Here is a 57671-nt window from a genome sequence, read left to right on the forward strand (position 1 = left end):
AGATCAACATCACGCCTCTGGTCGACCTGACCTTCGTGCTGCTGATCATCTTCATCCTGCTGACTACGGCGGCGGTGCAGGGCATCAAGGTCGACCTGCCGTCGGCGTCGTCGTCCCAGGTGCTGGATCAGCCCAAGTCGCGGGTCATCGCGGTCGCCAATGACGGCACGGTGTCGATCGACGCCGTTCCCGTCTCGATGGCCGAGCTGGAGCAGGAACTGCGGACCTCCATCGCCTCGACGCCGGACCTTCCGGTCATCCTGCGCGGCGACCGGGCGGTGCAGTACGACCAGATCATGCAGGTGCTGGACCTGTGCTCCAAGGTCGGCGTGGGCAGCCTGGGCATGGCCTCGACCCGCCCGCCCGGCGGGGGAGCCTGAGCGCCATGACCTACGCCTTCATGGCGGATGATCCGCCGCCGCCGCGTCGTCGGCGCAGGATCAACTGGCCGGTGGTCGGAGCGGTCGCGGTGCTGATCGCGCTGCTGGCTGCGACCTTCCTGCGGCCTGGCTCGGTCAGCGAGCGTCAGCGCGAGGACAAGACGGTGCGGGTGGTCCTGCCGCCTCCGCCGCCTCCGCCTCCGCCGCCCGAGGTGGCGCGGGAGAAGCCGCCCGAACCCACGCCGACCCCGATGGATCAGCCGGTCGAGGATACCCCGCCGCCGCCGGACGCGCCGTCCGAGCCGACGGTCGGAGACAGCGCCCTGACCGCCCGCGAAGGGGCTGGTCCATCCAACTACGGCCTGGCGCGCGGCGACGGCTCGGGCACCCGCATCGGCGGGCGTCCGGGCGGCGGCGACGGTGGTTTCGGCGCCTATGGCGAACTGACCCGCCGCGAGGTGACCCAGGCGGTTCAGGGTGAACGCGACCTCAGTCGGGGTCGCTACTCCGCCCAACTGGCCGTCACGGTCGATGTTGAGGGTCGGATCACCTCGGTCCGCCTGCTGCGCGGCACCGGCGACGCCCGCCGCGACGCCGCCCTGCAACGCGCCCTGACCGGCGTGAAGCTCTCCCGCCGCCCGCCCGACGGCCTGCCCGTCATGCGTATCGAACTGAACGCCCGAAGCGGCGCCTGACCTTCCTGGGGATTACCGTAATGAACCGTCCTAACCGCCTGAAACCGGCCCTGATGGCCTGTGCCGCGGGCCTCAGCCTGCTGGCCGCCCAGCCGGCCTTCGCCCAGACCGTCGATTCCACCAAGCTGCTGGAACTGATGGTCGCCAAGGGGCTGGTCACCCGCGAGGAGGCCGACGGTCTTCTGGCTCAGGCGACCGTGGCGCCGACGCCTGCGCCAGTTCCCGCCGGCGGCGTGGCCAATGGGGTGCAGACCATCCCCTATATCCCGCAGGTCGTCCGCGATCAGATCAAGGAAGAGCTGCGCGCCGAGCTGGGCACCCAGGCGCAAGCCCAGGGTTGGTCGGCGCCCGGCCAGACGCCGGAATGGACGCGCGGCATCACCCTGTCGGGAGATGTGCGGGTGCGCGGCGAAGGCGTCTTCATGGACGACAACAACGCCGACATCTTCGTCGACTACGGCGCGATCAACGCCGGTTCCGGCCAGAACATCAACGACAAGACGCCGGGCTATGTCGGCCCGCCCTACCTCAACACCCTGGAAGATCGCCAGCGCGCCCGCATCCGCGCCCGCTTCGGTCTGAAAGCCCAGATCGACAGCTGGATCTCTGCGGAAGTGCGCGTCGCCACCGGCAACGACACCTCGCCGGTCTCGACCAACCAGACCCTGGGCGGCGGCGACGAGTTCGGCAAATACGCCCTGTGGCTGGACCGCGCGGCCATCCGCCTGACGCCGGTGAAGGATGTGGCCCTGGACTTTGGCCGCTTCGCCAATCCGTTCTGGACCGGGGATCTGGTGTTCGACGACGACATCAACTTCGATGGCGTGGCGGTATCGGCGCGTCGCGCGCTGAACCCCGAGTTCGCCGTTTTCGGGACCGCCGGCGCCTTCCCCATCTTCAACACCGACTTCAACTTCGGCTCACGCAATGCGCCAGAGGGCAAGGGCGGGCCGTTCGAGAGCCGCGACAAATACCTGCTGGCGGCTCAGCTGGGTCTGGACTGGACGCCGCGCGACGACATGCGGCTGCGCGCCGCGGTCGGCTATTTCAACTTCGACGGGGTCGAGGGCGAGGTGTCCAAGCCCTGCCAGTTCTACGAAACCGTCTGCGACACCGACCCGACGCGTCCGCAGTTCCAGCAGTTCGGCAACACCATGTTCCCGATCCGCAATGTGGTCGCCGATCCGCTGAACCCGATCACCAGCCCCGAGAACCAGTATTTCGGACTGGCCTCGGCCTATGAGGTGCTGAACGTCCGCGCCAGCCTGGACTTCAACGCCTTCGACGGCGTCGGCTTCCGGGTCGAGGGCGACTTTGTCGAGAACCTCGGCATCGACAACGCCCTGATGCGTCTGCGCGCGGTCAACAACCTGGGGCCGTCGACGACCATCCCGGACCCCACCAACACCAACGGCACCGTGACCCTGCCGGGCGCCTGGGATGGCGGTTCGTCGGGCTGGTCGGTCAAGCTGACGGCGGGCAAGCTGGACCTGGCTTCGCGCGGCGACTGGAATGTCCACGCTGGGTATCGCCGTCTGGAATCCGACGCGGTTCTGGACGCCTTCACCGACAGCGACTTCCACCTGGGCGGGACCAACTCTCAGGGCTGGATGGTCGGGGGCGCCTACGCCTTTGGCAAGAACACGGCGATCAGTGCGCGTTGGCTGTCGGCCGAGGAGATCGCCGGGGCGCCGCTGTCGTCGGATCGCCTGCTGATCGACCTGCTGACCCGGTTCTGATCCGCGCCATGACGACGGTCTTCGCCCATCTGTGTTCGTCCCTTCGCCTCGTCGTTTACGGCGGGACGCGGGGATGCGCCTGGGCGCAGGTCGCCGTCGGACGCTTTCGGTTCGTCGTCTCGCCTGGTTCTCGCCCGTCCCGGGGCGAGGCGACGCGGGCGGACCGCTTCGGCCCATCCCCGGCTGGAGCGGTCCGCCTCCTTCTTCCGCTTCTGGTGGCGTTCTCGCCCGTCGCAGCCGTGGCCCAGCAGGCGCCTACTTCGCCGTCACCCGCCGACGTGTGCGTTCAGGTCGATGTCGGCGGCGACCGCGCCGGTCATCTGGACTGCGCGGCCGAGGCCCTGCAACGCGCCGCCCGTCTGGCCCAGAGCCAGGCCCGCGCGGCCTTTGAAGCGCCGACGCCCGATGCGCGTGCGCCCGACCTGACCGTCGGCGTCGCCAGCCAGACGGCGGCGCGTCAGCGGTTCGGCTCCAACTTCGGCCTGTCCGTCCATCCCCAGCGTCCCGTCCGGCCCGTGCCGACGCCGCGACCGGGAGGACGGCCATGAGTCGCTTCGCCCTTTTCCTTTCTCAGATCGTCGGCGCGTCGCGCCCGATCTGCTTCCCCCTTCGCCAGACGGCCGCGTGCGCGGCCTCTGCTCCTCTGGAGATCGCCCGATGATCCGTCTCGATTCGCGTTCGCTGCGCCGCCGCCTGCTGGTCGGCGCCTCGCTCGGCTCCCTGATCGTCGCCGGCGCGGCCGAGGCCCAGAACCGGGGCGGCTTCGGCAGCCGGGGCGGGGCGGGCGCCAATCCGACCGCCGCCGTGACGCAGGCCATCCAGGCCGAGGTCGGTCGCGCGACCCAGGCCAGCAGCGCCAGCCAGCGCGCGATCGCTTCGTTCGCTCGCGCCGCCGCCACGCGTCAGGCGATGACCGATGCCCAGGCCGCCGCCCGCGCCGCCGCCCTGGCGGCCCAGAGCAACATCCCCAACGGCTTGGGGCAGGGCGGGCTTCAGGTCGCCGAGGGCGTGACCTTGGACCCCAGCCTGTGGGTCGGCGCCAATGGTCCGACACAGACAACCGGAACGGACGGCCGCACCACAGTCACCGTCGGCCAGACCGAGCAAAAGGCCATCCTGACCTGGGACAGCTTCAATGTCGGGCGCGAGACGGATCTGGTCTTCAACCAGAAGGGCAATTCCAACTGGGTCGCGCTGAACCGCGTCACCGACGCCAGCGCCGATCCGACCAAGATCCTGGGCAGTATCAAGGCCGACGGCTCGGTCTATATCATCAACCGCAACGGCGTCATTTTCGGCGGCGCCTCGCAGGTCAACGTCCGCAACCTGATCGCCGCTACGGCGAACATCTCGGACATCCAGTTCCTTGAGCGCGGCATCTACGCGACCGAGACGCCCAGCCCCAACTGGTGGGAGCCGCCGATCCTGATGCCGTCCTTCACCAACGCCGGCGGCGCGGTGAAGGTCGAGGCCGGCGCGCAGATCAACACGACCAAGCCGGCCACGGTCGTCGAGGGCGGGGGCTTCGTGGTCCTGATGGGGAACGAGGTCGAGAACGCCGGCTCCATCGTCACGACGCGGGGCCAGACCCTGTTGGCGGCGGGCGACAACTTCATCCTGCGACCGGGCTATGGCACCGCCGTCAACCAGGCCTCGACGACGCGGGGGCACGAGGTCGCGGTCACGCTGAACACCGGCAGCACCGCCGGCCGCGTGATCAACAGCGGCGTGGTTCAGGCGGCCGAGGGCGACATCACCCTGGCCGGGCGTCATGTGGTTCAGGACGGCGTCGCTATCGCCACCACCTCGGTCAACACGCGTGGCACCATCCACCTGTTGACGGACCTTAGCGACGCCCAGTCCAGCGTCACCCTGACCGGCGACAGCCTGACCTTGATCCTGCCGGAACTGGACAGCGACGCCACGGCGACCAACGCCCAGCGCGACGCCCTTCTGGCCGAGTCCGCCAAGGCGCCGGGCGTCCCTAATCTGCTGAACAACCAGGGCATCAACCGGCTCAGCTACATGCTGCCCGACCGGAAGGACATGTCGCGCGTCGAGATCGCCACCGGCGGAACCGCGGAGTTCCAGACCAACTCTCAGACCATTGCCCAGGGCGGTCAGATCGCCGTTACGGCGATGACGCGCACCACGGTTCAGGACGGCGCCGAGTTGAACGTCTCGGGCGTGCGCGACGTGGCCATGGACATGGCCTCGAACAATCTGAAGGTGAACATCCAGCCGTTCGAGCTGCGCGACTCGCCGCTGAACCGCGAAGGTGAGGGGCTCAAGAACAACGACGTCTGGATTGATATTCGCGATCTGATCCTGATGCCCAGCGGCACGGGCGGGCATGAAGGCGACCGTTATTACACGCCGGGCGGCCTGATCGAGGTTGGCGGTCATCTGGGCAATACCGCCCACGGTATTGGCGAATGGGCCGCCCAGGGCGGCACCATCGCCGTCTCCAGCAATGAGATCGTGGTCCACAAGGGGGCGGTGTTCGACATCTCGGGCGGGTCGATCGACTATGCGGCCGGCTACATCCAGTCGACGCGGATGCTGGGCTCGGACGGCAAGCTCTATGACCTGGGCAAGGCCCCCGTCGGCGTGAAGATGCTCGCGGTCGGCAATGCCTTCATCGTCAATCACGATCGCTGGGGCGAGGCCTTCCAGGAGGTCTATGCCCAGCCCCTGTTCAGCTCGGCGCGCAGCGTGCGCTGGGAGGCTGGCTATACGGTCGGACGCGACGCGGGCGTGCTGTCGCTGTCGGCGCCCACGGTGCTGTTCGACGGCCAGATCGTCGCCGACGTGGTGGTCGGAGAGCGTCAGACGGGCGAACGGCCCACGGTGCCGCCCGTAATCAAGGACGGCTTGACCTCGGGCGCCTTCCCCGAGCGTCTGGATGGCTATGACCTGCCGCAGAACGTCACGCCGCTGGCGGGCGGGCTCTACATCGGCGCCAAGCTGCATCAGACCTATGTGCCGCAGACGGCGCAGGAGGTTCCGTTCGCCAACACCGTGATCCTGGGCGCGGGCGGCGGCTCGGTCGGGGTCGAGAGCGGCGCCGCGCTGGCGCCGAACCTGTTGAACACCGTCCTGCTGTCGGCAGACGCCCTGAGCGACGCCGGTCTGGGCTCGCTGCGCATCACGGCCGGCGCGGTCAAGGTTGAGGGCGACCTGACGGTCAGCCCCGGCGGCGATATCGCCGTGCGCGCCGAGACCATTGCGGTCGACGCCGACATCACCGCCCGCAGCGGTTCGATCTCGCTGGCGGCCATTCCGGCGTGCGGAACCGGCTGTGCGACGATCACCGACCTGACGGTGGGGCAGGGCGTGACTCTGGACGCCAGCGGCCTGTGGGTGAACCTGAAGACGGGCGGCGACGCCCGCGACCTGGCCCATCTGACCGGCGGCTCCGTCATGCTGGAAAGCCGTCAGGGGGACCTGACCCTGTCGAAGGACAGCCTGATCGACGTCTCGGCCGGGGCCGCCATCCTGCTGGACGGCAAGACGGTCGGCGCCAAGGGCGGCTCGGTCGGTCTGGCGATCGGCGCGGAGCCGCGCACGGTCATGGGGCAACTGACGCTGGGCGGCGCCATTCGCGCCTATGGCTCGGGCGAGAATGCCGGCGGCACGCTGACGGTCTCGGCCGCCGGTCGCCCGATCACCATTGGCCAGGCCGTGCTGGGCGGCGGCGATGAACTGGCGGCGGGCGAAGCCGCACCGATGGACCTGCAACTGCTGGAAGAGCTGGTGCTGAAGGCGGGCGACGCCCTGCCGTTCGACTACAGCTACACAGTGGACAAGATCGCGGCGGGACAACCGCTGCCGGGCGCCACCTATGTCGAATTCAACGCTGTCACCCTGACCAGCGACTGGACGGTGCCGGACGGGCTGGAGGTCTATGACGCCGACTACAACGTCTACTATGGCGGCTCGGTCTTGCCTGCGGGAACCTATCTTGAGTTCGGCTATGGCCAGGTGGAGGCCGGCTTCATCGTCCCGGTTGAAGTCTGGCCGAACGGCATCAGCATTCCGCCGGTCGCCTACACCTATGCCAAGGGCGAGATCCTTCAGGCCGACCTGACCCTGCCTGTCGGGCGCACGATTACCGCCGGCACGGTGTTCGAGACCGCCGTCAAGGTCGCCAAGCCGCTGCATCTGGAAGCCGAGCTCTTCCAGACCGGCTTCTCGCGCTACGACATTCGTGCGGGCGGCGATCTGCACGTCGGCGGGCAACTGGACGTCAAGGCTCCGGTGCGCCGCTTTACGGCGGACAGCGTCAACGTCGCCAGCGGCGCCGCGCCGCAGGACGCCCTGGAACTGTGGACGCCGGACATGCTGCGCGAGGACGCCGCCAACGGTCGGTTCGTCCAGCGTCAGGGCGCCAGCCTCAGCCTGACGGCCCACGGTCTCAGCGAGCGCAACTGGAGCACCGGCTACGGCAACCCCGTGACTGACCCCCGTCCGGTCGGCGAACTGGTCCTGGCCGAGGGCGCCAGCATCCGCGTTGATGACGGCCAGTCGGTCAGCCTGACCGCGATGGAGGGCATGAGGATCGACGGCCGCATCGAGGCGCGCGGCGGCAAGGTGACCCTGCTTGCGGGGCGCGAGGAAAACGAGCGGCGCGACTACCAGCCGCCCGTCATCGTCTATGATCCGACCTTGGCCCTGTGGCTGGGCGAGAAGAGCGTCATCGACGTTTCGGGGCGTGGGGTCAGCGTCGTCGGCGCGGACGGCGCGCGCTACGGCCATGTCTCGAAGGGCGGCGACATCACCATCGGCGGCCAGAGAGCGGCCTATGTCGTGGTGCGTCCCGGCGCCGTGCTGGACGCCTCGGGCGCCGCGACCGAGGTCGACTACCTGACTTCGACCCTGACGGGCGAGAAGCAGGCCCTGACCATCGCCACCGACGGCGGCGCGATCCGCTTCCAGTCGCAATACGGGATCTTCCTGGACGGCGACATGCGGGCCAATGCGGGCGGCGCGGGCGCTTCCGGCGGCCTGTTGTCGATCAAGCTGACCACTCCCTATGTGGCGCAGATGGGCCTCGGCGCGCGCGACATGCCCGACTACATGCGCCGTCTGCGCAGCATCATCCTGGGCCAGGAGCAGGACAGCGGTCTGACGGCGAACCTGCAATACGGCGACTGCATCACCGGCTGCTGGACGCCCGGCCAACTGGCCGCCGACGCCCTGGCCGCCAATGAGGGCATGGCCGATCTGGTCGGTCAGGCCCGCATTGGGGTGGATCAGATCACGGCGGGCGGCTTCGGCAGCCTGACGCTGGACTCGTCGGACGTCGTCCTGCTGGACGGGGCGGTCAATCTCAACCTGACGCGAAACCTGAGCCTGGCGGGCACCATCGGCGCGATGGGCGATAGCGCGGACCTGGATAGCAGCCTCAGCGCCGCCTACGTCCGCCTGGTCTCGGCCGGGGCGATGAACGGCAACAATCTGGTGCGCAGCGAAGACGGCCGCGCAGCCCTGTTCAAGATGCCCGCGATTGGCGAGGGCCGGCTGACCATCACCGGCGGCCTGGTCGACATGGGCAGCGCCCGTTTCGGCATCAACGGCTCGATCGGCCTCTCGGGCGGTCGCCAGCTTGAATATGATTACGCCGCGCACCGTCAGATCGACGTGGTCAGCCGCAGCGACATCCGTATGACCGGGGGCGACGTCAATGCGATGAGCAACATCGCGCTGACCGCCGCGCAAATCTATCCGATGACGGGTGTGAACGCCGGCATCTATGCTGGCCGCTACAGCTACAGCTTCCCGGGCACCACCAATATCTACAGCTCCCTGGTGCCAGGCGGCACGGTCAGCTTCCACAAGCTGGAGGGCGCGACGCCCGCCGCGCCGCTATCGCTCTATGGCTCGCTGGCCGTGGGCGCCGACATCATCAACCAGGGCGGGGTTCTGCGCGCGCCTCTGGGCCTGATCACCCTGGGCGTCGGCGGCGACAAATACGTCCCCGGCATTGATCAGGTGCAGCCGGGTCAGACCTACTGGACCGGCGTGTCGGTCACGACCTCAGAGGTGAACCTGTTGCCGGGCAGCCTGACCTCGGTCAGCGCCAAGGATCTGGTCATCCCCTATGGCGGCACGATCGACGGCCTGATCTGGCGTCTGAACGGCGCCGACCTGAAGGGCACGCTGGCGAGCCAGGGCGTCGTGGTGGTGGGGTCGCTGCGGGCCGACGAGGGCTCGGTGCTGGACCTGTCGGGGGGCGGCACGCCGTCCGGCGCGGGCTTCATTCCCGGTCGCGGCGGTTCGGTCGATGTCCTGAAGACGGCCCTGGCCAATGTGAACCCGGCGTTCGCGGGTCTGAGCCACGCCGATAACAAGGTCTACGCCATCGTGCCGTCCTATGGCGCTGCGGTCGCGCCGACGACCATCGACGGCCATGCCCAGCCGGGCATCGGCCAGCAGATCGTCATTCCGGCCGGCGTCGAGGGACTTGCGGCGGGCGTTTATACCCTGCTGCCCGCTGAGTATGCGCTGATGGCCGGCGCCTTCCGGGTCGAGTTGGGCGCCAATATGCCGGCCGGGTCCGGTCGACTGACGTCACTGGCGGACGGTTCGACCCATCTGGGCGTGACCACGGCTGTCGCCAATACGGACGCCCGCGGCGCCTTGAAGGTGGAGGCCATCCTGACCCCGGCCAAGGTGGTCCGCTCCTATTCCCAGTACAACGAGACCAGCTTCGGCGAATTCCTGGTCAAGGCGCCGTCGTCGGCCCAGTTCGACAACCCGCTGCCGATCCTGCCCGAGGACGGAAAGACCTTCATCCTGGCCTTGACGCCGCCCAAGGCAGGCAGCGATCGGCCGGCCTTCTCCTTCAAGGGCGAGGGGCGGTTCGACGCCGCTGAAGGCGGGCTGGGCGGCGCGCTGGCGGTCGTGGCTGGCGCCTACTACGGCAGCCAGGACTATACGCTCGAGATTCTGGCCGACGGCGCGACGGGCTCTGACAAGTCGTTGTCGCTCTATGCCTCCGATCTGAACGCCGTCGGCGCGCGGATCATGACCCTGGGCGGCGTGGCCCACCGGGTTTCGACCAGCCTGTCGACCAGCATTCAAGTCCAGGTCGGCGCCGGCATGCCCAACCAGGCCAACTTCAGCTACATGGGCTTTGGCGGCATCGCCGTGCGTGAGGGTGCGGTTCTGGAAGGGCCGCAGGTGCTGCTGATCGCGGACCGGAACGCTGATGTTCTGGTTGAGAGCGGCGCGCGGATCACCACCCTGGGCAAGGGCGCGCCCGCCTTTGACTCGACCATGGGCTACACCCTGCTGGCCAACAACGTGAACCTGCTGGCCGTGTCGAACGGTCTGCTGGAGTTCACCAGCAGCAACACCACGACCGGCAGCACCGGCGTCATCACGGTCGAGGACGGCGCTTCTCTCTATTCGGACGGGACGCTCAGCTTCGTCACGCCGGGCGCGGTCAGCCTGGGCGAGAACGTCAACTATGGCGCGCGCTACCTGGCCTTCGCCTCAGGAGCGGTGAACATTGGCACGAGCGAGGCCTTGGGACAGGCCGCGACGGACGGCGTCCTGCCCTCGGGCATCGCGCTGAACCAGTCGGTGCTGGACCGCCTGATGGCGGGCGACCAGAGCACGGGCGCGCCCAAGCTGGAGCGGTTGATCCTGTCGGCCAGCCAGTCGGTCAACTTCTACGGTTCCGTCAGCCTGGACACCCGCGATGCCGCGACCGGCGTTTCAAAGCTGCAACTGGTGCTGAACACCCCGGCGCTCTACGGCGCAGGCGGCGCGGGCGATGTGGCCCAGATCACGACCGGAACCCTGGTCTGGAACGGGGTTCTGGGGACCCAGGGCGACCAGTGGAGCCCGACCATCATCACCGGTCTGCCGGGCGCGCCGATCCACGGCGGTCCGGGCGAGGGGCTAGGGACGCTGAACCTGATCGCCGATCGCATCGTCCTGGGCTACCAGGACGGGCTGGCGATCAGCGCCAACCTGCCGCTGAACCGTCTGGCTCTGGGCTTCAGCACCGTCAATCTGACGGCGTCGGAACGCATCGAGGCCAACCACAAGGGCGAGCTGGCCGTCTATCAGTCGCAGGCCGTCTATGGTCAGGCGGGGCAGGGCGGCACGCTGAACCTGACCACGCCGCTGCTGACGGGCCAGGCCGGGTCCAGCCTGCACTACAAGGCGGGCGGGGCCATCAATCTGACCGCCCCGGCGGGCGCGACGGCATCCCCGACCGCCAAGCCGCAACTGGGCGCCGAGATCAAGATGACCGCCGCCAGCATTACGGCGGACACCACTATCGCCCTGCCCAGCGGCCGACTGGTCCTGACGGCGACCGAGGGGGACATCGTCCTGGGCGAGAATGCGCGCCTCGACATGGCGGGCAAGGCCACCGACTTCTTCGATGAGACCCGCTACAGTTGGGGCGGCGACGTCGAACTGGAAAGCGCCAAGGGCGACGTCATCACGTCGGCGGGTTCCGAGATCGACCTCAGCGCCGACTACAACCACGCCGGCACGCTGAAGGTCACGGCGCTGAACGGCGCGGCGATCCTGGACGGCGCCATCGAGGCCCATGCCCGCAATGGCGACAAGGCGCCCGACGCCTCGCTGCGCAACGGCTCCATCGACATTCGCGCCAATGTGGTCAGCGACTTCAAGGATCTGAACGAGCGCCTGACCGAGAGCGGCGTCACCGAGAGCCGCAGCTTCGTCATCAAGACCGGCGATCTGGTCATCGGCGACGAGGTCAAGGCGCGCCAGGTAACCATCGCGGCGGACGGCGGCGACCTGATCGTCAACGGCCGTATCGACGCCAGCGGCGCGCGCCCCGGCACGATCCGACTGTCGGCCCGCGACGACCTGACCCTGGCCTCGACGGCGGTGCTGGACGCCAGCGCCGACACCCTGGTGGTCGACGGCTACGGCGCGCCGATTGAGGCGTCCAACCGCGCCAGCATCGAACTGGGGACCAAGGCAGGAACCCTGACCCTGGCCTCGGGCGCTACGCTCGACCTGTCGTCGCCGGACGGCGTCAATCGCGGGCGGGTCGAGTTGAATGCGCCGCGTCTGGGCGTCAACGACATCGCCATTCAGGCGGGCGGGACCCTGACGATCAAGGGTGCGGACAGCTTGTCGGTCAACGGCTTCCGCACCTACCAACCGGCGGGCGGGGTGATCAATCAGGCCCTGATGGACGACATCCATCTGGACAGCACGGCCTTCATCAACGCCGCCATCGTCAACCAGGCCTTGCTGGGGCGTCTGGCCGGGCTGCGCGCCTATCAGGACGCCTTCCACCTGCGTCCGGGCGTGGAACTGACCAGTGCGCCGGGCCAGAGCTTGAGCGTGTCGGGCGACCTGAACCTGGCCGGCTATCGCTACGCCAGCCTGAACGCCGACACCCAGATGACGGGCGTCTATGGCTCGGGCGAGGCGGGCGTCCTGCTGGTTCGGGCTGCTGACGACCTCAGCATCTACGGCAGCATCACCGATGGCTTTGGCGTGCCGGCCCGCACGCCTGACGATAATGGCTGGGTGCTTTACGGCACGGCCGAGGCGGGCGGCGTCGGCGCCTGGCCGGCGGATCATCAGCTGGCTGCCCCGGTCAAGCTGGCCGCCGGCGCCAGCTTCCCGCGCGGCGTCAAGCTGACCTTCGACGCACCGGTCGACGGCTTCACGGTCATGGGCAACACCCTGATCGGCGCCGAGACGCGACTGGCCCAGGCTGTGACCCTGCCTCAGGACTGGGTGACGACCTCGACCATCCATCTGCCGGATGGCGGCGTCATCGCGCGCGGGACCATCCTGGAAGCCGGCATGATCATTCCAGCGGACGCGCGACTGGAGAAGGGCGCCATGTTCCCGATGCCCGTCGCCTTGCAGGCGACGACCTGGCCCAAGGACACGCCCCTGCCGGCCCTGCTGAAACTGTCGGAGGCCACGCAGCTTCAGGCCGGGGACATCCTGCCGCGCAACACCAGTATCGCCATCGCCGGCCTGTTCGGCCTGATGCGTGATCCGGTTGTGCTGGACGCGCCCTACACCATGCGGGGCGATCCCACCGCGACGGGCGTCACCACCTTCGTCGGCGGACGCGATTCCGCTCTGATCCTCGGTTTCGAGATCGAAGTTCGCGACAACAGCCGGGTCTATGCGGGAACCGCCATTCCGTTCGGCTTCGCCAGCAGCGAATACGACTATATCTTCGCCACAGGCTGGACGGCGGCGGCGCCGATCTGGGCCAGCCGTGCCGCCTTCGAGGCTGGCGCGACCCCGCTCTATGCGGCAGGGGCCACGGTGACCAGCTACATCGAGCCCGGCGCCTACTATGGGGCAGGGACGATCATCCCGACCGCCGTGGGCGACAGCTTCGGCATTCTGGCGACGCGGATTCCCGCCGGGACCCCGATCAATGTGTTCGAGGGCGATGTGGCGCTCAATCGCACCATCACCCTGGCGGCGGGCACGACTGTGCCAGCGGGGGTCAACCTGCAGCCGCTGGGTCAGATGCTGCACAATACCCGTCCGGTTCAGGCCGACGGCACGCAGGGTCGTATCTGGGCCGTGGCGCCCATGCTGGCGGCGGGCTCGCAGTCGTGGTCGATGCGGTTTGTCGCCGGGGCGGACATCGCCTCAGCGGACGGGCGCACCCTGCGGGCGGCGACCGATCTGGCCAGCGTGGGCCATTCGGGCGATCTGACCCTGTCGGACCGTCACTACGTCAACCCGCAGGCCACGATGGCGGACGGCTTCTCCAGCATCTGGCTGAACGGCCTGAAACTGATGCAGAACTTCAGCGTCATCCGCACCGGCGTGGGCTCGCTGGATCTGCTGGCGGGCGGCGACTACGAGCAGATGTCGCTCTACGGCGTCTATACGGCGGGCACGCCCTCGGCCGAGATCGGCGGGCAGACGCTGGACGGCCACAACGTCTACAACCAGCCGCGCGCCGTGCTGGCGGGGGCCAGTCACCTGGCCAATCCGTGGATCGGCGCCAACTTTGACGGCTATGCCGCCTCGATCCAGGACTATCAGGCCTGGTATCCCGAGCACGGCGGCGACCTGACCCTGGCGGTTCAGGGACGGCTGACCGGCTACGCCACGGATCGTGACGCGGGCTTCCAACGGGTCGGCAGCGGTTCGGTCGGCAACTGGCTGTGGCGTCAGGGCGGCTATGGCGTCACCGACGGCCTGTCGGCCCAACTGGGGCAGGACGTGCCCACCGCCTGGTGGATCAACTTCGGCGGCTATGTCCCCAACAACGCCACCAGCTTCAACGACAGCGTCAACTTCAACGGACCGATGCTGGAAGGCTTCATGGGCATCGGCACCCTGGGCGGCGGCAATCTGATCGTCCGGGCGGGCGGTGACGCCGGGGTGCATGAAAGCTGGGCTCTGACCGAGACCAACTATCCCGACAGCAACCTGGGGCGGATCGCCAGCACGGCGCTGAACTTCGCCGTCGGCGGCACTGGACGCGTGACCTCGGTCATCCGCAACGCCGGCATCGTCGTGGACGGCACGCTGATCCAGACGGGCGGCGGCGACATCGACATCCGTCTGGGCGGCAAGCTGAACGCTGGCGCTGGCGCGGCGACTCCATCGACCCTGGCGGGCGGCGGCATCGTCAATCTGCGCGGCGACACGACCATCCTCGCTGGGGGTGTCGGCAATACGGCCTATAGCGGCGGCCGCGATGAACTGGACCCGCGTCGTTTCGATCCGCTGCGGACGCCGTTCCAGGACGCCTTTGGCGGCATCACCCTGGTCATCGGGGACGGCAGCGCCAGCATTGATGCGCGTGGCGACCTGATCCTGGCTGGTGTGGGCGATCCGGGATCGACCCCGACGTCAATCGCCGGGGTGTCGGTGGGCTATGTGAACGCCCTGGGTCAGTTCGTCCGGCCCGACGGCCTGATCATGCAGACCAGCTTCTCGCTGTGGCGTGACGACACCAGCATTGACCTGTTCAGCGCTGGCGGCGATGTGACGCCGATCACGGGGGGAACCGGCGACGCCGGGGGCCGTGAAGGCCGCTACTGGTATCCGCCGATCCTTCGGGTCACGGCGGCTCAAGGCAACATCTACTGGAACTCCGGTCGATGCGACGACTACAGCTGCAGTGCGGGCATCCTGCCGCTGGAACTGGCGCCGTCGTCGCTGGGGCAGGTCGAGTTCCTGGCCGGGGTGTCGATCCTGGGCGGGGGCTTCCGCTCGACGGACAACTCGGGCCCGTTCGCCGCCAGCCGACCGATCGCCCTGTCGGGCATGGCCAATACCCTGGACCTGCTGCCCAACCCCTTCCGTCCGGTGTGGGCGACCGAATGGCGCAACAACCTGGGCGCGGCGCCGAATGCGGTCCGGCCTGTTCAAGGCAATGTGACGAGCATCGGCGGCCTGACGGCCTTCCAGAAGGACACGGCCACCGGCACCCTGATCAAGGGGCGCAAGTCGCCCGCGCTCTTCTATGCGGCGGATGGCGACATCAGCAATGTCAGCTTCGGCTTCATGACCTACGAAGAGCAGTCGCAGCTCTACGTGAGTTCGGGGGGCCTGGACCTGCGGGCGTCGCGCGACATCGTCAACCTCGGCACGGGCACAAGCCTGGGCTGCCCGATCGGCGGTCCCGCGGAGTGCCGTAGCACGACCTGGCTGTTCGGCGTCTTCAACCAGGGCGGTCTGGTGGTGCACAATGATCCCGCCGACATCTCGCTGATCTCGGCGGGCCGGGACATCATCTACGGCAACATGACCGTGGCCGGTCCGGGCAATCTGGTCGTCGAGGCGGGGCGCAACATCTATCAGGCGGACAACGGTCGCTTCACCAGCGTCGGCCCGCTGTTCGACCTGTCGCCCTCGACCCGCAACGGCGGGGCCGGCATCTCGATCCTGACCGGGGTCGGGGCGGGCGGTCCCAACTACGACGCCTTTGGCCAACTGTATCTTGATCCCGCCAATCTGGCCGAGGTCGGCCGCCCTCTGGCCGAACAGGCCGGCAAGGTGGTCAAGACCTATGACGCGGAGCTGATCCAGTGGCTGGAAGACCGATTCGGCTACGAGGCCGCTGACGCTAAGGAGGCCCTGACCTACTTCAACGGTCTGGACCGTCAGCAGCGCGGCGTCTTCGCCCGACTGGTCTATTTCGACGAACTGAAGGCCGGCGGTCGCGAATACAACGATCCCAACGGCCCACGTTTCGGCAGCTATCTGCGCGGCCGTAACGCCATCGCGACCCTCTTCCCCGAGAAGGACGAACAGGGCCAGGCCATCTCCTATGCCGGCGACCTGACCATGTTCGGCGGTTCGGGCGTGCGCACCCTGTTTGGCGGCAATATCGAGATGCTGGTGGCCGGCGGTCAGGCTGTGGTCGGCGTCGGCGGCGTGGCACCGCCCTCGACGGCGGGCGTCCTGTCCATGGGGTCGGGCGACATCGACATCTATTCGCTGAAGTCGGTGCTGCTGGGCCAGAGTCGGGTCTTCACCACCTTCGGCGGCGATTTGCTGATGTGGTCGGCCGAGGGCGACATCAACGCCGGGCGGGGGTCCAAGTCGACCGCCGTCTATCAGCCGCCGCGTCGCGTCTATGACGCCTACGGCAACGTCACCCTGTCGCCGCCGACCCAGAACACGGGCGCCGGCATCGCCACCCTGAACCCGATCCCGGAAATCCCGGCGGGCGATGTGGATCTGATTGCGCCGCTGGGCACGATCGACGCGGGCGAGGCGGGCATCCGCGTCTCCGGCGACGTCAACCTGGCCGCGCTTCAGGTGGTCAACGCCGCCAACATCCAGGTCAAGGGCGACGCCGTGGGCATTCCGGCGGTGGCGGCGGTCAATACCGGCGCCCTGACGGCGGCCTCCTCGGCCAGCAGCTCGGTGGTGGCCGAGGCCGCTCGCCTGGCTGAACGCGCCCGACCCAAGGCGGGCGACATCCCTGCAATCATCACCAGCCGCTTCCTCGGCTTCGGCGAGTAACGACTGCGGGAGGGAGGCCGATGCGCCTCCCTCTACGCCCCCTTTTTTGACTGGAGTATCCCCATGTCCGAGGCCTCCGCCTTGCCACTCTTCTATCGCGACCCGCAGCCGCTTTCGGCCGCTCAGCACGGCGCCTGGCGTCTGAAGGACGGCGATGTCGCCTTCGCCGCCGACACCCCCTTCGTGCCCGTGGTGGTCAGCGAGATCGCCGCCGCCGCCCGCAGCTATCCCGTCGTCTTCTCGGCCGGGGAGGGCGCGCAGCCCGTCGCCGTCCTGGGACTGGAACAGCGCAACCTGTTCGTCGCCGACGGCCGCTGGACGGACGAGGCCTATGTGCCCGCCTATGTGCGCCGCTATCCGTTCGGCTTCATCGCCACGGTGAACCCCGACGGCTTCGCCCTGGCCATCGACGCCGCCTCGGACCGCGTGGCGCGCTCGGGCGAGGAGGGGGCAGCCCTGTTCGACGCCGACCAGCCGACGAAGCTGACGCAGGACGCCATGGCGTTTTGCAACACCTTCCAGGGCGAGGCCGCTGCGACGCAAGCTTTTGGCGATGCTCTGCGCGCCCAAAACCTGCTGATCGACCGCCGCGCCGACGCCACCCTGCCGGATGGCCGCAAGCTGGGCCTCGATGGTTTTCAGGTGGTCGACACCGAACGGTTTGCGAACCTTGACGAAGCTGTCGTGCTGGACTGGCACCGTAGGGGCTGGCTGGCGCTGGTTCACTTCCATCTGGCCTCGCTGGAGCGTTTCGGCGCGCTGTTGAGCCTGCAAGCGAAGACGGCGACGACCGCCGAATCGGCTGCCAAGCCGACCAAATCCAAGAAAGCCTGAGCCATGACCACCCGCTCCATCTTCGCCGCTCTGACCCTCGCCACTGTTGCGGGCGTCGCCCTGCCGGCCGCTGCGCAACAGGCCCAACCCCTGGGCGGCCCGGTCATCCCCGGCGTCTGCCTGCTGTCGCGTGAGGCGGTCTTCGCCAACGCCGCCGCCGGAAAGGCCGCCAGCGCCCGTCTGCAGGACCTGGCCGCCGTCGCCCAGACCGAGATCGAGACCGAGCGCCAGCCCCTGGAGGCCGAACTGCGCGCCCTTGAAAGCCAGCCCGACAACGCCGCTCGCCGCCAGCGCGCCGAGACCCTGGCCGGCCAGTGGCAGACCCTGCAACAGAAGGCCGCCCACGCCAGTCAGGAAGTCGAGGCCACCCGCGTCAAGGCGATGGAGCGCATCGCCAACGAAGCTCAGCCCGCCATCGCCCAGGTCTATGCCGCCAAGTCGTGCGGCCTGCTGCTGGACCGCAACTCGGCCCTGGGCGGCAACTTCGCCAACGACCTGACCGCGGAGGTGGTTCAGGCGCTGGACGCTCGCCTGTCCACCATCACCTTCGAGCGCGAACGCCTGCCTCAGGCCGCCGCCCAGCCGGCTCGATAGGGCCATGACCGGCGTCGCTTCCCGCCCCAGGATGTCAGGCTGGCGCGCTCTGGTGACTGGCTTGGCGGCCGCTTTGGGGATGGCCGCGCCGGCCCAGGCCCAGGTGCAAAGCCTATCGCCAGACGCCGCTCCGGCCGCCTGGGTCGCCTATGCCGAGACGGCCACGCGCGCCGTCACGGCCTGGTTGGAGGAGGACAGTCAGTCGGCCTCCAACCTGCGCCTTTTGTTGCATCAAACGCGGGCGACGCCGAACCAGTCGACGCCGCCTCTGGAGCTCAAGCTCTGGATAGCCACCGACGGCGTCGTTTCGCGCGTAGAGGCTGCACCGCCCGCAAAGGATAGGTTAGGCCCTGATCTGCAGTCGTCCGTGCAAGGCCGTCGGCTTGCTCCGCCACCGCCCGGAATGCTCCAGCCCCTGCGCCTCGCCGTCCAATTGGAGCCGTGAGCCGGGGCTGAAAAGCACTCCGTGTCAGTTCTTAGTCCGCCGCCAGGCTCGCGCTGTCGATGACGAAGCGATACTTCACGTCGCTGCGGGTCATGCGGGCGTAGGCGTCCTCGATCTGCTGGATCGGGATCATCTCGATGTCGGCGACGATGTTGTGCTCGGCGCAGAAGTCGAGCATCTCCTGGGTCTCGGCGATGCCGCCGATCATTGAGCCGGCGATGGACTTGCGCCGGAAGATCAGCGAGGCGAACTGCGGCGAGGGGTGGTTGTGTTCGGGCACGCCGACCAGAACCAGGGCGCCGTCACGACGCAGCAGGTTGGTGTAGACGTCTAGATCGTGGCTGGCGGCGACCGTGTTGATGATCAGATCGAAGCTGCCGCGGTGCGCCTTCATCTCATCGGCGTTGCGCGACACCACGACCTGATGGGCGCCCAGGGCCTTGGCGTCTTCACGCTTGTTTTCCGAGGTGGTGAAGGCCACGACTTCAGCGCCCAGGGCGCGGGCGAGCTTGACCCCCATATGGCCCAGGCCCCCGATGCCGACGACGCCGACCTTCTTGCCCGGCCCGGCGTTCCAGTGGCGCAGCGGCGACCAGGTGGTGATGCCGGCGCACAGCAGGGGGGCGACGGCGGCCAGTTGATCCTCGGGGTGGCTGACCTTCACCACGAACTTGTCGCTGACGACGATGCGTTGCGAATAGCCGCCCAGGGTGTGGCCGGGGGCGTCCGGCGTGGGGCCGTTGTAGGTGCCGACCATGCCCGTGCCCTCGCAGTATTGCTCAAGCCCTTCGTCGCAGGCGGCGCAGGTCTGGCAACTGTCGACCATGCAGCCGACGCCGACCAGATCGCCTTCCTTGAAGCGGCTGACGTGGGCGCCGACGGCGGAGACGCGGCCGACGATCTCGTGCCCCGGCACGCAAGGATAGAGGGTGCCGGCCCATTCGCCGCGCACCGTGTGCAGGTCGGAATGGCAGACGCCGCAATAGGCGATCTCGATCTGGACGTCGTGGTCGCCGGGGGTGCGGCGGACGATGTCGAGCGCTTCCAGCGGTTTGTCGGCGGCGTGGGCGCCATAGGCTTTGACGGTCATGGTGTTTTCCTCGGGGGACGCGGGTAGCGGGAGTTAGTCGGCCTGGACGGGGGCAAGGTATTCCGCCTCGGTCACATGTTCCATCCAGGTGACGGGTGAACCGTTCAGACTCTCCTGAATGGCGATGTGGCTCATGGCCTCATGCGGGGTCGCGCCGTGCCAGTGCCTGTGCTCGGCGGGACACCACAGGATGTCGCCGGCATGGAACTCCAGCTTCGGCCCGCCTTCGACCTGGGTCCAGCCCACGCCCTCGGTGACGATCAAGGTCTGGCCGAGTGGATGGGTGTGCCAGGCCGTGCGGGCGCCAGGCTCGAACCGCACCAGGGCGCCGCTGACGCGGGACGGCGCGGGGCGCTGGAACTGGCCGGTGACCGTCACCTTGCCGGTGAAGTAGTCAGCCGAACCCTCGGTGGTTTTCTGGTCGGCCTTGCGCAAGATGTCCATGATCGGTGCTCCTTCCTGAGCCTGAACGGGGAGGGCGAGTGCGGCGAGCGCCAGGGCGGCGGCGCGGGCCTTCATTGGGACAATGCCTGACCGAAGAAATCGCCCAGTCGGTCGAACGGGATCACATCCAGACGGTCGTATAGGTCGACATGGTTGGCGCCGGGAATGATCATCAGTTCCTTGGGCTCGGCCGCCGCCGCATAGGCGGTCTCGCTGAAGTAGCGCGAGTGGGCTTTCTCGCCGTGAATCAGCAGGATCGGGCGCGGCGCGATCTCCTGGATGTAGGTCAGCAGCGGCATGTTCATGAAGGACAGAGCATTGGTCTGCGTCCAGGCATTGCCGGAGTTGACGGCGCGGGGATGATAGCCGCGCGGGGTCATGTAGTAGTCGGCGTAGTCCGCCATGAACTGCGGCTCGCCGCCCTTGAGGACAAGCGAAGCCGGGCCATAGGCCGGCGCGCCGTTTTTTAAGTCTTCCCAGCGCTGGCGGCTGAGTTGCTCCAGCGTTTGCGTGCGCTGCTCCAGCGTGACGCTGTCGTTGTAGCCCCGGGACATGACGCGGGTCATGTCATACATGGTCACGGCGACGACGGCCTTGACGCGCTTGTCCACGGCGGCGGCGTTCAGGGCCATGCCGCCCCAGCCGCAGATGCCGATCAGGCCGATCCGCTCGCGGTCCACGATGGGATGCAGACCGAGGAAGTCGACCGCCGCGCTGAAGTCCTCGGTGTTGATGTCGGGCGAGGCGACGTTGCGCGGTTCGCCGCCGCTCTCGCCGGTGAAGGACGGGTCGAAGGCCAGGGTGGCGAAGCCGCGCTCGGCCATGGTTTGGGCATAGAGGCCCGAGGCCTGTTCCTTGACCGCGCCGAACGGCCCACTGACGACCAGCGCCGCCAGGGGACGTTCCGTGCGGGTCTTGGGCAGATAGAGATCGCCCGCCAGGGTCAGGCCATAGCGATTCCTGAACGTGACCTTCTGGTGATCGACGTTCGGGCTTTGGGGAAAGGTCTTGTCCCAGTCGTCGGTCAGGGTCGGGGTGTCCTTGTGCTGGGCCTGGGCGGGGACGGTGATCCCGGCGCTCAGGGCGACGGCGCCGACGCCGGTCAGCTTCATCAGGTCGCGGCGCGCCAGATGGCGGGTGTCAGAGCGGGTCATGATCATCTCCTCGGTCGTGTCGGTTATCGGGGTTTCAGGAGTTTCTGGCCGTTGCCGACCAGGACGACGGCGGCCCCGGCTAGGACGGCGCTGCCGATGAAGGTCGCCTGGATCGAAAAGCCGTCCAGCAGCCAGCCGCCGACCACCGCGCCCAGCAGGATGGAGGCCTGGATGGCCGCGACCATCAGGCTGCCGGCGGCCTCGGGCGCGTCATTGGCGTTCTGGGACATCCAGGTCATCCAGATCACCGACATGGCGGTGTTCATCGCACCCCACAGCACCAGGATCAGGCCTGTCGCGATCGGCGAGGCGCCGAGGACCAGAAGACCCAGGGTGCAGGCGCCCATCACCAGGGCGGGCAGTTTCAGCAGACGAGCGACCTCGCCCCTGACGAAGCGGCCCGAGGCCCAGGTTCCGACGAAGCCCGCGCAGCCCAGCGCCAGCAGCAGGATCGACAGCAGGGTGACGTCCACCCCCGTCACCCGCTCAAGGAAGGGGCGCAGGTAGGTGAACATGGTGAAGGCCGAGCCCCAGGACAGCATGGAGGCGATCAGACCCGTCAGGAAATAGGGCCGCTTCAGCAGGCTGAACATGGCGCGGAAATCCTGCTGCTGACGGGCCGGCAGGGAGGGCAGGGCGACGACATGCCAGATCAGGTTCAGCGCCACGATGGGCGTCAGCGCCCAGAAGACCTCGCGCCAGCCCAGCAGGCCGCCGAGGTAGCTGCCGGCGGGCGCAGCGAAGGCCGCCGCGATCGCCTGGCCGCCGAACATCAGGGCCAGGGCGCGCGGCACCTCGGCCTCGGGAACCAGGCGCATGATGACGGCGGTGGCCAGGGCCCAGAAGCCGCCGACGCAGACGCCCAGCAGGGCGCGGCCGATCATCAGCACGGCGAAGCTGGGCGCCGCCGCGACCAGCACCAGGGACACCAGCATCAGGGCGGTCATGGCGACCAGAACCCATTTGCGGTTCAGTCGCCCCGCTGAGGTGGTGACCAGCAGGCTGGCGGCGATGGCGAACAGGCCGCTGATCGAGATGGCCTGTCCGGTCTGGCCCTCGGTGGCGCCCAGGCCGTGGGCCATCGGGGTCAGCAGGCTGACCGGCATGAACTCCGAGGAGATCAGCAGGGCCACGCACAGGGTCATGGACAGGACGGCGCCCCAGGCGGCGACGGGACGCATGGTCGTATCGGCAGAGAGTGTGGCTTGGGTCATGGCCGGCCTTCTACCGGCGGCGAGACAAAGCGATTAGCCGGCTCAATTGGCATGAACTAATCGACAGGATCGAATAATCTGACGCTCCACCACGGGAAGGCGCCATGGAACGGACCGACTTCAATCAACTGACCTGGTTCCAGGCTGTGGCCGAGGAGCGCAGCTTCACCAAGGCGGCGGCGCGTCTGGGCGTGGCGCAGTCGACGCTCAGCCATGCCATCAAGCAGTTGGAGGCCCGCATGGGCATCCGTCTTCTGACCCGGACGACGCGCAACGTCGCCACCACCGTCGCGGGCGAGCGGCTGCTGCAGACCATCGCCCCGCGCATGACCGAGATCGAGGCCGAGATCGCCGCCCTGACGGCGTTTCGCGACAAGCCGTCCGGCTCCATCCGGCTGACCCTGTCCGATCACGCCCTGGACACGGTGGTCTGGCCCAAGCTGAAGCCGGTGCTGGCCGCCTATCCCGACATCAGCGTCGAGCTGCTGCTGGACAACACCTTCCGCAACATCGTCGAGGAGGGCTACGACGCCGGCGTCCGCCTCGGCGAGAGCGTGGAAAAGGACATGATCGCCGTCCGCATCGGGCCGGACTGGCGTCTGGTGGCGGTGGCCTCGCCCGCCTACCTGGCGGCGCACGGACGACCGCGGCACCCTCAGGATCTGGTGCGCCACCGCTGCATCAACACGCGCCAGGAAACCTCAGGCGGGCTCTACGCCTGGGAGTTTGAAAAGGACGGCAAGGAGCTGCGGGTCCGGGTCAGCGGCCAACTGACCTTCAACAATTCCTACGCCATGGTCGATGCGGCGGTCAGCGGCTTCGGCATCGCCTATGTGCCGGACAGCATGGTGTCAGCCGCTGTCGCCTCGGGCGCGCTGGAGGTAGTGCTGGACGACTGGTCCCCGCCGTTCGAAGGCTACTTTCTCTATTACCCGAGCCGCCGTCAGAACCTGCTGGCCTTCCAGATCATCGTGGATGCTCTGCGGCATAGACGGGCGGAGACGGGGCTGTCCTAAACCCGCCCCTTGACCGGCAGCAGGGCGCCCGTGACGGCCGAGGCCGCGTCACTGGCGAGGAACAGCATCACAGACGCCAGCTCGGCCGGCTGGACCCAGGTCGAGAAGTCGGCGCCCGCCATGTCCGCGCGGTTGGCGGGGGTGTCGATGATGGAAGGCAGGACGGCGTTGACGGTCAGGGGCGACGCCCTGGTTTCCTCGGCCAGAGCTTCGGTCAGCTTGTGCACGCCGGCCTTGGATGCGGCATAGGCGCCCATGCCTGCGCTGGCCTGAAGCGCGCCCAGAGCGCCGACGTTGACGATGCGTCCGGCGCTCGACTTGGCCAGATGGGGCAGGGCGGCGCGACAAGCGTTCAGCACGGTCGTCAGGTTCATCCGCTGCATCCGATCCCAGCTTTCCAGCGGGCCTTCGGTCGTCTGCCAGACGAAGCCGCCGACGGCGTTGAGCAGGCAGTCGATACGGCCGAAGCGTTGGGTTGCAGCCTCCATAGCGGCCAGGGCGGCGTTCGGATCGGTCAGGTCGATTCCGCCGAGGCCCAGCCAGTCGTCGCCGTCCGCGCGCTCTACGGGACCGAAATCGATGGCGGCTACGGCGTCGCCGCGCATCAGGGCGGCGTCCGCAATGGCCCGTCCGAGCACGCCAGAGGCGCCGGTGATCACTGTGACTCGCTTGCTCATCGGGGCCTCTTGATTGGTCAGTTGCTCAGCTTCGGGCGCGGTCATGCCAGGGTCAAGGCTGCGGGCGGCCGATCATTGAGGCGCGGCTGGTCATATCCAAACGCGTCACGCTGTGGCTAAACCGTGTACCTTGGCGTCCATGATAAAGGCGGAGGCGGAATGAGCGAAGCAGGCGAGCGGAGGCAGGGCATTCAGTCCGTGGGCATCGGCCTGCGGGTTCTGGAGGTTCTGGCGGCGCAGAACGGCGCGGCGGCGCTGGGCGCGATCGCCCAGGCGTCGGATCTGTCGGCGTCACAGGCGCACCGCTATCTGGCCAGTCTGATCGCCGCCGGGATGGCGCGTCAGGATACGGCGACGGGGCGGTATGAATTGGGGCCGGGCGCGCTGCGTCTGGGGCTGGCGGCGCTGTCGCGGATGGACAGCTTCCGCGAGGCGGCGATCGCCCTGACCGACTATGTCGCCGAGACCGGGCGCACGGTGCAGATGGGCGCTCTTGGCCCCACCGGGCCGATCGTGGTGCGCTGGATCATGGGCACGCCGGCCATCTCGACGTCGCTGATGGTCGGCTCGCCGCTGCCGTTGCTGAGTTCGGCGACAGGGCATGTGTTTCTGGCCTTCCGACCCGAGGCGGCGACGCGCCAGATGGTCGAGCGCGAAACCCAGCCGCAGTTCCAGCCGGTCGATGTCGAGGGCTTGCGGGCGCGTGTTCAGCGCGACGGCTATTCCGCTGTTCGGGGCGACCTGATCCCCGGTCTGCGGGCCACCGCCGTGCCGATCTTCGACCTGCAGGGGGAGGCGGTCTTCACCGCCACGGTTCTGGCGACCGACGTGTTCAAGCCGGAATACGACGATCAGGCGCGCCAACGCCTGATCGAAGTGTGCGACCAGATCACGCTGGCGACGGGCGGGGTGCGTCCGTTGCTCTGACGGCTCAGACGGCGACGGCCTTGCGCAGGTCGGTCGTCGGATCGGAGGCCGTTTCCGCGATCAGGGTCTTGCCCATCAGGCGGCGCGCCGTGGCGAAATCGCGCGGTTGATCCAGACAAACGGCCCCGACCAGAGTGCCTTCACGCAGATAGAGACGCACCGCATCGCCGCGCGAAATGACCATGTCGCCGGCCGCCGGATCACCGAGGATTTGCAGGTTGCAGCCGCACTGGGCGGTCCAGAACCAGGGCGTCGGCTCGACCTCGGCGGGCTGGCCCATAATGGCGAGGGCGGCGGCGCGGGCCGAGGTCTGGGCGTGGGCCCAGGTTTCCATGCGGGCGGCGGCGCCGTCGCGGACCCGCGCGGCCAGATCGCCCACGGCGAAGATGCGATCGTCGGCGGGCGAGCGGTAGTCGTCGCCGACCAGAACCCCGCCCGCCACCGGCAGACCCGCCGCCTCGGCCATCTCGGTCGAGGGGATGATGCCGATGCCGACGACGATCAGGTCGGCCTCTATGGTCGTGCCGTCGTCCAGCCGGGCGATGACCGATCCGTCAGCGGCGTCTTCCAGCGCCTGCAATGACCGGCCCAGCTTGACCTCGACGCCGATGCGGGCGTGGGCGGCGGCCAGCCACTGGGCGGCCTCCGCCGGGACGTTGCGGCCCAGCAGCCGCTCGCCGGCTTCGATCACCGTGGCGGTCAGGCCCAGACCCCGCAGGGTCGAGGCGGCCTCCAGACCGATCACCCCGCCGCCGATCACCAGGGCGCGGGCGCCGGGTCTGGCCGCCGCCGCGATGGCGCGGGCGTCGTCGGCGGTGCGCAGGTAGCGGACAGCCGGGTGGTCGGGCAGGGGCAGGCGGCGCACGCGGCCGCCCATGGCCAGGACCAGTGTGTCGAAGGGCTCGACCGATCCATCGGCCAGACGAATCTGGCCCGCATCACGGTCGATGGCGACGGCCTCGGCGCCCAGTTTCAGGCTTACGTCCAACTCGGCCCAGCGTTCAACGGGCGCCAGCCAGACCGGATCGGCCTCTGCGCCCGACAGGTAGTCCTTGGACAGGCTTGGACGTTCGTAGGGGGGGTGCGGCTCGTCCCCGACGACGAGAATAGACCCCGAAAAACCCAGATCCCGCAATGAGATAGCGGTCGCGCCGCCGGCGTGTCCGGCGCCCAGGATGACGATGCGTTCAGCCATTTGTGATCTCCATCGGTCGTTGCATCACATGCAACGCATTTGACATAGATCAAAAACCACGACACCAATGCGGTCAACGGCGACATGAGATCGCTGCTTCGAATTCTTTGTCCGGGAGCTTTCAGTGAACATCCCCGTACGCCCGCCGGAGGGCGAAAACAGCCGCGCATGGCCGGCCGACGTCGACGCCGCAGTGCCCTATTGGGTCTATACGGACCCCGCGATCTACGCCGAGGAACTGCAGAAGATCTGGTACGGGCCGCATTGGCTCTACGTCGGTCTGGAGTGCGAGCTGGCCGAGGTCGGCGACTGGAAGACGACGACCCTGGGCGAGAAGCCCTGCGTCATGGTCCGCTCGGGCGAGGACGAGATCTCGGTCGTCGAGAACCGCTGCGCCCACAAGGGCGTCAAGTTCTGCCAGACACGCACCGGCCACTCCAAGGAGCTGATCTGCCCCTATCACCAATGGTCCTATGCCCTGAACGGCGACCTGCAGGGCGTGCCCTTCCGCCGGGGCGTCAAACGCCAGGGCGGCATGCCGTCGGACTTCGATCCCAAGGACCACAGCCTGAACAAGCTGCGGGTCGAGGTGGTCAACGGCGTGGTCTGGGCCACCTTCTCGGACGAGACGCCGCCCTTCCGCGAGTATCTCGGCGAGAAGTTCTGGAAGCATTACACCCGCGTCTATGACGGCCGGAAGCTGGAGGTGCTGGGCTACAACCGTCAGCACATTCCCGCCAACTGGAAGCAGATGCAGGAGAACATCAAGGACCCCTATCACGCGGGTCTGCTGCACGTGTTCTTCGCCACCTTCGGCCTGTTCCGCGCTGACCAGAAGTCCGCCGTCGATATCGACGACGAAGGTCGCCACGGCATCCTGATCTCGCGCAAGGGCGAGCAGGAAAAGTCCGAGGCCATGGCCGACATCCGCAACTTCCAGGGCGATCTGGTGCTGGAAGACCCCCGCGTCATGGACGTGGTGCAGGAGTTCCCCGGCGAAGAAACGGTCGGGATGATCACCATCTTCCCCAGCGTGATCCTGCAACAGCAGGTCAACAGCCTGACCACGCGCCAGATCGTGCCCAAGGGCGTGGGCGGCTTCGACTTCCACTGGACCCACTGGTGCTACGCTGACGACACGCCGGAGATGCGTCTGCGCCGCACGCGTCAGGCCAACCTGTTCGGCCCGGCGGGCTTCGTCTCGGCTGACGACGGCGAGGTTCTGGAAATGACCCAGCAGGGCGCCGCCGGTTCGCCGGACGAGCATTTCATCCTGCAGATGGGCGGCCGCGAGATCGCGCCGACCGACCACCAGGTCACGGAAACCGCCGTGCGCGGCATGTACCGCTACTGGCGCAAGGTCATGGGCCTGTGAGCATGACTCAGACTATCGCCCGCGACGAAATCCGCGACCTCTATGACGCCTATTACGGCGTGCTCGACGACGTCGATCTGCACGCCTGGCCCGACTTCTTCACCGAGGACTGCCTGTATCGGGTGATCCCGCGTGAGAACTACGACGCCGGCTATACCCTGTGCACCATGCAGGCCGAGAGCCGGGGCATGCTGAAGGACCGGGTGACCGGCCTGACGCGGACCCAGATGTATGCGCCGCGCTATTACCGTCGCTTCCCCACCGCGCCGCGCGTGACAGCCCAGGACGAGGCGGGCGTCAGCATTCGCCACAACCTGCTGGTGGTGCAGACTCTGGTGGACAAGCAGTCGGACATCATCCTGTCCGCCGTCTGCCACGACCGCATCGTCCGCGACGGCGATCGCCTGCGCTTTGTCGAGCGCATCGTCGTCTTCGATTCCGAAATGATCCCCAACAGTCTGGTGTACCCCGCATGACCGACGCCGCGACCCTGTCGTGGGTGGCGACCTTGCCGCCCTCGGCCCTCGAAGAACACGGCGTGGCCAAGGCCAGCGCCAACGGCCTGAACGTCGCTCTCTATGTCGTGGAAGGCGAGTATTTCGCCACCGCCGACCTGTGCACCCACGGCGCCGCCAGCCTGTCCGACGGCTTCCTCGACGGCGAGCTGATCGAGTGCCCACTGCATCAGGGCACCTTCAACGTGAAGACCGGCGCCCCGGTCGACGCCCCGTGCTCGGTCGCCGTGCGCAGCTTCCCGGTGAAGCTGCAGGACGGCCTGCTGCACGTCGGCATGGAGGGCTGAGCCATGCACGAGGTCCTCTCCAACGACCAGCAGTCGCAGTTGAACGCCCTTTATGAACAGATGGAGCCGGAAGGCCTCTATCCCCTGTGGGAGAAGCTGTCGGCCCTGGTCCTGCCCCAGCCGGATTCCCCGGCCAAGGCGCACAAGTGGTCCTATGACAACGCCCGCGACTACCTGATGCGGGCGGGCGACCTGATCAGCGCCAAGCAGGCCGAGCGCCGCGTACTGATCCTGGAAAACCCCGGCCTGCCGGGCCATTCGGGCATCACGCCCAGTCTCTATGCCGGTCTGCAACTGATCCTGCCGGGCGAGATCGCCCCGGCCCACCGTCATGCCCAGTGCGCCCTGCGCTTCGTCATGGAGGGCTCGGGCGCCTATACCTCGGTGGACGGCGAGAAGGCGGTGATGCAGCCGTTTGATCTGGTGCTGACGCCGGGCGGCCAGTGGCATGACCACGGCAACCCGACCGAGACGCCGATGATCTGGCTGGACGGTCTGGACATCCCCACCGTCCGCCATTTCGACGCCAGCTTCGCCGAGGGCTATTCGGAGGATCAGTTCCCGGAACAGGCTCCGGCCGGCGACAGCCTGAACCGTTACGGCCGCAACATGCGTCCGCTGAAGGGGCACACGGCGGATCGTCGCCCGGCGCATCAGCCGCTGTTCCACTATCCCTACGCCGAGTGGCGTCCGGCCCTGGATGTCATGGCCGAGAGCGGCGCCGAGATCGACCCGCATCTGGGCCACGCCCTGGAGTTCATGAACCCGATCGACGGCGGGCCGATCATGGCCACCATCTCGGCCCATGTCCGCCTGTTGCCGCAAGGCTTTGAATCCAAACCGCGCCGCTCGACCGACGGCACCATCTTCGTGGTGGTCGAAGGGACGGGCGAGGCGGTCATCGAGGGCGAGACGATCGCCTTGAAGCCGCGCGACATCGTCGTCGTGCCGTCGTGGAAATCGGTCGCCTTCAAGGCGGCCAGCCGACTGGTCCTGTTCGGATACTCCGACAAGGCCTGTCAGGAAAAACTGAACCTCTACAAGGAAGAGAACGCATGAGCCTGCTGTTCCAACCGCAAGCGCCCGTGCTTGCCCCGACCAACACCGGGGACGAATTCCCGGTCCGCCGCATCTTCTGCGTCGGCCGTAACTACGCCGCCCACGCCCGCGAAATGGGCCGCGACCCGGACCGTGAACCGCCCTTCTTCTTCACCGCCTGGGCCGAGACGGTGGTGCTGGACGGGACGACCATCGCCTATCCGTCCAAGACCGAGAACTTCCACTATGAGGCCGAGCTGGTCGTCGCCATCGGCAAGGGCGGTCGCAACATCGCCGCCCGGGACGCGCTGGACCACGTCTGGGGCTACGCCACCGGCCTGGACATGACGCGCCGCGACCTGCAGCTGGAAGCCCGCGCCCAGGGTCGTCCGTGGGACACCGGCAAGAACGTCGAGCAGTCGTCGCCGCTGGGCCTGATCCACAAGGCGGGCGAGGGCTTTGATCCCGAACACGGCAAGATCGAGCTGACCGTCAACGGCGAGGTCAAGCAGACGGCGGATCTGGCGGACCTGATCTGGCCGGTGGCGGACATCGTCGCCTATCTGTCGGGTCTGTGGGAGATCCAGCCCGGCGACCTGATCTACACCGGCACCCCCGCCGGCGTCGGCGCGGTGGTTCCTGGCGACGCCATGACCGTGACCATCGACGGCCTGACCCCGCTTAACATCAAGGTCGGCCCGCCCGCCGCCTGATCCCTTTTCACACGCATCATCAACACAGGGAGAGGCGCGCGACAGACGCGCCCTCCCAGGAGGACGACACATATGGCAGCCATGGGTGAGGGGGGCGGAAACGCCGTCATCGACCGGGCCAAATTCGGCCCGCTACAGTTCGGCGTCACGGCGCTGTGCTTCATCATCGCCATGCTCGACGGCTTCGACACCCAGTCGATCGCCTTCGTCGCGCCCAAGATCGCCGAGGACTGGGGTCTGGCCCCGTCGGCGTTCGGCCCGATCTTCGCCATCGGCCTTCTGGGCCTGACGGTCGGCGCCTTCACCCTGAGCCCGGCGGCGGACAAGTTCGGTCGCAAGACCATCATCCTGATCTCGACCTTCATCTTCGGCCTGTTCGCCCTGCTGACGGCCTTCTCGACCTCGATGAACGAACTGCTGATCTATCGTTTCATCACCGGGGTCGGCCTGGGCGCCGCCATGCCTAACATCATCGCCCTGACCAGCGAATACGGCCCGGCCCGCCTGCGCGCGACCCTGGTGACGGTCATGTTCTGCGGCTTCCCGCTGGGCTCGACCATCGGCGGCCTGGTTTCGACCTGGCTGATCGCCACCTGGGACTGGCACTCGGTCTTCGTCGTCGGCGGCGTCCTGCCGCTGCTGCTGCTGCCGGTGCTCTATTTCATGCTGCCGGAATCGGTGCGCTTCATGGTCGCCAAGGGCGCGCCGGAGCACAAGATCGCCCCCATCGTGAAGAAGATCGACGCCGACGCCTCGGTCAGCGACTTCATCGCCGGCCTGAAGCACGAGCAGACCTCGGCGGCCAAGGGCTTTTCGGTCTTCCAGCTGTTCCGTGAAGGCCGCACGCCGGTGACCCTGCTGCTCTGGGTCGCCTTCTTCATGAACCTGCTGGTCATGTACTTCCTGGTGAACTGGCTGCCGACCCTGCTGAAGGGCGCCGGTCTGCCGCTCAGCCTGGCCATCCTGTCCACCGCCACCTTGAACCTCGGCGGCGTCGTCGGCGCCATCGTCCTGGGGCGGATGATCGACAAGATCAGCCCCTACATCGTCCTGGGTTCGGCCTATGCCGCCTCGGCCGCCTTCATCGCCCTGCTGGCCTTTGGCGGCGCCAATCTGACGGTTCTGCTGCTCGGCGCGGCCCTGTCCGGCTTCGGCGTCGTCGGCGCCCAAATCGGCTGTAACGCCCTGACGGCGGCGGTCTATCCGACCGCTATCCGCGCCACGGGCGTGGGCTGGGCCCTGGGCGTCGGCCGCATCGGCGCCATCGTCGGTCCCCTGGTCGGCGGTGTGCTGCTGGCCGCCGGCTGGAGCCCGCAGAACCTGATCCTGCTGGCCGTCATCCCCGCCGTGATCGCCTCGATCGCGGTCTTCACCCTCGGCGGCGTGCGCCGTCGCGCCGGAGTCTGACCCCATGATCCTGCACGGCTATTTCCGCTCCACGGCCTCCTGGCGGGTGCGTATCGCCCTGGGCCTCAAGGGACTGGAGGCCGTGCAGGTCATCCACCACCTGCGCAAGGGCGAGCAGCGCTCGCCCGCCTATCTGGCGCTCAATCCGCAGGGCCTGCTGCCGTCCTTCGTCACCGACGACGGGGCGGTCCTGACGCAGTCGCTGGCCATCATCGAATACCTCGACGAGACCTCGCCCGAGCCGTCGCTGCTGCCGGCCGATCCGGTGCAGAAGGCAAAGGTCCGGGCCGTGGCTCAGGCCATCGCCTGCGACATCCACCCGGTGCAGAACCTCAAGGTGCTGCAACGCCTGCGCGACCTCGGTCTGGGCGAAGAAGTGGTTCAGGCCTGGGCCGCTGCCGTCATCGAGGAAGGCCTCGACGCGGTCGACAAGCTGCTGGCCGACCAGCCGGGTCCCTTCGCCTTCGGCGACGCCCCGACTTTGGCCGACCTGTGCATCGTGCCGCAACTGGGCAACGCCCGCCGCTTTGGCGTCGAGCTGCGCTGGCCGCGCCTGTTGGCGCTTGAGGCCGCCTGCCTCGAACTGCCTGCCTTCCAGAATGCGGTGCCGGGCAAACAGCCCGACGCCGAATAATCACCCCAATCGAACCGAGCGCGGAGCCAACCGCGCCCTTTCCCGGAGGAAATCCATGACTATCGCTGCTGCGGCCGCCGCCGCATTGCTTTCGCACGCCCCCATGCCCGCCGACGCCGAGGCGCCGATCCAGACCGCGCCCGCCGCCGGTCTGGCCGCCGCGCCTGCTCCGGCCGCGCCGCCGCCGTTCAAGCTGATCAACCACGACGAGAGCTATGCCTATCTGGCCGACCCGGCCAAGCGTACCTCGACCTGGTCGAAGTTTAAATATGTCCCGGTCGGCGGCGAGGGCAGCCCGGTCTGGGCCAGCTTCGGCGGCGAACTGCGCTTCCGCGCCGAGCACCGCGACAACGAACGCTTCGGTCGCGGTCCTCAGGACACCGGCGGCGACTTCCAGACCCGCGCCCGCCTGTGGGGCGAATTGAACCTGGGCTCGTCTCTGCGCGCCTTCGTCGACGTTCAGGACGCCCGCACCTCGGGCCTGGCCAGCGGCGAGCCGGTGATCGAGGAAAGCCGCACCGACCTGCATCAGGCCTTCCTTGAGGCCAAGACCGGTCTGGGCGCGGGCACGTTGCGCGTCCGCGCCGGCCGTCAGGAGTTCGGCCAGGGCGGCTTCCGCCTGTTCGATATGCGCGAGGGCGCCAATGCCCGCGTGGCCCTGGACATGGTCCGGGTCATGTATGACAGCCCGACCGGCTGGAGCGGCGGCGCCTTCGCCGGCTATGCCCTGCGCGAAGGCAAGGCCTCGTGGGATGACGCCACCAACTTCGACTATCGCCTCTATGGCGCGACGGCCGCGAAGACCCTGGGGCAGGGGGCGACGGCGCCCAAGCTGGAGCTGCTCTACGCCAACACCGACCGGCTCGTGACGCCGTTCGATGGTCAGGTAGCGGGCCGCGACGATCGCGACACCCTGTCGGTGCGCCTGTCGGGCAAGGTCGCGCCCTGGGACTATGAGGTCGAGGCGGTGAAGCAGTGGGGCTCGTTCCGCGACCTCGACATTGACGCCTGGTTCTTCTCCGCCGTCGGCGGCCGCACCTTCTCAAGCGTGAAGTGGTCGCCGCGCGTGGCCGTGCGTCTGGACGTCGGCTCCGGCGACAAGGACCCGAACGACTGCAAGTTGAACAGTTTCAACCCCCTGTTCCCGCAACCGGCGGCCCTGCGCACCGATCTGGGCTTCGCCAACATGGTGCTGCTGCAACCCGAGGTGACGGTGCGCCCGACGCCCAAGCTGACCCTGGGCGCCAACACCGCCGGCCTGTGGCGTCAGAGCAAGGATGATGGCCTCTATGCCCTGTCCGGCATGGTCCTGCGCGGCGCCAATGAGGGGCAGTCGTCCTACGTTGGCTGGCGCACCGGCGTCTTCGCCCGCTACGCCCTGACGCCCCATGTCTCGCTGATGGGCGTGGCCAACTACACCAAGGCCGGCGACTTCCTGAAGGAGACTGGCACGGCCGAGGACCTGTCCTACCTCGGGACCTTCCTGACCTTCAGGTTCTGACCCTGATCGCTGTCTGGGACTGCGCCGTCCGACGCAGTCCCAGGCGAGGTTTGGTCAGTAGGTGTAGGTCAGGTCCACGCCCCACATCCGCGGTTCGGTCAGGCCGACGAAGGGCGTGCCCAGCGTCGTGGCGGTGATGTTGTTGACCCCGGTCACATACTGGTTGTCGAACAGGTTGTTGACGTAGACGCCGACCTGATAGCGCGCGCTGGCGTTGCGCCAGTAGAGGCGTACGTCCGTGCGGTTCTGGGCCTCTGACGGGTCGAACCAGGGGGTCTTCAGGCACGAACCCTGGCCCGTTGAGGTCGTGTTGCACCGACCTTCGCCGCGATAGGCGTGGATCACCTGCATGTCGAGCGAACCCGCTGCGCCCATGTCATGGCGATAGGCGGCGCCCGCCGACGCCGACCACAGGGGCTCGCCCGTGGGCTGTCCGGCCAGGTCCCCGTCGTCGGTCATTTTCCGGTTGTAGGTGGCGTCGATGTATTGGGCGTTGGCGAACAGGTTCAGGCCTTCGACCGGCTCCCAATCCAGTTGCATGTCGACGCCCCAGGCCGTGTCGTCGCTGGTCTCGATCAGATATTGCGGCACGCTGGACCCCGCCGGGACGACCAGGCGGATCGACTGCTTGCCGTCATAGTCATACTGGAAGGCTGAGAGGTTGAGGCGGGCGTTGGCGCCGATGTCGCTCTTCAGGCCGATCTCGAAGTTCTGAACGTCTTCGTTGTCAAAGCGCGAGGCGACCTCGACGCTGTTGAAGCCCCCGGCCTTGTAGCCCTTGGCGTAGGAGAAGAAGATCATCGCGTCGTCGGTCAGGTGATAGTCAGCGACGAAGCGCGGGCTCAGGTCCGTCCACGTATCCGACAGCTTGCAGGTCACGCCTTCCTGAACCGTCACGCCGTTCTCGCACGGCACGCCGGCCAGGCCGGACAGGTCGAAAACATAGTCCGCGTGCAGATAGCCGAGGGCCGGACCCATGTTGTCGCTGAGCACGAAGTTGACCATCGGATCATTGAGCACGGCGTCCAGATCGGGGGCGATGCGGCGACCGTTCAGCCACTGGAACGACTTCTTGTCACGCGTATAGCGCAGGCCGAACGTCAGGTTCAGGCGGTCGCTGGCGGCCCAGATCACGTCGGCGAAGAGGGCGGTCGCGTCGAAGTCGCCCTCGTTGATCATGTCCTCCTGCCAGCTATGGCCCAAGGTGCTGGCGGGAATGCCGGCCATGCCCAGGATCATGTCGGCCAGCGAGAACAGCGGCGCGCCGGCCGCATTGGTCAGGATGGTGTTGATGGTGTCGGTGGTGGCGTAGGTGTCGCTGCGCTGTTCGGCGTGTTCCGAATAATAGCTGGCGCCGACGATCCAGTTGAAGGCGCCGGTTTCGCCGGCGAGACGGAGTTCCTGATACCAGGAGCGGTTCTCTTCCCGGTTGTTGGTGTCGAAATACAGGTCCGGGCGGTTGGTGCCGTCCTCGTCCTCTCGGTTCTCGGTGGTGAACTGCCGGACCGAGGTCAGGGAGGTGAAGTCGATGTCGCCGAAGGCGTGGGTGATGGTCAGCACGCCCTCGTCCAGGCGGCGGGTCTCATGGTTGTCGATGACGTCGTTGAGGACGCGCTGGTCGAACGGGTTGGTGTAGTCGGCAGGATCGGGCGGGAAGGCCGGCAGGCCCGGAGCCGTCGGGAGGGGCGCGACGCCGATCGCCGGGCGGGCGTCCTGGTCGATCTCGTCATGGCTCCAGCTCAAAATCGCCTGGGTCCGAGGCGTGACGTCCCAGCGCAGGGCCGCGCGGGCCGCCCAGTTGTCCTCGCGATCATAATCCTCGCCTGTGGCGGCGTCGGTCAGCCAGCCATCGCGACGGTTCGACAGGGCGTTGACCCTCAGGGCCATGGCGTCGTTGATCGGGACGTTGATCAGACCTTCGAAGCGGCGTTTGTCATATTCGCCGAGCCGGACGCCCAGGCGCGCCTCGAACTCGTCGCTGGGCTTGTTGGTCGTGATGGAGACGGCGCCCGCGGCGCTGTTGCGGCCGAACAGGGTGCCTTGCGGCCCTTTCAGCACCTCGATGCGCGCCACATCGCTGAAGGCCAGCAGGGCCGCGCCCGAGCGGGCCGCATAGACGCCGTCGACATAGACGCCGACCGCCGGGTCGGTGCCGACGCCGAAGTCCGAGGTCGCGACGCCGCGGATGCTATAGCGGGCCTGGGTCGGGCTGGTGTTCGAGACCGACAGGCCGGGCACGAAGGCGGCGATGTCGCCCATGTCGTCCGCCGCCAGCGATTCCAGCGTGGCGGCGGTGACCACGTTGACCGTGATCGGCACCTCTTGCAGGCTTTGTTCGCGCCTCTGGGCGGTGACGATGACGTCGTCCAGGGACGTCGCCGCCTGCGCCGTCGCTTCCTGCGCCCAGGTCAGCCCCGGTGCAGCCAGCGCGGCAGCGGCCACGCCGGCAGCCAGCATCGCCCTGCGGCGGAATTCCATCTTGGTCATAGCGGCCCTCCCAAACCCCTGTTCCCTCGACATACGAAACAGAATAATATTCCGTTTGACAAGGGGCTGTGCGCCTATGCGCCCTTGCAGGGGCGTCAGGTCGTGTTAGACGGCCTATGGAACCCGATGAGAGGACGACCCAGTGGCCCCGCGCACGCCGCAAGAGACCACCACTACGCTGGCCAGGACTTTGGAACGGCGCACGGCGCCGATGCAGCAACGTGCGCGCGACCGGATCGACAGTGTTCTGGCGGCGACCGAACGCCTTCTGGCCACCACCTCCGTCGACACCATCACCACCAGCAGCATCGCCGCCGAAGCCGATGTGCCGGTCAGTTCGATCTATCGCTATTTCCCGAACGTCTTCGCCATCTACAAGGAGCTGTTCGAGACCCTGGTGTCGCAGATCCACGGCCGCATCGCCGAGATTCTGGAGAACCCGCGGTTCACCTCGTGGCGCGAGCGTCATCTGGAGGTGATGCTGGTCCTGCGTCGGACGCTGAACGAGGACCCGGCCTATCGGCCGCTGTTCCATCTGATGCTGACGACCCGTGAGCTGAGGATCGTCAAGGAAGACGCCAATGCGCAGATCGCGGCCTATCTGGCGGCGCGCTGGGAGCAGGGGCTGGACGGCTTCCACGGCAGCGCGCCCCTGGCGGTTGCGCGCATGGCCACCGAAATCTTCACCTCGTTCGAGACTCTGACCAGCGGCGAGGCCCAGTCGGAATGGACCGACAGCCTGTTTGCAGAGGCCACGCTGGCGCTGGAGCGTTATCTCTCGCTCTACTTGGAAGACCCAGCCTGAGGCGCGGTCTCAGGCCATGCGTCGCAACAGCGCCAGCTTGCCCTTGGTGAAGGGCGGATAGCGGACGCTGGCGTCCAGGGCGAAGCTGCGCCTCAGCACGGCGCGCCGGTGGCTGAAAGCCTCGAAACTGAAGCGGCCGTGATAGGCCCCCATGCCGCTGGCCCCGACGCCGCCGAACGGCAGGTTGGGATTGGCCATAAAGACCACGACGTCGTTGATCGTGGCCGAGCCGGAGCGCGTCGAGGCGATGATCCGGTCGGCGGTCGCCTTGTTCTTGGTGAAGGCGTAGAGGGCCAGGGCTGGCGATCGGGCGTTGATGGCCGCCAGCGGCGCATCCAGCGTCATATAGGGAATGACCGGCAGGATGGGCCCGAAGATCTCTCCGGCCAAGATCGGGGCATCGGCCGCAACCTCGGTCAGGATGGTGGGGGCGACGTAGCAGTCATCGACATCGGCTTGGCCGCCCGTGACGGCGCGGCCGTCGGCCAGCAGGGCCTGCAGGCGCGCGGTGTGGCGGGCGTTGATGATGCGTCCGTAGTCCGGGCTCTGCTTCGGATCGGGTCCGAACATGGTCGCCACCGCCGCTTTCAACTCCTCGAGCAGCCGGGCCTCGACCGAGGCGGCGACATAGACGTGATCGGGCGCCACGCAGATCTGGCCGGCGTTGAGGAAGCGGCCCCAGACGATGCGCCTGGCCGCCACCGCCAGATCGGCCGTTTCATCGACGATGCAGGGGTTCTGGCCGCCGAGTTCGAGCACGACTGGGGTCAGATGCTGGGCCGCCGCCGCCATGACGACCCGGCCCACGCCTTCGCCGCCGGTGTAGAAGATCAGGTCGAACCTCTGGGCCAGCAGGGCGGTGGAGACGTCCGCATCACCCTCGACGACTGTGAAGGCGCGCGGGTCCAGGTAGCGCTCGACCAGTTGCTTCAGCAGGGCCGAGGACCGAGCCGCCATTTCCGAAGGTTTGACGACGGCGCAGTTGCCTGCCGCGATGGCTCCGACCAGAGGCCCCAGAACCAGCTGGAAGGGATAGTTCCACGCTCCGATGATCAGGGTCACGCCATAGGGCGAGGCCTCGATGACGCTCTGGCCGGGCTGGATGGCGAGCGGCGACGCGGCCCGTTGCGGTTGAGCCCAGCGGCGGAGGTGCTTGCGCGCGTAAGACGCTTCCTTGCGGACGAAATCGATCTCGGCCGTGCAGGCCTCGCCGAACGGCTTGCCCAGATCGGCCTTCAGGGCCTCGGCGATCTCGGCCTCGTTTTCGAGCATCATCCGTTCAAGCGCGGCAAGCTGGCCCCGGCGCCAGGCCAGATCGCGCGTCACGCCGCTGTCGAAGGCGGCGCGCAGGGACTGGACGACCGCAGCGATATCGGGAGCAGGGGGCGTCTCTACCGACATGATCCCTCCATTGAATCGATCCAGAAGCGGATGAGGGCCACGCCCTCGGCATGGGCGGTCGAACGGCCGATCTCGGGCATCATCACGGCGGGATTGGTCGAGGCCATGCGATAGGGAATGATCGACGCCTTGGCGTCCCCCGGCACGATGTCGAAGCGCAGATTGCCGGTGCCGGCGCCGGCCGCGACCGGCAGTTTGCAGACGCCAGAAGCGCGCGAAACCGGCGTGGGGGCATTCAGATAGAGGCCCGAGGTGTCGGCCGGCCCTTCGGGGTTGTGACAATGGCCGCAGTTGATGTCGAGATAGGCTTGCGCCCGCGCTTCCAGGGGGGTGCTCGCGTCGGTCCATGCAACCGCCGCCGGGGCGTCCTTGGGATCATCGAGGCCGCGCAGGTAGCCCTTGGCGGTGAGGTGAGTCAGTTGGTTCTCCGGCCCGCTCGCATAGGCGAAGTCGCGATTGAGCAGGCGGGGCTTGGGGCCGATGGGCTGGATGACCCGCGTGGCGACATTGGTTGCGTGACAGGCGGAACACTGGGTGACGTTGGGCACGATGTAGGAGAAGGCCTGATCTGTGCCGTCCTCGCGCGCCAGCGTCAGCGGGACCACCGCGCCGACCCGGTGCAGGACCGCCTCGGTCTGGGCTTCGTTCCACAGATAGGTAAGGGCCGCCCAGCCCTCGGGCCGGTGGATCAGAAGCCGGGTCTCGACCATGCGGACCTGCTTCAGGTTCAGGCCTTCGCCCTCGTGGATCACGGCCTGATCGGCCTGTTGCAGCACCCGCCCGCCGCGCCCGGTCTGGTAGAAGAAGGTCTTGGTGATGACCGTCCCGACCGGAAAGGACAGGGCGTCGTCGCCCGCCTTGTAGTCCGCCGCCGCGCCCGACGGCATCCAGAGGGTCCGCAGCTTTTGCGCATGGTCGGTGAACAGCGGCGTGGTCAGATCATAGGGCGTCACACGCTGGCCCAGGACCAGGGCGTCGCCGGACACCTGGACCATGCCCCAGTCCCGCAGGGACTTCGGGTTTTCGGTGGCGAAGTAGGTCGGATCGACCAGCGGCTGGGACGGCGCCGACGGCCGGGTGCAGGCCGCCGCTCCGGCGACCAGCGCCAGGCAAAGGGTAAGCAGGCGAAACCGGGTCATGAGGCCGCGTCAGGCTCCCGGCAGGACGACGGCCGACAGGCGCGGCAGGGTGCATTTGTGCGGCGTCATGTCGGTGTTGGGATTGGCGTACTTGTTCGGCCCGTCCACGTTCAGGACGCCCGCCTCGCCGTTGTCGATGCAGATGCGCAGAGCGGCGGGCATCTGGCCGTTCACCAGGCGCTTGGGATTGACGTAGCCGTCCCAGATGATGTCGGGGAAGCGGCCGGTCGGCCCGAACTTGGCCACGCGCAGCGCCTGCAGGTCCATGCCGTCGGGTGCGTTTCCGCCGCCGCTGAAGCGGTTGTCCTTGATCAGGATGGCTTCGGGATAGGGGTCGAAGTCGGCGCTCATGGCGCTGTCGGAGTAGCCGGCGGAAAACAGGCTGGAGATGATGATGTTGCCGGTCTTGTTGTCGGCGATCTCGTTGTCGAAGATCTCGACCTGATCATTGGAGTTGACGATCACGCCCGTGCCCGCCGGGACGCTGGCGACCGGGGTGCCGGCATGGCCGAAGTTGCGGGTATTGTTGGCGATGGCGCGGTTATTATAGACGCGCGTCCGATAGCCCGCCTGCTGCAACTGGGGCATGTTGAAGACCAGAATGCCGCCGGTGTTGTTGGTGGCCAGGTTTTCATAGACGTCGGCGTCGATGCAGTTCTCGATCTCGATCCCGGCGACGTTGAACTCGGCCCGGTTGCGGCGAACCACGACGTTCTTGGACTGACCGACATAGATGCCGGCGTCGGACGCGCCGATCGCCACGCTGTCCTCGATCAGGACGTTCTTCGTCTGCACCGGATAGATGCCGTAGGCGCCGTTTTCGGTTTTCGGCCCCTGGGTCCACTCCGTGCGGATGCGGCGGACGATGATGTTCTCGCCCTCATTGATCTTGAGCGCGTCGCCCTTGGCGTCCTCAAGCGCCAGGTCCTCGATGGTGAAGTTGCTGGCCGTGACCAGCAGGCCTTGGGCGCCCGCCGCCTGATTGCGGAAGTTCAGGATGGTCTTGTCCATGCCCTGACCGCGAATGGTGACGCCGTCGACGGCCAGAGTCAGGCTGGTGTCGATGGTGAAGACGCCGGCCGGGATCTCGATGACCGTGCCCGGCTTGGCGTCGATCAGCTTCTCCATCAGCTCATTCTGATAGGTGGTGTTCGCCCTGGAGAGGTCGGTGCCCTTGTCGGCCGGTTTCGACCCGCAGGCCCCCAGCGCCAGCGCCATCGCGACCGGCAGCCATGTACGCATCTTCATGATGTCCCCCTCCAGAACCCTGTTCATCCCTATCCCGGCGCGAGGTTTCCATAAGGCATGCCTTCCCGCAAGACGAAAATGAAACTGTTTCTGTTTTTGGCTGGGGCGGGGTCCAGCGTCAGGGCGTGTGGGCGAGGGCGCCGCCGATCCAGCTTTTGACCACGGCGAGGTCTTCGTTCAGGATCAGCAGGTCGGCCGCATAGCCCGGCGCAATACGGCCGCGTTGGCGCTCCAACCCCAGGAAGGCGGCCGGCGCCGCCGAGGCCATCATGACGGCCGTCGGCAGATCCAGTCCCAGCAGGTCGCGGGCGTTACGCACGGCAGCGGCCATGTCGAGATCTGATCCCGCCAGCACGCCGCGTTCGTCCAGGCAGGCGCCGTCCTTCACCGAAATGCGGCGGCCCTGCAGATAGAAATGCTCGTCCCCGTCGCCGAGATGGGGGGCGTTGACGCTGGGCATGGCGTCGGTGACCAGCATGAAGCGGTCGGCTGGTCGACAACGCAGGGCCAGTTTCAGCACCACCGGATCGACATGGTGGCCGTCGACGATGATTCCGGCCCAGGCGCTGGTGTCCTCCAGCGCCGCGCCGACCACGCCGGGCTCGCGGCTAGTCAGCGGCGACATGGCGTTGAACAGGTGGGTGAAGCCGGTCACGCCCGCATCCAGCGCCGAGCGGATCGTGGCGTAGTCCGCATCCGTATGGCCCGCCGCGACCACGGCGCCGCCATCGACCAGGGCCGCGATCCTGTCTGGCGTGGTCATCTCCGGGGCCAGGGTGATCAGCGTGCGACCGGTCTTCATCCGCGTCAGCAACCGCACGGCTTCGTCGTCCAGGGTGCGGAACTTGGCCGGGTCGTGGATGCCCTTGCGCGCGATGTTGAGGAAGGGGCCTTCGATGTGGATGCCCAGGACGCCGGGCACGCCCTCGGCCATGGCCTGTTCGACGGCGTCGATGGCGCGGTCGATCACAGACAGGTCGTCGCTGATCAGCGTCGGCAGAAAGCCGGTGGTGCCGAAGCGCCGATGCGCGGCGCCGATGCGGGCGATGGTCTCGATCGTGGGCGCGTCGTTGAACAGGACGCCGCCGCCGCCGTTGACCTGGGTGTCGATGTAGCCTGGAACCAGGCGGTCGCCGTTCAGGTCGCGGATCTCGGCCTCTGGAAAGGCGACCCGCAGAACCGGGGTGGGGGCCACCGCGGCGATGCGACCGTCGTCCATGACCACGGCGAGATCGTCGTGAAAGGCGTCATCGACCAGAACACGCCCGTTGTGCAGCAGGGTGGGCATCAAACGGTCTCGGTCACCTTGTTGAGGTAGGGCGGGCGGTCGGGGTCGAAGCCTCGCGCCGTCGAAAGCGTTGCGGCCAGACGATAGAAGCTCTGGATTTGCAGGATCGGTTCCAGCCAGGGATGGCTGGGCGTCGTCGGCAGGGCCGTGACGCCCGGCGCAGTCGTGGCTCCGGCGAAGAAGACCTGAGCCCCGCGCCGAGCGAAGTCGGCGGCCAGGTCCTCGGCGTCGTCGCGCGTCGCGTCCGACTGCGGCAGCAAAAGGACCGGGAAGCCGGTCTTGACCAGGGCCATGGGCCCGTGGCGGACCTCGGCGGTCGAGAAGGCCTCGGCGTGCAGGCCGCAGGTCTCCTTGAGCTTCAGCGCCGCCTCGCGGGCGACGCCGAAGCCGACGCCGCGTCCGACGACATAAAGGCTGCTTGCCTGGGTCAGGGCGGGCAGGGCGGCGGACCAGTCCTGAGCCCAGGCGGCGTCCAGCAGGGCGGGCAGGCGGCTCAAGGCGGCGGACAGGTCGGCGTCGCCGCTCCATTCCGCTGTCAGGTGGGCGATGGCGCTGAGGCTGGCGATAAAGCTTTTGGTTGCGGCGACCGACAGTTCCGGCCCGGCCCGCAGGGGAATGGTCAGGTCCGCGACCTGGCTGAGCGGCGAATCCTCGACATTGACCAGGGCGACGACGAAGGCGCCGCCCGCGCGGGCCCCAGCCGCGGCGGCGACCAGATCAGGGCTCTTGCCGGACTGCGACACCGCCAGGCACAGGCCGTCCGGCACATGCGGCGCGCGGCCATAGACCGAACTGACGGCCAGGGGCATGGGGCTGGTCAGCACCCCGACCTCGGTCTCGATCAGATAGCGGGCGAAGACGCCGGCGTTGTCGGAACTGCCGCGACCGCAGATCAGGGCGGCGGTCGGCGGATTCATGCGCAGCCGCTTGGCGGCCTGGGCCACGACCCCGGCGTTGGCGGCCAATTGGGCGGCGACGAGGCGGCCTGAGGCGGCGGCTTCGGCGAACATCATGGTGTCTTCGGCGCGCATCAGGCGGGTCCGTCGTTCAGTTCGGCGACGAAGTCATAGGCGTCGCCGCGATAATAGGACTGGGTCACTTCCACCGGCTCGCCGTTGTGGAAGGCGCGGCGCTCGATCAGCAGGCCCGGCGCGCCGGGCGCGATGCCCAGAAGCTCGCATTGTTCGGCATTGAACAGGACGGCGCGCAGGCGCTGCAGGGCGCGATTGGGCCTGTGTCCGCTGACCGACAACGCTTGATAGAGCGAGGTGGACACCGCCTCGACGCCCGACAGGCAGGAGGCCGGAACTGTCGAATACTCCAGCGCCATCGGCGCGCCGTCGGCATAGCGGATACGATGGAAGCGATAGACCGGTGCGCCGGGGCTGAGACCCAGCGTCAGCGATTCTTCGGGCGTCACCGTGCCCTCGCTGCGGCTCAGCCAGGAACTGGTGGCCTTGCGTCCGCGCGCCGCCATGTCCTCGGAAAAGGAGGTCAGCTTGGAGAAGCTCTTTTCGACGCGGGCGGCGACGAAGGTGCCCGCGCCCTGGCGGCGGGTCAGCAGGCCCTCGGCCACCAGGCCGTCAAAGGCCTTGCGGATGGTGATTCGCGATACTGATAGCTCGTTGGCCAGGTCCCGTTCGGGCGGCAGGGCGTCGTCGGGCTTCAGCGTGCGGCGCTCGATGGCCTGGCGCACGGCCTGTTGCAACTGCTGATACAGGGGCGCGGGCCTCTGGGCGTCCAGCGATCCTATGGCTTCAAGAAACGGCACGGCGTCCTCCCCCAGAGTGCATCCCAACGACCGCATCTGAACTCATGTCATGCAACCAATCAAGGACCAATATGAAGAAAGTTTAGGCCCAATGTGAAATTTGGTCTTGCAGGATGCGACGCTTTGGTGAAACTCTGCCTTCAATTCCCATGTTCTCTCGATCTAGTCGAAAGAGGGGCGGGCCTTATTGGTCTTGAATTGGGTATGTCGGACCTGCGGGGGCAGGTCTTCTGGAGGGGAGATCCAGCGCCATGAGTATCCGTCACGCCTTGCTTGCCGGTTCAGTCAGCGCCCTGGCGCTGGTCGCCGGCGCCGCCGCCGCCCAGGACGCGCCGACCACCACGGTCGACGAAGTCGTCGTCACGGGCATCCGCGCGTCGCTGCAGCAGTCGATCACGACCAAGCGCAACGCCAACGCCATTATCGACGTCGTCACCGCCGAGGATGTGGGCAAGTTCCCCAGCTCGAACGTGGCCGAAGCCATCACCATCATTCCTGGCGTCACGGTGGACCGCGCCTTCGGGCAGGGCGAAAAGGTTTCGATCCTGGGCACCGACCCGGCGCTGAACCGCACCTTGCTTAACGGCCAGACGGTCGCTTCGGCGGACTGGTTCATCCTCGATCAGCCGGGCCGGACCTTCAACTACGCCCTGCTGGCTCCGCAGATCGTCGGCAAGGTCGAGGTCTATAAATCGCCGGAAGCCCGCATCGATGAAGGCTCGATCGGCGGCACGGTCGACGTTTCGACCCGCCGTCCGCTGGACCTGGGCCGCCACACCCTGTCGGGCGCTGTGACCTATCTTTACAACGACCGTTCCGAGAGCGGCGATGCGCAGCTGTCGGTGCTGGGCGGCTGGCGCAACGAGGATCGCACCTTCGGCGTCCTGGTCTCGGCCCAGCGCGCCGCCGACGACCTGCGTCGCGACGGCATGGAGGCCTATGGCACCATCCCGGCCAGCTATTACGCCGGCGGCAACGCCGAGAACCCTGGCGGCAACTCGATCGCCAATGGCAACTGCGCCGGGACCTGCGCTTCGACCCTGCTGGCCAATCCGAACGCCAAGGGGCTGAACGCCTTCGGCACCCACTTCTTCGAGCAGGGCCGCGAGCGCAACAGCTACACCGTCGCTGCTCAGTGGCGTCCGAACGACAGCCTGGACCTGAACTTCGACTGGCTGCGCATCGACGCCACCTACGACAACATCAACCAGGCCCTGTTTGCCTTCCAGGGCAATACCTGGAACAGCCTGGGCGCCCTGACCGACCTGCAGGTCGATGACGGCGTCATCACCAAGGCCTCCTTCAAGAACGCCCTGAGCGTGCTGGACATCCAGTACCGCGAGGCGGCCATGACCTCGGACAGCTACCACTTCGACGGCAAGTACACGGGCCAGGGCTGGGACCTGTCGGGCGACATCGGCTACACCAAGGCTGACGGCGGCACCCAGCGCCAGCTGTTCGGCGAGTTCCTGAACTGGGCCGACTATACCGTCGACTTCACCGGCGCTCCGGGTTCGCCCGGCGTCCTGACCTACGCCAACGGCAATGTCCTGAACGACGCCTCGAAATTCTCGTTCGACGGCGGCTGGGGCGCGGGCGATCCGTCCGTCGGCCCGACCGGCTACAATGCGGGCTGGGGCGGCAACATCGTCTCCAAGCCGACCATGGACGAAGAAACCTACGCCCAGGCCGACCTTGGCTTCGACCGCGACGGCTTCTTCAGTCGCCTCCAGTTCGGCTACAAGTATCGCAAGCACGAGACCGACCAGAAGATGTCGGGCGTGACGGTTCAGATCTATGGCGCGCCGGACAGCGCCGGCATGTTCAGCCCCAGCCGCGTGCCGGGCAATTATCTGGACGGCTTCGACGGCGTGAACGATCAGATGAAGGGCCGCTTCCGCATCGATGGGAAGGCGCTGGCCGACTATATCGAGGCGGGCGAGTATCTGCGCCCCTGGCAGGCCAAGCCGGTTCCGACCGTCTTCGGCAACGCCGAGTTCACGGCCCAGAACTGGAACGTCCAGGAGACGATCAACGCCCTCTATGGTCAGGCGGACTTCGAGAACGACCGCGTGCGCGGCAACATCGGCCTGCGCTATGTCCGCACCGAGTCGGAAAGCGGCGGCTATGTCTGCGTCAATCAGACGGCGACCGGTTGCGGCGTCACGGCGGCGGATTGGGAATGGAGCGTCCGGAGCAAGGAATACGACGATTTCCTGCCCAGCCTGAACGTCGCCATCAACGCCTCTGACGACCTGATCATCCGTCTGGCGGCGGCCAAGGTCATTTCGCGACCCAACTATGCGGACATGTCCAACTACTTCTGGCTGTCGGATCAGATCCTGACCGGCGGCGGCGGCAACCCGGACCTGGACCCCTACAAGTCGACCAACCTGAACGCGGCGGCTGAATGGTATTTCGCCCCTGACGCCATTCTGTCGGGCGAGATCTTCTACAAGAAGATCGACAACTACATCCTGCAGAAGACTGCGCCGGAAGAACATTTCAACCAGGCCCAGAACGCCGTCACCACCTATCAGATCAGCCGTCCGACCAATGCGGGTTCGGCCGACCTGAAGGGCGCGACCTTCGCCTATCAGCAGAACTACGCCTATGGCCTGGGCCTGCTGGCCAACTACACTTACGTCGACGGCAGCGCGGACAATGGTCAGGACCTGCCCTTCAACTCGAAGCATCAGGTCAACATCAGCCCCTTCTTCGAGGCCGGCGCCTTCTCGGCGCGCATGACCTACACCTGGCGGTCGAAGTATTTCACCGGCGTGGATCGCGGCGACAACATGTATGTCCGCGCCTACACGGGCCTCGACGCCACGGCGGCCTATGCCTTCAACGAACGCGTCAGCCTGACGGTTTCGGGGCAGAACCTGCTCGACAGCGAATACTACGCCTACGCCAATACGGTCAGCCTGCCGCGCGGCGTCTATCGCACCGGCCGCAAGCTGATGGCGACGCTCAGCGTCGAGTTCTAGGACGCGGGGTTCGGGGGACGGCGTTCGCCATCCCCCGTTCCGCCTATCGCCAAGGCTCTCTCCTGAGGCCAGACTGGCGCGGGGCGTCACCGTCCCGCGCGCTTTTTTTGATGCGAGACTGCGTATGACCCAGGTGGTTCGATCAAGGGCGTTTGCCCTACGAATGGCATTGGCGCCGGCCCTGTTGGCGGCCTTGGCCTCGGCTTCGGTCGTCATGGCCCCTGCCGCTATGGCCGAAGCGCCTGTTGGGTCGGTCATCCCGCGTCCCGCCGCCGTTACTCCGGCCGAGGGCACCCTGGTTCTGAGTGACGCAACGGTCCTGATCACCCCGCGCGGCGACGCGGAGGCCCTGCGCGCGGCGACCTATTTCGCCGACCTTATGCAGCGCACGCGCGGCCTGACCCTGACGGTGCGCGAAGGCGAGGCCGCGCCCGGCGCTGTCGTCTTTCGTCGCGCGGCTGAAACCGCCGCCGACGCCTATAGCCTGGACGTGACCCCGCGCGGCGCGATCATCACGGCGGGCGACTTCGGCGGACTTCTCTATGGCTCCATCAGCCTGTGGCAGTTGGCCACCGCCGAGACGGGGCAGGGGGCGGCGACCATTCCCGCCGTGGCCATTTCCGACGCCCCGCGCTTCGGCTGGCGCGGCGTCATGCTGGATTCCGCCCGCCACTATCAGTCGCCCCAGTTCATCAAGGGCTTCATCGACTGGATGGCCCTGCACAAGCTCAACGTCTTCCACTGGCACCTGACCGACGACCAGGCTTGGCGGCTGGAGATCAGGCGCTATCCGAAGCTGACCGAGGTCGGCGGCTGGCGCGTTCATGCGGGCGCGGCGGCGCAGAAGGACATCGACCCGGCGACCGGCCGTCCACGTCTCTATGGCGGTTTCTACACCCAGGATCAGGTGCGTGACATCGTCGCCTATGCGGCGGCGCGCAACATCGTCGTAGTGCCCGAGATCGACGTCCCCGGACACGCCAGCGCGGCGATCGCCGCCTATCCCGAACTGGGCGTGACCGATGTGCCCGGCGCCGCCGTCCCGGCCGTGCCCGCCGACTGGGGCGTCTATCCCACCCTGTTCAACGTCGAGGAGGCCACGCTGGTCTTCTTCGAGAACGTCATGGACGAGGTGGTCGATCTCTTCCCCTCGGAATACGTCCATATCGGCGGCGACGAGGCGGTCAAGGATCAGTGGAAGGCCTCGCCCCGCGTGCAGGAGCGGATGCGCGAACTGGGTCTGGCCGACGAAGAGAAGTTGCAGTCCTGGTTTGTCGCGCGCCTGGAGAAACGCCTGAACGACCACGGCCGTCGCATGATCGGCTGGGATGAAATCCTGGAAGGCGGCATCAATCCCAACGCCAGCGTCATGTCCTGGCGCGGCGTCGAGGGCGCCATCGAGGCGGCGCGTCTGGGCCATGACACGGTCATGTCGCCGGCGCCGGTCCTCTATCTCGACAACCGCCAGAGCCCCGACGACGGCGCGCCCGGGCGCGGCTTCACCTCCACCCTGCGCGACGTTTACAGCTTCGATCCCACGCCGGATGTTTTGACCCCGGAACAGGCGCGCCGCGTCCTGGGGGTGCAGGGAAACCTCTTCACCGAGCATATGCGGACCGAAGACCGGGTCGAGTATCAAGCCTATCCGCGCATCTCGGCCCTGGCGGAAATGGCCTGGACCCCGCACGCGCGGATGGACTTCGCCGACTTCCGCAAGCGTTTGGACCCGCAGCTGGCGCGCTATCGCACCCTGGGCATCGACTATGCGACCATCGGCCTGACCGAGGTTCCCGCCACGCCGCCTGCCGACGGCCAGCGTCGCTATGATCATCAGATGAAGCTGTGCAGCGCGGCCCTGCCGTTGTCGCTGATCGACGACGCTCCGCTGGCGGGCAAACGTCCGGCCCTGCTGATGGACATTCTCAACCCCTGCTGGATCTATCAGTCGGCCGACCTAAGCAAGGGTCTGCGCTTCGAGGCGGCCGTGGGCCAGGTTCCCTTCAACTTCCAGATCGGCGCCGACCGCGACAAGATCCGTCTGGGCGCGCCGCGCACCCCGGCGGGTGAACTGGAGGTCCGCATCGACGGTTGCGAAGGCGAGCCGGCGCTGATCCTTCCTCTGGCCGAGGCAGCGGGCAATGACGGGATCACCACCCTGTCGGGCCAGCTTCCGGCCCGCCCCGGTCAGCATGACCTCTGCCTGAAGTTCACGCAGAAAGAGCGGGATCCGATGTGGGGCGTCGATTGGGTCCGTGTCTCTGATCCGGCCGCTCGGCGCGGGGACGACTGATGACGCCTGAACTGATCGTTCACGCCCCGATCGACGGCTGGGTCTGCACCCTGGACGAAGTCCCGGATGAGGCCTTCGCCGCGCGCCTGGTCGGCGACGGCCTGGCCATCGACCCGACCGGCGTCACGGTGTGCGCGCCGTTTGACGGAGTGGTGTCGATCCTGGCCCGCACCGGCCACGCCGTCAGCATTCGCTCTGACCAGGGGCCCGAAGTCCTGATCCACCTGGGGCTGGAGACGGTAGGCCTGAACGGCGCGGGCTTTGCCGCCCATGTCGCCGCCGGGGATCGGGTCAAGACCGGCGACCCGTTGCTGACACTGGACCTCGATGTGATTGCGGCGGGCGCCAAGAGCCTGATCTCGCCCATCCTGCTGGCCAATGAGGGCGAGGTCCGCCTGCTGCCGCTGAACCGTCTGGTCGTGGCGGGTGAGCCGATCATGGCTGTGCGTCAGATCGTCGTCGCCGAGCCGGCGCCTCAGGCTGTGAACGCGGCGCTGACCCGCACTGTGCGCGCGCCCTTGCCGCATGGCTTGCATGCCCGCCCGGCCTCGCGCCTGGCCGCCGCCGCCAAGGGCTTTGACGCTCGTGTCCACCTGACCTTGGGCGAGCGCAGCGCCGACGCGGTCAGTCTGACCGCCATGATGACCCTGGGCCTCAAGGACGGCGACGAACTGATCGTCAGCGCCAGCGGACCTCAGGCCGAGGCGGCGCTGGATGCCGTCGTCGCCCTGATCGCGTCCGGTCTGGGCGAAGGCGGAGAAGTCGCCCATGCTGCGCCCGCCGTTGAACCGCCGGTCGCACAGGCCGGGCCCGCCGCAGGCGAGGATGGCGAACTGATCTTCTCGGGCGTCACGGCGGCGCCGGGTCTGGTCATCGGTCGCGCCGTTCGCCTGCGTCAGGCCGAGATCGAGACGCCCGAACACGGTCGCGGCGTCGCCCTGGAACAGGCCGCCCTGCAACAGGCCCTGGACGCCGTGCGCGGGCGTATCGAAGCCTCGGTTGCGTCTGGCGGCGCCCACCGCCGGGCCATCCTGGCCGCCCACCTGGCCTTCCTCGACGACCCCGGCCTGATCGCCACGGCCCAGGAAGCCATCGAGGCGGGCCGCAGCGCCGGCTTCGCCTGGCGCACCGCGACGCAAGGGGGCGTGGCCCTGTTCCGCTCGCTGGGCGACGCCCGCACGGCCGAGCGCGCCGACGATCTGATGGATCTGGAGCGTCAGGTTCTGGTCGAACTGTCGGGCGAGGCCGCACCCGCGCCGGTGGTGCTGGGGGCCGGTTCGGTCATCCTGGCCGACGACCTTCTGCCGTCGCAGTTGATCGCGCTGGACGCGGTCAAGGTCGCGGGCCTGTGCACCGCGCGCGGCGGGCCGACCTCGCACGTCGCCATCCTGGCCGCCGCCATGGGCGTGCCGGCCCTGGTCGCGGTCGGCCCCGGTCTGGATCGGGTTGAGGACGGGGCCTTGGTGGTGCTGGACGCCGACGGCCGACGCCTGGTCGCCAGCCCGTCCGCGGCACGCCAAGCCCGCGCCCAGAGCGCCGCCGCCGCCCGCGACCGCCGCCGCGCCGAGGCTAGAGCCCTGGCCGCCGAGGACTGCCGCACCGCTGACGGCGTCCGCATCGAGGTCTTCGCCAATCTGGGCGACGTGGCCGAGGCCGCGCCCGCCGTGGCCGGGGGCGCCGAGGGTTGCGGCCTGCTGCGGACCGAATTCCTCTTCCTGGAACGCCAGAGCGCCCCGACCGAAGATGAGCAACTGGCCCAGTATCAGGCCATCGCCGACGCCCTGGACGGGCGGCCTCTGGTCATCCGTACCCTGGATGCGGGCGGCGACAAGCCCTTGCCCTATCTGCCCATGCCGCATGAAGATAATCCGGCGCTCGGCCTGCGCGGGGTGCGCACAGGCCTGCACCGGCCCGACCTATTGCTGACCCAACTGAGGGCCATCTGCCGGGTGCGCTCAAGCGGAACCGTCGCGGTCATGTTGCCGATGATCGCCTCGGCGTCTGAGGTCCGTCAGGTCCGAGCCCTGCTGGACATCGCCGCCACCGAGACCGGCGGCGCGGCGCCCTTGTTGGGCGTCATGATCGAAACCCCGGCGGCGGCCATGACCGCTGACCTGCTGGCGCCCCACATCAATTTCGTCTCGATCGGCACCAACGACCTGACCCAGTATGCGCTCGCCATGGACCGTCAGAACGCCCACCTGGCGGCACAGCTGGACAGCCTGCATCCGGCGGTGCTGCGCCTGATCGCTCAGACGGCGACGGGGGCTGCCGACACGCGCTGGATCGGCGTCTGCGGCGGTCTGGCTTCCGATCTTCTTGCCGCGCCCATCCTGATCGGTCTCGGCGTCACTGAGCTGTCGGCCACGCCGTCCATGACCGCCGAGATCAAGGCCCTGCTGCGGCGCCTGACTCTGGCTGACTGTCGCCAACTGGCGGCCCAGACCCTGATGCTGGACAGCGCCGAGGCCGTGCGCGCCCTGGCTGAGGACCGTCTGGCCGCCCTCATGAAATCCCGTGTCGTCGGAGCGGTCGCATGAAGATCGGATTGTCCAGCCTACAGCCGCTCGGCCGGGCCCTGATGCTGCCCATCGCCGTCCTGCCGGTCGCAGGGCTGCTGTTGCGGCTGGGCCAGCCAGACCTGCTCGACATCGCCTTCATCTCGGCGGCGGGTCAGGCGGTCTTCGCCAATCTGGGCCTGTTGTTCGCCGTCGGTGTCGCCGTGGGCCTGGCCAGGGACAACAATGGCGCGGCCGGCCTGGCGGGCGTGGTCTGTTTCCTGATCTCGGTCGAGGCGTCCAAGGTCCTGCTGGCGGTCCCGCCCGAGGTGGTCGCGGGGCTGGGCGCCGACGCAGCAGCGGCAGCCTCGAAAGCCTTCAAGGATCAGGCCCTGTCGCGGCTGGGCGTGCCCATCGGCATCGTCGCCGGCCTGATCGCCGGGGCCTGCTACAACCGCTTCTCGACCTTCAAGCTGCCCGACTATCTGGCCTTCTTTGCGGGACGTCGCTTCGTGCCGATCGTGGCCGGAGTGGCGGGTCTGGTCGTGGCCGCCGCTGTGGGGCTGACCTTCACCGGCATCGACCACGCCATCGACGTCTTCAGCCGCGCGGTCGTCGGCTCGGGTGAGTTCGGCCTGTTCGTCTATGGCTTGCTCAACCGGCTGCTGATCGTCACCGGCCTGCACCACATCCTGAACAACGTCGCCTGGTTCATCGTCGGCGATTACAACGGCGCGACCGGCGACCTGAACCGCTTCTTCGCCGGTGATCCCAGCGCCGGCGTCTTCATGAGCGGCTTCTTCCCCGTCATGATGTTCGGCCTGCCCGCCGCCTGTCTGGCCATGTATCACGCGGCCCGGCCCGAACGCCGCAAGGAGGTCGGGGGGATGCTGTTCTCCCTGGCCCTGACCGCCTTCCTGACCGGGGTGACCGAGCCGATTGAATTCACCTTCATGTTCCTGGCCCCGGTCCTCTACGCCATCCATGCGGTTCTGACGGGCGTGTCGATGGTGGTGATGGACCTGCTGGGCTCGCGGCTGGGCTTCACCTTCTCGGCGGGCCTGTTCGACTATGTGCTCAACTATGGCCGCGCGACCCGGCCGTGGATGCTGTTGCCGGTCGGGCTGATCTACGGCGGTCTCTATTATGGCCTGTTCCGGGTCGCCATCAGGGTCTTCAACCTGAAGACGCCGGGGCGCGAGGATGAGCCGGTCGTGGCGGCGCCGATCGCAGATGTCGCGGGCGGTCGGGCCGGGGCCTTCGTCGCGGCGCTCGGCGGGGCGGCCAATCTGACCGCCGTGGCCGCCTGCACCACGCGGCTGCGGCTGCACATCCGCTCACGCGAGGTCGTGGACGAAGCGGCGCTGAAACGGCTGGGCGCGCGCGGGGTCATCGCCCCTGGACCCGACCAGCTTCAGGTCGTCCTGGGCCCCATCGCCGACGCCGTAGCCGATGAGATCAGAGTGGCGCTTGGCGCGGGCGGCGCATCGCTCGCTCCCATTCCCGTCGGCGTCGCGGAAGCGCCGCCGCAACTGGCGCCAGAGCTTCTGGCGGCGCTGGGCGGGGCGGACAATGTCGAGAGCGTTTACCGCCGGGCCGGGCGACTGTGCGTTCGCTTGAACGAGGCCGAGATCGATCAGGTCCGACTGGCCGCCCTCTTGCCTCGCGGCTTCGTGCACACTGGCGAGCGAACGCTGCAGATCCTCGGCGCGCCCTAGCGGCGCCAGACCTCGCGGCCTTCCTTCCAGGTGGACTGCACCTTGATCCCGGCCAGCTTGTCGGGATCGATGGTCATGGGGTTGGCGTCCAGCAGCGTCAGGTCGGCCAGCTTGCCGACCGCCAGCGAGCCCTTCCTGTCGTCCTCATAGTGCTGCCAGGCGGCCCACAGGGTCATGGCCTTCAGGGCGATGTCGACCGGCACGCATTCGTCGGGGCCGAGAATGTCGCCCGAGCGGGTGCGGCGGGTGACGGTGGCGGACAGGACGCGCATGGAATCGGGATTGGCCACCGGCGCGTCGTGATGGGTGGTGAAGCGTATTCCGCGACGCACGGCGGAATGGCAGGGCGAGATGGTCTCGGCCCGGCGCGGTCCCAGAACCGAGTCCCGGTGATAGTCGCCCCAGTAGAAGGTGTGCATGGGAAAGAGCGACGGCACGATGCCCAGCGTCTTCAGGTCGTCCAGCTGATCCATGCGGGTGGTCTGGCCGTGGATCAGGACGGGGCGGCGGTCCTTGGCGCCGTGACGGTTCGTGGCGTCGCGCACCGCCCCGATCAGCAGGTCGATGGCGGCGTCGCCGTTGGCGTGGACCTCGATCTGCCAGTCGTTCTTGAAGGCCAGTTCGATGGCGTCCAGCGCCTGTTGCTCGGTCACGGCGGGATAGCCGCGATAGGAGGCGGGCTTGCCCTCGGGCGGGATGTAGTAGGGCTGCGACAGCCAGGCGGTCTTGCCTTGCGGCGAGCCGTCCAGCGTCAGCTTGACCCCGCCGATGCGGTACTTGCCGACATAGTTCTTGCGAAACAGCGGCGTCGCCATGACGTCGGTCGAGGTCAGGATGTCGGGGAAGGACAGGATGTCGATGGGCAGCTCGCCGCGCTCGGCCAGCATGGCGATCATGTTGCAGGTGTCGGTCGAGGAGCGCCCGTCCTGGGCCGTGGTGTAGCCAAAGCTGGAATAGAAGCGCGCGCCCTCGCGGATCATCTCCAGGTTGGCCTGAAGGTCCAGACGGGTGAACAGGGCGCCCATGACCGCGAACAGGGCGGTTTCCTCCATGACCCCGTTGGGCTGCTGTGAGCCTTCTTCGCGGCGGAAGGCGCCGCCGTCGGGATCGGGCGTCGAGGCGGTCACGCCCGCCGCCGCCAGGGCCGCGCTATTGGCCGACCCTAGGTGACCGGACTGGTGCATGAACAGGATCGGCACGCTGTCGGAGATGGCGTCCAACTCCTTGCCGGTCGGGTGGCGATGTTCCTTCAGCTGAGAGTCGTCATAGCCGAAGCCGATGACCAGCTGGGTGTCGCGAACCAGGGCTTCGTGCGCGTTCATCCAGTCGCGGGTGATGCGTTGCAGGGCGGGGATGTCGTTGCCCTCGCCGTCCGGCGCCGGCAGCAGGTTGGCGTAGCGCGCCTGAAGCCCGACCATGGAGACATGGCCGTGCGGATCAAAGAAGCCGGGCAGCAGGGTGCGCCCGTCCAGATTGACCGTCTGGGCGTTGCGGCCCACGGCGGCCCGGGCTTGCGCCAGCGAGCCGACCGCGACGATGACGCCGTTGCGCACCGCCACGGCCTCGGCGGTCGGCATGGTGTCGTCGATGGTCAGGATGGGGCCGCCGGTGAAGACGGTCGCCGAGGCGTCACGCGCGGTCTGGGCCATGCTTCGGCCTCCGATGAGGGAGGCGCCGGCCAGGGCGCCGGCTCCGGCAAGCAGGCTGCGGCGGCTGGACCGGGGAAGGATCAGGGTCATGGACGCCTCGTTCAACTCGCTCGGCGGTGGGCCACGATCAACGGGCCTTCAGGTCGCGGCTTCTGTCAGGAAGCTACGCCCAAAGCTCTGGCTTCGAAAGGTCGGGTCCTACTCAGGGGGAATGTGGTCGTCGCCCTCGACGCGATCGCGATAGACGGCGGCGCGCGCCAGCAGGATCAGCGTCACGGGCGTCGTGACGGTCAGGAAGACGCCGATCAGCAGGTCGCGGAGCGCCAGTCGCCCCTCGGTCATGGACCAGAAGGCGACCGAGGCCACGACGATCAGCGCCATGCCCAGGGTGGCGCCCAGCGTCGGCGCGTGAACCCGCTCGTAGAAGCGTTTCAGGACGACAAGGCCTGCGGAGCCGACCAGCGCCAGCAGGCTGCCGCAAACCGTGACGGCGACGATGGTCCAGGCCGCCCACAGCGGCAGGTCGGAGGGCGTCATTCAATCACCTCGCCACGCATCAGGAACTTGGCCAGGGCGACGGTGGCGGTGAAGCCCAGCATGCCGATGATCAGGGCCGCCTCGAAATAGAGGCCGACTCCGCTGCGCATTCCCTGAACCAGGATCAGCAGCATGGCGTTCAGGTAGAGGGTGTCGAGGCCCAGAACGCGGTCCTGCGCGCGGGGGCCGCGCATCATGCGCCAGGCGGCCAGCAACATGGCCAGCAACAGCATGGCCTGGGCCGCGCCCAACCCCCAGTAGAGAACAGAGGAGGCGGTCACGGGAAGATCTCCAGCAGCAGGCGTTCATAGCGACCCTTGATCAGGTCGATCCATTCCTGCTCCTCGGTCAGGTCGAGGACGTGCAGCAACAGGCGGCCCGAAGGGCGGTCATACTGGACCCAGAGGGTGCCGGGCGTGCTGGTCAGGATGATGGCGAGAACGGCCAGGCCGTATCGGTTGCGCAGGTCGAGCGGCACGTGGATGAAGCCCGAAACGCGCTGAAGTCTGCGACGTCCCATGATGATGCTGGCCACGGCGTAGTTGGACCGCACCACGTCGATAGCGACGTAGCTGGCCAGCCGCAGGATGGCGCTCGGCGAACGGACGCCGGAACGGTCGGGCTCCAGCCGACGCATCACCTGGGGGATGGCCAGGGCGACCACCAGACCGAGGACGACGTCGCCCGCCGAAATCGGCCCGCTCAGCACAAGCCAGCTGGCAAACAACCCGAGGGCCAGAAGGGGGTGGGGCAGGAGGGCGCGGATCATTCGGCGGCTCCCAGCACGGCGCTGATATAGGCCCTTGGCGAGGCCAGCCATTCGCCGGTCTTCTCGGCATAGGTCAGGCCGGCGGCGGCCCCGGCGCTAAGCCACAGACAGCACAGGACCAGGCCGCCGATGGCCAGGAACTCGGGACTGCGAACCTTGGGCGCGACGGCGTCCTCGCGCCAGAAGCCCGCCACGCCAAACCGCGTCAGGGCGATCAGGGCGGCGAAGCTGGACAGGGTCAGGACCCCGACCAGGGTCCAACTGGCGGGCGACAGCGCGCCGTCGCCGGACAAGAGGGCGACGAAGATGCTCAGCTTGCCCGCGAAGCCGGCCAGCGGCGGCAGGCTGACCGTCACCAGGGCGGCCAGGATGAAGGCTCCGCCCAGGAAGGCGGTCGAAGCCGGCAGGACGCGCCCCACTTCCTGAACGTCGTCGGCGGCGAACGGGTCATCGTATTCGTCGTCGAAGACCGCATCCTCGGGCGACGCCGCCACGTCCTCGCCTCGCGCCAGGATCTCGGCGATCAGGAACAGGGCCCCGGCCGCCAGGGTGGACGCCGCCATGTAGAAAAGGGCGCCGCCGACCGCGTCAGGCACGGCGGTCCCCGCGATGGCCAGAACCGTGCCGGACGACACCATGACGGCATAGCCGGCCGCGCCTTCGAGGCGTCGCGCCGCGACCATGCCGGCGGCGCCGAAGACGACCGTGGCTGCACCCGCCGCCAGCAGCCAGGTATTGCCGAACCCGGCCGAGGCGCCGGCGTCGGCGCCGAATAACAGGGTGGCCAGGCGCAGGATGACATAGACCCCGACCTTGCTGAGGATAGCAAAGACCGCCGCGACCGGGGCGCTGGCGGCGGCATAGGCGCCGGGCAGCCAGAAGCCGAGCGGCCAGGCCGCCGCCTTGACCAGGAAGGCCACGCCCAGGATGGCGCAACCGATGTGGAATAGGGCCCGGTCATGGTCGGGGATGGCCGCGACCTTGCTGGCGATGTCGGCCATGTTGAGCGCGCCGGTCACGCCGTAGATCAGGCTGACCCCGATGAGGAAGAACAGCGACGCCGTCAGGTTGATGGCGACGTAGCCCAGCCCGGCCCGCACCCGCTTCTCGCCCGACCCGTGCAGCAGCAGGCCGTAGGAGGCCGCCAGCATGACCTCGAAGAAGACGAAGAGGTTGAACAGGTCGCCGGTCAGAACCGCTCCGTTCACGCCCATGACCAGCAGCAGGTAAAGA

General features: G+C 67.8%; 41 protein-coding genes (2 of these 41 running past the window's edge). 23 read left to right on the forward strand and 18 right to left on the reverse strand.

Annotation, left to right across the window (positions count from 1 at the left end):
* From CQ039_RS01165 to CQ039_RS01200, 8 genes are all read left to right on the forward strand, one after another.
* Nucleotides 1-380 carry the 3' portion of a biopolymer transporter ExbD gene (locus tag CQ039_RS01165; protein ID WP_105562059.1) on the forward strand. The gene continues 31 nt to the left of window position 1, outside the view, so the window shows 380 of its 411 coding nt (coding positions 32-411); its start codon lies off the left edge, out of view; the stop codon is at nt 378-380.
* Between the two features lie 5 nt (nt 381-385).
* Nucleotides 386-1075, forward strand: coding sequence for a TonB C-terminal domain-containing protein (locus CQ039_RS01170; protein WP_105562060.1), 690 nt, complete (start codon nt 386-388; stop codon nt 1073-1075).
* A gap of 20 nt (nt 1076-1095) precedes the next feature.
* Nucleotides 1096-2814: a putative porin gene (locus tag CQ039_RS01175; protein ID WP_105562061.1), complete on the forward strand. Its 1719-nt coding sequence runs from the start codon at nt 1096-1098 to the stop codon at nt 2812-2814.
* Between the two features lie 215 nt (nt 2815-3029).
* Nucleotides 3030-3362 (forward strand): hypothetical protein, encoded by a 333-nt coding sequence (locus tag CQ039_RS16490; RefSeq protein WP_146112067.1) that lies wholly within the window; start codon nt 3030-3032, stop codon nt 3360-3362.
* A 109-nt stretch (nt 3363-3471) separates the two neighbouring features.
* Nucleotides 3472-16788 carry a filamentous hemagglutinin family protein gene (locus CQ039_RS01185; RefSeq protein WP_105562063.1) on the forward strand — a complete coding sequence of 4439 codons (13317 nt, stop codon included), beginning with the start codon at nt 3472-3474 and terminating at the stop codon, nt 16786-16788.
* Nucleotides 16789-16851: 63 nt separating this feature from the next.
* Nucleotides 16852-17622, forward strand: coding sequence for a SapC family protein (locus CQ039_RS01190; RefSeq protein WP_105562064.1), 771 nt, complete (start codon nt 16852-16854; stop codon nt 17620-17622).
* 3 nt (nt 17623-17625) lie between these two features.
* The gene (locus tag CQ039_RS01195) at nt 17626-18216 is read left to right on the forward strand and encodes an OmpH family outer membrane protein (protein WP_105562065.1); all 591 of its coding nucleotides are present in this window, start codon (nt 17626-17628) and stop codon (nt 18214-18216) included.
* Between the two features lie 52 nt (nt 18217-18268).
* A complete protein-coding gene (locus CQ039_RS01200) occupies nt 18269-18661 on the forward strand; it encodes a hypothetical protein (RefSeq protein ID WP_146112068.1) in 393 nt (130 codons plus the stop codon).
* Between the two features lie 31 nt (nt 18662-18692).
* Here the strand turns inward: CQ039_RS01200 and CQ039_RS01205 are convergent, their stop codons facing one another.
* The 4 genes from CQ039_RS01205 to CQ039_RS01220 form a co-directional block, all read right to left on the reverse strand.
* Nucleotides 18693-19751, reverse strand: a complete 1059-nt coding sequence (locus CQ039_RS01205) for an NAD(P)-dependent alcohol dehydrogenase (RefSeq protein WP_105562067.1) — start codon at nt 19749-19751, stop codon at nt 18693-18695.
* 33 nt (nt 19752-19784) lie between these two features.
* Complete coding sequence (locus CQ039_RS01210; protein WP_105562185.1) at nt 19785-20195, reverse strand: cupin domain-containing protein; 411 nt, start codon at nt 20193-20195, stop codon at nt 19785-19787.
* A gap of 71 nt (nt 20196-20266) precedes the next feature.
* Nucleotides 20267-21349 carry an alpha/beta hydrolase gene (locus CQ039_RS01215; RefSeq protein WP_105562186.1) on the reverse strand — a complete coding sequence of 361 codons (1083 nt, stop codon included), beginning with the start codon at nt 21347-21349 and terminating at the stop codon, nt 20267-20269.
* Between the two features lie 23 nt (nt 21350-21372).
* Nucleotides 21373-22563, reverse strand: coding sequence for an MFS transporter (locus CQ039_RS01220; RefSeq protein WP_199183526.1), 1191 nt, complete (start codon nt 22561-22563; stop codon nt 21373-21375).
* A gap of 104 nt (nt 22564-22667) precedes the next feature.
* Here CQ039_RS01220 and CQ039_RS01225 point away from each other — a divergent pair, with 104 nt between their 5' ends.
* Entirely contained in the window at nt 22668-23579 is a 912-nt protein-coding gene (locus CQ039_RS01225; protein ID WP_105562069.1) for a LysR family transcriptional regulator, read from the forward strand.
* Here the strand turns inward: CQ039_RS01225 and CQ039_RS01230 are convergent.
* Nucleotides 23576-24256 carry an SDR family NAD(P)-dependent oxidoreductase gene (locus CQ039_RS01230; protein ID WP_105562187.1) on the reverse strand — a complete coding sequence of 227 codons (681 nt, stop codon included), beginning with the start codon at nt 24254-24256 and terminating at the stop codon, nt 23576-23578. The two genes, CQ039_RS01225 and CQ039_RS01230, sit on opposite strands and share 4 nt — an antisense overlap.
* Nucleotides 24257-24415: 159 nt before the next feature.
* Between CQ039_RS01230 and CQ039_RS01235 the strand changes: the two genes are divergently transcribed.
* A complete protein-coding gene (locus tag CQ039_RS01235) occupies nt 24416-25183 on the forward strand; it encodes an IclR family transcriptional regulator (RefSeq protein WP_105562070.1) in 768 nt (255 codons plus the stop codon).
* 4 nt (nt 25184-25187) lie between these two features.
* On the opposite strand, the gene CQ039_RS01240 is transcribed toward CQ039_RS01235, so the two are convergent.
* Nucleotides 25188-26378 carry an NAD(P)/FAD-dependent oxidoreductase gene (locus CQ039_RS01240; protein WP_105562071.1) on the reverse strand — a complete coding sequence of 397 codons (1191 nt, stop codon included), beginning with the start codon at nt 26376-26378 and terminating at the stop codon, nt 25188-25190.
* Between the two features lie 124 nt (nt 26379-26502).
* Between CQ039_RS01240 and CQ039_RS01245 the strand changes: the two genes are divergently transcribed.
* The 8 genes from CQ039_RS01245 to CQ039_RS01280 all read left to right on the forward strand — a co-directional run bounded on the left by CQ039_RS01245 (nt 26503) and on the right by CQ039_RS01280 (nt 33848).
* A complete protein-coding gene (locus tag CQ039_RS01245) occupies nt 26503-27753 on the forward strand; it encodes an aromatic ring-hydroxylating dioxygenase subunit alpha (RefSeq protein WP_199183527.1) in 1251 nt (416 codons plus the stop codon).
* Nucleotides 27754-27755: 2 nt separating this feature from the next.
* Nucleotides 27756-28229: a nuclear transport factor 2 family protein gene (locus CQ039_RS01250; protein WP_105562072.1), complete on the forward strand. Its 474-nt coding sequence runs from the start codon at nt 27756-27758 to the stop codon at nt 28227-28229.
* A complete protein-coding gene (locus CQ039_RS01255) occupies nt 28226-28555 on the forward strand; it encodes a non-heme iron oxygenase ferredoxin subunit (RefSeq protein WP_105562073.1) in 330 nt (109 codons plus the stop codon). The genes CQ039_RS01250 and CQ039_RS01255 overlap by 4 nt, the downstream gene beginning before the upstream one ends.
* Before the next feature lie 3 nt (nt 28556-28558).
* On the forward strand, nt 28559-29614 hold the full coding sequence (gene gtdA / locus CQ039_RS01260) for a gentisate 1,2-dioxygenase (RefSeq protein ID WP_105562074.1): 1056 nt from the start codon (nt 28559-28561) through the stop codon (nt 29612-29614).
* The gene (locus CQ039_RS01265; protein WP_105562075.1) at nt 29611-30306 is read left to right on the forward strand and encodes a fumarylacetoacetate hydrolase family protein; all 696 of its coding nucleotides are present in this window, start codon (nt 29611-29613) and stop codon (nt 30304-30306) included. Before gtdA ends, CQ039_RS01265 begins: the two co-directional genes overlap by 4 nt.
* Nucleotides 30307-30378: 72 nt before the next feature.
* Nucleotides 30379-31713 carry an aromatic acid/H+ symport family MFS transporter gene (locus tag CQ039_RS01270; protein WP_105562076.1) on the forward strand — a complete coding sequence of 445 codons (1335 nt, stop codon included), beginning with the start codon at nt 30379-30381 and terminating at the stop codon, nt 31711-31713.
* A gap of 4 nt (nt 31714-31717) precedes the next feature.
* Nucleotides 31718-32347, forward strand: a complete 630-nt coding sequence (maiA, locus tag CQ039_RS01275; protein WP_105562077.1) for a maleylacetoacetate isomerase — start codon at nt 31718-31720, stop codon at nt 32345-32347.
* 55 nt (nt 32348-32402) lie between these two features.
* On the forward strand, nt 32403-33848 hold the full coding sequence (locus CQ039_RS01280; RefSeq protein WP_158255967.1) for an alginate export family protein: 1446 nt from the start codon (nt 32403-32405) through the stop codon (nt 33846-33848).
* Nucleotides 33849-33902: 54 nt separating this feature from the next.
* On the opposite strand, the gene CQ039_RS01285 is transcribed toward CQ039_RS01280, so the two are convergent.
* Nucleotides 33903-36335 (reverse strand): TonB-dependent receptor, encoded by a 2433-nt coding sequence (locus CQ039_RS01285; protein WP_105562079.1) that lies wholly within the window; start codon nt 36333-36335, stop codon nt 33903-33905.
* A gap of 142 nt (nt 36336-36477) precedes the next feature.
* Here CQ039_RS01285 and CQ039_RS01290 point away from each other — a divergent pair, with 142 nt between their 5' ends.
* A complete protein-coding gene (locus CQ039_RS01290) occupies nt 36478-37140 on the forward strand; it encodes a TetR/AcrR family transcriptional regulator (RefSeq protein ID WP_146112069.1) in 663 nt (220 codons plus the stop codon).
* A 9-nt stretch (nt 37141-37149) separates the two neighbouring features.
* Here CQ039_RS01290 and CQ039_RS01295 read toward each other — a convergent pair whose 3' ends face one another.
* The 6 genes from CQ039_RS01295 to CQ039_RS01320 all read right to left on the reverse strand — a co-directional run bounded on the left by CQ039_RS01295 (nt 37150) and on the right by CQ039_RS01320 (nt 43987).
* Nucleotides 37150-38541, reverse strand: coding sequence for an aldehyde dehydrogenase family protein (locus CQ039_RS01295; protein ID WP_105562081.1), 1392 nt, complete (start codon nt 38539-38541; stop codon nt 37150-37152).
* On the reverse strand, nt 38532-39680 hold the full coding sequence (locus CQ039_RS01300) for an SO2930 family diheme c-type cytochrome (RefSeq protein ID WP_105562082.1): 1149 nt from the start codon (nt 39678-39680) through the stop codon (nt 38532-38534). Before CQ039_RS01300 ends, CQ039_RS01295 begins: the two co-directional genes overlap by 10 nt.
* Nucleotides 39681-39689: 9 nt before the next feature.
* On the reverse strand, nt 39690-40928 hold the full coding sequence (locus CQ039_RS01305) for a parallel beta-helix domain-containing protein (protein ID WP_105562189.1): 1239 nt from the start codon (nt 40926-40928) through the stop codon (nt 39690-39692).
* 118 nt (nt 40929-41046) lie between these two features.
* Nucleotides 41047-42216, reverse strand: a complete 1170-nt coding sequence (gene nagA / locus CQ039_RS01310) for an N-acetylglucosamine-6-phosphate deacetylase (RefSeq protein WP_105562083.1) — start codon at nt 42214-42216, stop codon at nt 41047-41049.
* Complete coding sequence (locus tag CQ039_RS01315) at nt 42216-43247, reverse strand: SIS domain-containing protein (RefSeq protein ID WP_233190101.1); 1032 nt, start codon at nt 43245-43247, stop codon at nt 42216-42218. The genes nagA and CQ039_RS01315 overlap by 1 nt, the downstream gene beginning before the upstream one ends.
* Nucleotides 43247-43987 (reverse strand): GntR family transcriptional regulator, encoded by a 741-nt coding sequence (locus CQ039_RS01320; protein WP_199183528.1) that lies wholly within the window; start codon nt 43985-43987, stop codon nt 43247-43249. The genes CQ039_RS01315 and CQ039_RS01320 overlap by 1 nt, the downstream gene beginning before the upstream one ends.
* Before the next feature lie 251 nt (nt 43988-44238).
* Between CQ039_RS01320 and CQ039_RS01325 the strand changes: the two genes are divergently transcribed.
* The 4 genes from CQ039_RS01325 to nagE all read left to right on the forward strand — a co-directional run bounded on the left by CQ039_RS01325 (nt 44239) and on the right by nagE (nt 53483).
* Entirely contained in the window at nt 44239-46977 is a 2739-nt protein-coding gene (locus CQ039_RS01325; RefSeq protein ID WP_105562085.1) for a TonB-dependent receptor, read from the forward strand.
* A gap of 163 nt (nt 46978-47140) precedes the next feature.
* The gene (locus CQ039_RS01330; protein ID WP_105562086.1) at nt 47141-49267 is read left to right on the forward strand and encodes a family 20 glycosylhydrolase; all 2127 of its coding nucleotides are present in this window, start codon (nt 47141-47143) and stop codon (nt 49265-49267) included.
* Entirely contained in the window at nt 49267-51807 is a 2541-nt protein-coding gene (gene ptsP, locus CQ039_RS01335) for a phosphoenolpyruvate--protein phosphotransferase (RefSeq protein ID WP_199183529.1), read from the forward strand. The genes CQ039_RS01330 and ptsP overlap by 1 nt, the downstream gene beginning before the upstream one ends.
* Entirely contained in the window at nt 51804-53483 is a 1680-nt protein-coding gene (gene nagE, locus CQ039_RS01340; protein WP_105562088.1) for an N-acetylglucosamine-specific PTS transporter subunit IIBC, read from the forward strand. Before ptsP ends, nagE begins: the two co-directional genes overlap by 4 nt.
* On the opposite strand, the gene CQ039_RS01345 is transcribed toward nagE, so the two are convergent.
* From CQ039_RS01345 to CQ039_RS01365, 5 genes are all read right to left on the reverse strand, one after another.
* On the reverse strand, nt 53480-55222 hold the full coding sequence (locus CQ039_RS01345; RefSeq protein WP_199183530.1) for an amidohydrolase: 1743 nt from the start codon (nt 55220-55222) through the stop codon (nt 53480-53482). The genes nagE and CQ039_RS01345 overlap by 4 nt on opposite strands.
* A 108-nt stretch (nt 55223-55330) precedes the next feature.
* Complete coding sequence (mnhG, locus tag CQ039_RS01350) at nt 55331-55669, reverse strand: monovalent cation/H(+) antiporter subunit G (RefSeq protein ID WP_105562089.1); 339 nt, start codon at nt 55667-55669, stop codon at nt 55331-55333.
* On the reverse strand, nt 55666-55950 hold the full coding sequence (locus CQ039_RS01355) for a K+/H+ antiporter subunit F (RefSeq protein WP_105562090.1): 285 nt from the start codon (nt 55948-55950) through the stop codon (nt 55666-55668). The genes mnhG and CQ039_RS01355 overlap by 4 nt, the downstream gene beginning before the upstream one ends.
* Entirely contained in the window at nt 55947-56438 is a 492-nt protein-coding gene (locus tag CQ039_RS01360; protein ID WP_199183531.1) for a Na+/H+ antiporter subunit E, read from the reverse strand. The genes CQ039_RS01355 and CQ039_RS01360 overlap by 4 nt, the downstream gene beginning before the upstream one ends.
* On the reverse strand, nt 56435-57671 hold the 3' portion of the coding sequence (locus CQ039_RS01365) for a monovalent cation/H+ antiporter subunit D (RefSeq protein WP_105562091.1). 359 nt of this gene lie beyond the right edge of the window; 1237 of the gene's 1596 nt are visible here — the last part of the coding sequence; the start codon falls outside the window, past its right edge; its stop codon occupies nt 56435-56437. The genes CQ039_RS01360 and CQ039_RS01365 overlap by 4 nt, the downstream gene beginning before the upstream one ends.

It is taken from the genome of Brevundimonas sp. MYb52 (assembly GCF_002979535.1).
GTDB lineage: Bacteria > Pseudomonadota > Alphaproteobacteria > Caulobacterales > Caulobacteraceae > Brevundimonas.

Coding starts and splice junctions, on each gene's coding strand:
- CQ039_RS01170 (WP_105562060.1), top strand. CDS start 386: ATGACCTACGCCTTCATGGCGGATGATCCGCCGCCGCCGCGTCGTCGG.
- CQ039_RS01175 (WP_105562061.1), top strand. CDS start 1,096: ATGAACCGTCCTAACCGCCTGAAACCGGCCCTGATGGCCTGTGCCGCG.
- CQ039_RS01185 (WP_105562063.1), top strand. CDS start 3,472: ATGATCCGTCTCGATTCGCGTTCGCTGCGCCGCCGCCTGCTGGTCGGC.
- CQ039_RS01190 (WP_105562064.1), top strand. CDS start 16,852: ATGTCCGAGGCCTCCGCCTTGCCACTCTTCTATCGCGACCCGCAGCCG.
- CQ039_RS01195 (WP_105562065.1), top strand. CDS start 17,626: ATGACCACCCGCTCCATCTTCGCCGCTCTGACCCTCGCCACTGTTGCG.
- CQ039_RS01205 (WP_105562067.1), bottom strand. CDS start 19,751: ATGACCGTCAAAGCCTATGGCGCCCACGCCGCCGACAAACCGCTGGAA.
- CQ039_RS01210 (WP_105562185.1), bottom strand. CDS start 20,195: ATGGACATCTTGCGCAAGGCCGACCAGAAAACCACCGAGGGTTCGGCT.
- CQ039_RS01215 (WP_105562186.1), bottom strand. CDS start 21,349: ATGACCCGCTCTGACACCCGCCATCTGGCGCGCCGCGACCTGATGAAG.
- CQ039_RS01220 (WP_199183526.1), bottom strand. CDS start 22,563: ATGACCCAAGCCACACTCTCTGCCGATACGACCATGCGTCCCGTCGCC.
- CQ039_RS01225 (WP_105562069.1), top strand. CDS start 22,668: ATGGAACGGACCGACTTCAATCAACTGACCTGGTTCCAGGCTGTGGCC.
- CQ039_RS01230 (WP_105562187.1), bottom strand. CDS start 24,256: ATGAGCAAGCGAGTCACAGTGATCACCGGCGCCTCTGGCGTGCTCGGA.
- CQ039_RS01235 (WP_105562070.1), top strand. CDS start 24,416: ATGAGCGAAGCAGGCGAGCGGAGGCAGGGCATTCAGTCCGTGGGCATC.
- CQ039_RS01240 (WP_105562071.1), bottom strand. CDS start 26,378: ATGGCTGAACGCATCGTCATCCTGGGCGCCGGACACGCCGGCGGCGCG.
- CQ039_RS01250 (WP_105562072.1), top strand. CDS start 27,756: ATGACTCAGACTATCGCCCGCGACGAAATCCGCGACCTCTATGACGCC.
- CQ039_RS01255 (WP_105562073.1), top strand. CDS start 28,226: ATGACCGACGCCGCGACCCTGTCGTGGGTGGCGACCTTGCCGCCCTCG.
- gtdA (WP_105562074.1), top strand. CDS start 28,559: ATGCACGAGGTCCTCTCCAACGACCAGCAGTCGCAGTTGAACGCCCTT.
- CQ039_RS01265 (WP_105562075.1), top strand. CDS start 29,611: ATGAGCCTGCTGTTCCAACCGCAAGCGCCCGTGCTTGCCCCGACCAAC.
- CQ039_RS01270 (WP_105562076.1), top strand. CDS start 30,379: ATGGCAGCCATGGGTGAGGGGGGCGGAAACGCCGTCATCGACCGGGCC.
- maiA (WP_105562077.1), top strand. CDS start 31,718: ATGATCCTGCACGGCTATTTCCGCTCCACGGCCTCCTGGCGGGTGCGT.
- CQ039_RS01280 (WP_158255967.1), top strand. CDS start 32,403: ATGACTATCGCTGCTGCGGCCGCCGCCGCATTGCTTTCGCACGCCCCC.
- CQ039_RS01285 (WP_105562079.1), bottom strand. CDS start 36,335: ATGACCAAGATGGAATTCCGCCGCAGGGCGATGCTGGCTGCCGGCGTG.
- CQ039_RS01295 (WP_105562081.1), bottom strand. CDS start 38,541: ATGTCGGTAGAGACGCCCCCTGCTCCCGATATCGCTGCGGTCGTCCAG.
- CQ039_RS01300 (WP_105562082.1), bottom strand. CDS start 39,680: ATGACCCGGTTTCGCCTGCTTACCCTTTGCCTGGCGCTGGTCGCCGGA.
- CQ039_RS01305 (WP_105562189.1), bottom strand. CDS start 40,928: ATGAAGATGCGTACATGGCTGCCGGTCGCGATGGCGCTGGCGCTGGGG.
- nagA (WP_105562083.1), bottom strand. CDS start 42,216: ATGCCCACCCTGCTGCACAACGGGCGTGTTCTGGTCGATGACGCCTTT.
- CQ039_RS01315 (WP_233190101.1), bottom strand. CDS start 43,247: ATGCGCGCCGAAGACACCATGATGTTCGCCGAAGCCGCCGCCTCAGGC.
- CQ039_RS01325 (WP_105562085.1), top strand. CDS start 44,239: ATGAGTATCCGTCACGCCTTGCTTGCCGGTTCAGTCAGCGCCCTGGCG.
- CQ039_RS01330 (WP_105562086.1), top strand. CDS start 47,141: ATGGCATTGGCGCCGGCCCTGTTGGCGGCCTTGGCCTCGGCTTCGGTC.
- ptsP (WP_199183529.1), top strand. CDS start 49,267: ATGACGCCTGAACTGATCGTTCACGCCCCGATCGACGGCTGGGTCTGC.
- nagE (WP_105562088.1), top strand. CDS start 51,804: ATGAAGATCGGATTGTCCAGCCTACAGCCGCTCGGCCGGGCCCTGATG.
- CQ039_RS01345 (WP_199183530.1), bottom strand. CDS start 55,222: ATGACCCTGATCCTTCCCCGGTCCAGCCGCCGCAGCCTGCTTGCCGGA.
- mnhG (WP_105562089.1), bottom strand. CDS start 55,669: ATGACGCCCTCCGACCTGCCGCTGTGGGCGGCCTGGACCATCGTCGCC.
- CQ039_RS01360 (WP_199183531.1), bottom strand. CDS start 56,438: ATGATCCGCGCCCTCCTGCCCCACCCCCTTCTGGCCCTCGGGTTGTTT.